Source organism: Pseudomonas sp. Emmai, assembly GCF_055179735.1.
Map to the genome: position 1 here is coordinate 5,977,785 of NZ_CM143685.1, position 57,671 is coordinate 6,035,455.

Sequence of the window (57,671 nt, forward strand, 5' to 3'; positions counted from 1 at the left end):
TCACCCCGCGACTGGCGTGGTTGATCACGTGATGGCCCTTGAGCGGCCGGCCCTGGGCATCCACCAGGCGACCGAGCACGGTGAGGGTTTTCATCACCCGCACCTTGCGGTAATCCACGCCGCCCTTGTTCAGGTGATAACGGGTCCGTTGCGGCTCGATGTTGGCGGCCGGCACGTGATTGCCTTCGAAATCGAAACTCACCGAGCTGTTCTGGTACGCCGTGATCGGGATGAAGTTGCGTCCCGGACGCAGGGCCACGCTGCCGCCGCTGAAGTCGTCGGCGCGCAAGGCGATGCCGTCGATGTCCGATTCCACATCGACAATCAACCCGGCGCCGCGCACATCGCTTTGGCTGGTCAAGGCCATTTGCTGGCTGCCGATGACCAGGGTGCTGTCCAGGTTCAAGCCGCCGGTGAAGTTGTTGTTGTAGGAGGAACGCTGGACAAAACCGTCGCCCCGGACTGCCTCGGTGCGGAACGCGGCCAGGCTCGACAAGCCGACGCCGTACGTGTCCGTGAGTGCAGTGACCGAGACGTTTTGCAGCACGTGGTCCTTCAGGTCCTTGCGCCAGCCCAGGGATGCATTGTTATCGCGCCCGCCTTCACGGGCGGTGCGCGAACCGATGCTGCCGGTGATCTGTTGCCCGGGCGCACCCAGCGCCAGGTTGAGGCTCAGATCGACTCCGCGATTGCGATCATCGCCGCTACTGAAACTGCCGGGGCGATCGAACAGCGACAAGCGCCAACTGGCATCACTGCCCCAGAGCACGGTGCGTTGGGTCCAGCCCAGGTCCAGGCCAATCCCCTCGACATTGCCCTCACTGTGGGACACCCGGGCATTGATCGAGCTTTTGCTGCTCAGGCGATGATTGAGCGCCAGGGACGAGTTGCTGGTTTCGCCGATGAACACGTTGCGCTGGCGCACCCGGGTGCCGTCGGGCAGCACATCGTAGATATCCGTGGTGTCGAGCCAGCTGCGGTTATGGCTGATCACCACACTGCCGGAGCCGTAGCTGTACAGGCTTTGCAGATCGACGCCGGTGCCGTGGTCCTCGGTCTGGTAGACGTTGGCATACAGGCTCAGTTGATTGGCCAAGGTCCAGTCGATGGACGTGCCGTACTGCATTTTTTCCCGGATCTGGCGCGCCGACAGCCCGAGAATCACCCGCGGATGCAGCAGGTAATTGACCGAGGCACCGGCCGTGGCACTGCCGCTGGCCTGCTGGTCCCAGTTGCTCAGCAACTTGGTTTCTTCCCCGGCAAACAGGTTATAGCGCCAGCGCTCGTCGAGGTTGCGCCAGTTATTGGGCTTGTAGACCAGCTCCTGGGTGGTGGAGGTCGTCTGGCCGTCTTCGATCAGCCGCACTTCCACTTCGTAGATGCCACCGGGCAACGGCCGGGTGTCGAGGGTCTGCAAACCGGCGGGCACCGATTGGGTATTGATCAGCAAACCCTCGCGATAAATTTCCACCGACGCCTGGCGGTTGGCCGTGACGTAGATCGGATAGATGCTGGGCGCCGGGTTGTTGATCGCCAGGCTGTCGGAGCTGCCATACATGACGCCGACGGTGGTGTCGGGGCTGTTGCCAAACGTGCGCGGTTGGCGGGTCAGCCCTTCGGAATTGGGGGTGAAATAGCCCAGGCGCAGGAACGTGCCCTGCAATTCGCGCTGGGTATAAAGCTCGTGTACCGCGTGGTAAAGCTGATTGTCCGGGCCGCCGAGACGGGCCAGTTGCATATTGAACGTCTGGCTCCAGTTGCCGAGGCTGCCACTGGCTTCCAGGCCGAAGCGTCCGCCCAGGTCCTGGTCCTGACCACCGTTGAGGTTGAGCTGATTGCGCAGCATCAAGCCACTGCTGCCCCCCTCCGGTTGCTCGAAGTACCGCTTGACCTCGGTATCGCGCTCGGCGTTTTCGGTGAGGATCGACAGCAGCGAGTTTTCCAGGTTGTAGTGCACCGCCAGCAGTTGTTCCGGGCATTGCCGGGTGCAACTGCCCAAGGGCACGCCGGGTTTGAGATAGCTCGCCCAGGTTTCACGCTCGGCGGCGTTGAAGCGGCTGTCGCGGGTGTCGGTGAATTCGAGCAGGGTGATTCGGTCATCCCGGGACAGCACGACCATCGCCTCCCCCAGGGGTTGTTGATCGAGTTCCACACGAACCGCCAGCGGCACATCAAAAAAGTGCTCCTCGAATTCCGCCGGCAAGCCCTTGGCCTGTGCCAGCAGACTTCGCGGTGTAGTACCGGAGGAAACCGGAGCCGCCACCGCGCTGGCACAAAACAACAGCGCAAGCGCAGCCGCGATGGGGGTCATCGGGAACATGAACTCATACTCAGATTGCAAACCAATGGAAATCCGACGGGCAGGACACATTGCCCGCCCGCCGGTTGATGCCAAGTAAGGGTAAGTTAGCGAACACCGCCAACTGGAGGGACGGCATCAAAGACCATGGCCACCGAGCCGGTGTAGTCACCCGGTGCGAAAGTTGTACCTTTGGCGCTGATGAGCAGCGGCGCACGGAAGTTCACATCGGACTCGGATTCACCGGCGACCATTTGCGGCGTGGTGGTCAGTTCCTTGCCACTGATTTGAACTTGCAAGTCGATGGTGTTAGCACCGGAATACAGTTTTGGCGCGGTCACGACACTGGCGTGCACCGAACCGTTGTTGTTGCGCATATCAAAGAAACCTTCGATGTTTGCCGGTTTGCCGGTGGTCGGCTGCATGTCCATGCGCTGGTCCTTGTTGACCAGGTCTGGATCGACAGGCACCACGTAGAAACCGTTGGTCGGTACATGGGCGACAATGCTGATCGAGTGACGCGCTTCACCGGCGGCGAATGCCATGGAAGAGGTCAGCGCCAGCAAAGCCAGTGGTGCAGCAACAGTCATTTTCTTGAACATCTTTAAGTACCTGTCTTGTCAATTAAGTGGCTTATTAAAAGTTCAAACCCTGCCATGCCTGCCGGTAGGGGCCTGAACTTTCAACGCCAGCAAATGATCCGCTACCGCCCTCGGAATGTAAGCAAGTAACTTCCGACGGACATGTAGTTAGATGCCCTCGCAACAGGTCGGACAAAAGAACAAAAAAGGCAATTATCGATGGATAACTGTCAGCACTTTCCTACCGACAGTTTTATTAAAAAAACCATACAGCGATATAACGAGTAAATACGGGGCCAACGGCACTTGCGGACTATAAACCGATGAATTAATAGAGTGATAACTTTAACTTTAAAGTTACGCGGCCTTGAGCCACCGAAAAATCGATTTGACGATGCCAGGGCTGACTCGCCAGCCAGGCACCGTTCGTCGGCGTGCGGAAAGGTCTTTCGGAAAAGGTCTTGCGCCGGTCTTAAGATATATCTTAAGTTGTATCTAAATACGACGAGAGCACTGAAAAAATGAGAGACCATCATTCCCACCGCGAACACGGTGACGGCCGCGACGGCTTCGAGAAACGCCCTGGCCGCGAACGCGGCGGACGCGGCCCACGGGTGTTCGCCCCCGGCGATTTGAAATTGCTGCTGCTGGCGCTGATCGCCGAACAGCCGTGCCACGGCTATGACCTGATCCGCCAGATCGAAGGCATGTTCGACGGCGCCTACAGCCCCAGCCCCGGGGTGATCTACCCGACCCTGACCTTCCTCGAAGAAAGCGAAATGATCACCGGCGACGCCGAGGGTGGAAAAAAACGCTACAGCGTGACCGACGCCGGCCGCCAATCTCTGGGCGACCAGGCAATTGCCCTGGAAGGCGTGCGGATGCGCATCGACGTGAGCAAACGTTCCCTGCGCGGCCATGATCGCCCGGCGGAAATCCACGAGGCGGTGCATAACTTGCGTCATGCCCTGCAACTGCATCACGGGCGCTGGAGTGCCGAAGAAATCGTCCGCGTCGCCGCCCTGCTCAATAACACCGCCAAAGCCATCGTCGACGGCCCTGCCGTTCAAGCCGCCCAGGAGAACGCCGAATGAATGTCGTTTTTGAAAACCAGACCATCCATCGCGTGATGCACGAAATCAAACGCCGTCGGCTGGAGGTGTTGCGAGTGGTCGACCTGACCCCGCGCATGCGCCGCATTACCTTGGGCGGGCCGGAGCTGGCGGGCTTCGTCAGCCTCGGCACCGACGATCACGTCAAACTGCTGTTCCCGCAGAACGCAGCGGAAGCGGCGGCACTGGAAACCCTGGTGCTCGGCGCCGGCAAAACCGATCAACCGCTGCCGGCCATGCGCGACTACACGCCCCGGCGCTATGACCTGGACACCCTGGAACTGGACATCGATTTCGTCTTGCACGGCGACGGCCCTGCCTCGACCTGGGCCGAGCAGGCGCAGCCCGGGCAATTCCTGCACATCGGCGGGCCACGGGGCTCGATGATCGTGCCGGACATCTTCGACAGCTACCTGCTGATCGGCGACGAAACCGCCCTGCCCGCCATCGCCCGCCGCCTGGAAGGCCTGGCGCCCAACCGCCGGGCGCTGGTGATCATCGAGGTGGAAAACGGCGGTGAGCAACAGACGCTGGAAAGCCCGGCGCAGGTGAATGTGATCTGGGTGTTGCGCGATAACGGCCAGAACAGCCTGCTGAACGCGGTGAAAGAGTTGCAGGTGCCGAGCGGTAATCTGTATGCGTGGGTGGCGACCGAGACCAAGGTTTCACGGCAGATTCGCCGGGTGCTGCTCGATGAGCATGGGCTGGATGAGCAGTTGGTCAAAGCGGTGGGTTACTGGCGGGCGGATGGCAGCGACGAGCAATAGTTGAACATCTGAGGCAAGCACCTGACCTGTGGCGAGGGAGCTTGCTCCCGCTGGATTGCGCAGCAATCCCTTTCTTTGGGATCAAGAGGGGGGCCGCTTCGCAGCCCAGCGGGAGCAAGCTCCCTCGCCACAAAGGCCCCATGATCAACAGTCTGCGTTCACTTTCGGGCAATGTACCGATCCAGCCCAACCACCAATAACGCAATCACGACAAACCCCACCAATATCCCCCCCGCATTGAGAAACACCTGTGGATAACCCAGGGCGCTCACATCAATGAACGGATACGGGTAAGCACTCAGCACATGCCCGCGCAGCAGCACATAAGCGAAGTACACCAGTGGATAAATCACCCACAGGGCGATATGCGCCAGGCGCAACGTGCCTTTGGGCACGCAGCACCACCAATAAATCAGAAACAGCAGCGGCAGGATGTCGTGCAGCAACTCATCGGCGAGCAGTTGCCAGCCTTCGGGGTGCCAGAGATGGCGCAGCAACAGGCTGTACGCGAGGCCGACCACGGCGATGCTCACGGCGATCCCGCTACTCACCGACGGCTGCAAAAACCAGCGCCGCGCCGCCGACTCCCGCGAGGTCAGTTCGCAGGTCAGCACCACCGCCACCAGGGTATTGGTCAGCACGGTAAAGAAGCTGAAGAAACTCATCAGCCCACCCAACAGACTGGCACCGATTTCCCAGCGGGTGCCGAGTATCAGGTACAGCTGAACGCTCAGGCCAAACCAGCCCAGCACCGCCGCCACGGCAACAAAACGACGCCTCGGGGCAGCTGAAATAAGCATGTTCAGAGCGGACGCTTGGTACGCATCAACTTCACGTACAGGCGTTCGACCTTCTCCCGCGCCCACGGGGTTTTGCGCAGGAAGGTCAGGCTCGACTTGATGCTCGGATCGCTCTTGAAACAGCGAATATCAATGCGCTCGGCCAGCCCCGACCATTCGTAATGTTCAACCAGGGCGTTGAGGATCTGTTCCAGGGTCACGCCGTGCAGCGGGTTGTTGTTCTGTTCGGTCATGCCGGGCCTTTGCGCGAAGAAAGAATAAAGAAGCCGCGCACCTTAGCCGAGGGCTTCGTTGGGTGGAAGGACTGCGTTAACTGTAGGTCAACCACCGTGCTTTTGTAGGAGCCAAGCTTGCTGGCGAAGGCGATCTCAAGGACGCCTTCGCCGGCAAGCCGTGCTCCTACAGTTTTAGCGGGAGACGGCGCGGTTCAGTAAAACCGTCGCGGGTCGGTATCGATCAGGCTTGCCAGTTTGGTCAGGGCAAAGCGCAGTTCGTCCTGGCTGGTGGGCGACATCAGCACCAGCCGCACACTGCGGGTCATCCCCGAACGCTCGGCCTGGAACTGCGTACCGCTGAGCACCAGCACACCATTGGCCCGGGCGAGCATCGTGAATTCGTCGCTGGTCCACGGCTCGGGCAAGGTCAGCCAGACGTGGTAGGCATATGGCTGGGTCCTGAGTTCGAAACCGGCAAAGATTTCCCGGGCAATGGCTTGCCGCGCAGCCGCTTCGTTGCGCTGGATGCGGATCAGTTTCTTGTCCAGGCCTTCGGTGATCACGTTGCTGGCCAGTTGCGCGGTCAGCGGCGATGGCATCCACACGCTGCTGCGCACCATCGAAGTCAGGCGCGACAGCAGTTTCGGCGGGCTATACAGATAGCCGATGCGCAACGCCGGCATGACCGACTTCGACAAGCTGGTCAGGTACACCGAACGCTCCGGGGCAAACGCCGACAAAGGCTTGATCGACGGGTCGGTGGCGAGGAAGCCATAGATGTCATCGTCAAGGATGATGAAGTCGAACTCCTCGGCCAGTGCCGCGATCTGCGCCCGGCGCTGTTGCGACATGATCGCCGCCGTCGGGTTCTGACAGGTCGCCACGCAAACCAGCATCGCCGGTTTCTCCCGCAGGCACAGTTCGCGCAGCGCCTCGGGGATGATCCCTTCGTCGTCCATCGCCACGCCACCCAGGCGTCGCTCCAGACCATGGGCCAGGGAAATGATGCCGGGGTAGCAAAGTTCTTCGCAGAGCACCAGGTCGCCGGCGTTGGTCAGGGCGCTCATCGCGACCATCAAGCCATGCTGCGCGCCTGCGGTGATCACCACTTGCTGCCATTGCGCATCGGGCAACCACTGGCGCAGAAACTGTGCACCCGCCTCGCGATGCGCCGGGTGACCGCCGTCCGGCGCGTAGTCGAGGGCCCGAGCGAAATCAGTGCTCTTGGCCAGGCCGATCAGGGCATCGCGCAGCCAGTATTCCAGGGTTTCGCTGTAGGGCTTGATGATGGACAGGTCGAGTAATGGCGACTGTCCCAGGTTCAGCGTCGTCGGGACGGGGCTGACCGGCAATTCGCTCGGCGCCTGGCTCTGCACATAAGTGCCGCGCCCCACTTCCCCATGGACCAACCCACGCCGATGGGCCTCGCTGTAGGCGCGACTGATGGTGCCCGGCGTGACCTTCAGCGTGGTGGCCAACTCGCGCAGGGTTGGCAGGCGATCGCCCTGGCTCAACACGCCATTGCTGATATCGCGCGCCAACGCATCGGCAATCGACAAATACATCGGCTGGCTGAACTCGCTTAGCTGGGGAACCCACATGAATGATCGCTGCCCATCGTCTTGAAAAAAATCGGAGCATATCACATCGATGTTCGAGCACTTGTGCAGGGATCAATGGTGAACATTGAGTTGATTGAGTCGATCTTTAAATGAAACAGGCGCAGATAATAAAAAATATTCACAAGCTAAAAACATTACAAATCAATCAGTTAAATCCACATGATTCGATATTTTTGCCTGACTTGATTTTTCATCATTGAATCAACTCAATTCATTCAAATACACTCATCGCAAATCGAATCAATCAACTCAATCCCACCCTGATCACTGCGCGCCTCTGCCGCGCCAAGTCGAGACGTCATGCACACACTCAGAAAGGATCTATCCCTGTCAGCGGTCATTGCAGGCTTCATCGCGGTGATCATTTCCTACGCCGGCCCGTTGATCATCGTGTTTCAGGCCGCCAAGGAAGCGCACCTGCCCAACGACATGGTGTCGTCGTGGATCTGGGCGATTTCCATCGGCAGCGGCATCACCGGCCTGTTCCTGAGCTGGCGCCTGCGCATTCCCGTGATCACCGCGTGGTCAACGCCGGGCGCGGCGTTGCTGGTGTCGATGCTGCCCAGCGTCACCCTGCCCCAGGCCATTGGCGCGTATGTGGTGGCTTCGGTGATCATCGCCGTGGTCGGATTGTCCGGGGCGTTCGACAAACTGATGAGTCGCCTGCCCAAAGCCATCGCCGCCGCCATGCTCGCCGGGATTCTGTTTCGCTTCGGCGCCGAGCTGTTCACCTCGATCAAGCTGCAACCGGCGCTGGTGCTGTCGATGATCGCGGCCTACCTGATCTGCAAACGCTTGTCGCCGCGCTACGCGATTCTGTCGGTGCTAATTGTCGGTTGCGCCGTGGCGGCGTCGTTCGGTGAACTCAACAGCGCTTCGATCACCATCGCGGTGGCGCATCCGGTCTTCAGGGCGCCTGAGTGGAGCTGGCACGCGATCATCAACATTGGCCTGCCACTGGCACTGGTGACCCTGACCGGACAGTACGTGCCGGGCATGGCAGTGTTGCGCACCTCGGGCTACAACACCCCGGCGCGCTCGATTATTTCGGTGACCGCAATGGGCTCGATCCTGATGGCGCCGTTCGGCTCCCACGGCTTTAACCTGGCCGCGATTACCGCCGCGATCTGCACCGGTCGCGAAGCCCACGAGGACCGGGACAAGCGCTACATCGCCGGGATTGCCTGCGGGGTGTTCTACATTCTGATGGGCACGTTTGGCGCGACCCTGGCCTCGGTGTTTTCCGCCCTGCCCAAAGAGTTGATCGCCTCCCTCGCCGGACTGGCCTTGTTCGGCGCGATCAGTGCCGGGCTGACCGGAGCGATGGCGGATGAGAAGCAGCGGGAGGCGGCGTTGATTACCTTTCTGGTGACCGCTTCGGGCATGAGTTTCCTCGGGTTGGCTGCGGCGTTCTGGGGTTTGATCTTCGGCCTCGTCGCCCACTTCGTGCTGACCTGGACGCGAGCACGCAAAGTCGCTGCTGTCACCGCGGGCAACTAACCAATACCTGCACACCACAATCCCTGTAGGAGCAAAGCTTGCTCGCGAAAGCGCCGGTTCATTCAACATCAATGTTGAATGCCAGGACGCCTTCGCGAGCAAGCTTCGCTCCTACAAAGGGTATTTTCAGCCTGCGGCGCCCTGTCGCAGACGACTGTTACCAAATCCGAAACGCTGCATGTCAGTAAAAGCGCTTTCTCTCTTTGTCACAGATCATTATCCTGCCGCCCTTAAGCTGAAACGCTTCACTGCCCGCTCCACCTCGTTGCGTTCAGTTCACCCCCCAGTAAAAGATCAAGAATTTCTACTTTATGCCCGACTTTCCATCTCCGCGAGACAGCGCTGTCTGCACCCCTGTGGCCCAGCGAAAAGCCCTGAACCTGATCGGCGGCCTCAGCGCCTTCGGCCTCGCCACCTGCGTTCACGCGGCCCCGGCTTTCGATAGCGAATCGCCGTGGATGCTCGGCGACTGGAACGGCACGCGCACAGAACTTTCGGAAAAAGGCTACGACTTCAAAGTCGATTACACCGGCGAAATGGGCAGCAACCTGCACGGCGGCTATGACCACGACCGCACGGCACGCTACAGCGACCAGTTCGGCCTCGGCACGCACCTGGATCTGCAGAAGATCCTCGGTTGGGACGACGCCGAATTCCAGCTGACCATCACCGAACGCAACGGCAACAACATCAGCAACGACCGGATCAACGACCCACGGGTCGGCGGCTTCACCTCGGCCCAGGAAGTCTGGGGCCGTGGCCAGACCTGGCGCCTGACCCAGATGTGGTACCAGCAGAAATTCTTCGACCAGAAGCTCGACATCAAGGTCGGCCGCTTTGGCGAAGGCGAAGACTTCAACAGCTTCCCCTGCGACTTCCAGAACCTGGCGTTCTGCGGCTCGCAAGTCGGCAACTGGGTCGGAGGCATCTGGTACAACTGGCCAGTCAGCCAGTGGGCGATGCGGGTCAAATATCACCTGACACCGGAGTTGTACGCGCAGGTCGGCGCCTACGAGCAGAACCCGTCGAACCTCGATCGCGGCAATGGCTTCAAGCTCAGCGGCAGCGGCACCCAAGGCGCGATCCTGCCGATTGAACTGGTGTGGACGCCCAAGCTCAACGGCCTGCCCGGCGAGTACCGCGCCGGTTATTACTACAGCAACGCCAAGGCCACTGACGCCTATAAAGACAGCAATGGTCAGCCTGCGGCCCTGAGCGGCGAAGCCTATCGCAGCGCGTCGAGCAAGCATGGCGTGTGGCTCGGTGTGCAACAGCAGATCACCAGCCGCGCCAGCGACAACTCCCGAGGCTTGAGCGTGTTCGCCAACGGCACGATGCACGACAAGAAGACCAACGCCATCGACAACTATGTCCAGGCCGGCGTCGTCTACAAGGGCTTGTTCGATGCTCGCGCCAAGGACGACATCGGTTTCGCCCTGGCCCGCGTCCACGTCAACCCGGCCTATCGCAAGAACGCCGAGGCGACCAACCAGGCCCGCGCCGTTTATGACTACGACGATCCGTCGTTCCTGCCGCCGCAAGACACCGAATACAGCGCCGAACTCTATTACGGCGTGCACGTCACGAATTGGCTGACCGTGCGCCCGAACCTGCAATACATCCGCCACCCCGGTGGCGTGGACAAGGTCGATGACGCGCTGATTGGCGGGATCAAGATCCAATCCTCGTTCTAACCACACCGCAACCCTTGTAGGAGCAAGGCTTGCCCGCGAAGAGGCCATCACATTCAACATTGATGTTGGCTGACACGCCGCCTTCGCGGGCAAGCCTCGCTCCTACAGATTTAACTGAACCATGCCCACGCCAGATCGTCATCTACAGTGAACTTGCGCGGGACTACTTAAACGTCACGGAGAACCACACTATGAGCACTGATGGTGCTTTGAGTCGAAGCCGTCTGCTACCGAGCCTGCTCGGTATCCTGCTTCTGCTAATGGGCCTGGCCATGCTGGCCGGCGGTATCAAGCTGAGCATGCTCGGCGGCTCGCTGTATTACCTGCTGGCCGGTATCGGCATCGCACTGACCGGCGTGCTGTTGATCGCCGCCCGGCGAGCCGCACTGGGCCTGTACGCACTGGTGCTGTTCGCCAGTACCGTGTGGGCGTTGTGGGAAATCGGCCTCGATTGGTGGCAACTGGTGCCGCGCCTGTCGCTGTGGTTTGCGCTGGGTGTGGTCCTGCTGTTGCCGTGGTTCCGCCGACCGTTGCTGCGCGATGGCGCCGCACCGCTGGGCACCGCTGCGTTGAGCGTGGCCGTAGTGCTGGCCGGTGCCACCGCCGTGGCCAGTCAATTCACCCATCCGAATGAAATCTTCGGCGAGTTGGGCCGCGATACCACGGACCTGACCAGCACCGCCCCGGCGATGCCCGACGGCGATTGGCAGGCCTATGGCCGCACCGAATTCGGTGACCGCTACTCGCCGCTGAAGCAGATCACCCCGGCCAACGTCGGTAAGTTGCAGGAAGCCTGGCGCATCCAGACCGGCGACCTGCCGACCGCCGATGACCCGGTGGAGCTGACCAACGAAAACACCCCGCTGAAGGTCAACGGCATGCTCTATGCCTGCACCGCCCACAGCAAAGTGTTGGCGCTGGACCCGGACACCGGCAAGGAACTGTGGCGCTTCGACCCGCAGATCAAGAGCCCGGTGGGCTTCAAGGGCTTCGCCCACATGACGTGCCGTGGCGTCTCTTACTACGACGAGAATGCCTACGCCCAAGCAGGCACTGCCTCGGCCGCCGTCATCTCCGAAGCCGGCAAAGCTGTTGCACAGGCTTGCCCGCGTCGTTTGTACCTGCCGACCGCCGATGCACGCCTGATCGCACTCAATGCCGACACCGGCAAGGTCTGCGAAGGCTTCGGCACCAACGGCGTGGTTGACCTGACCCAAGGCATCGGCCCGTTCACCGCTGGCGGCTACTACGCCACCTCCCCGGCCGCGATTACCCGCGACCTGGTGATCATGGGCGGTCACGTCACCGACAACGAATCGACCAACGAGCCGTCCGGCGTGATTCGCGCGTTCGATGTGCATGACGGTCACCTGGTCTGGAACTGGGACAGCGGCAACCCGGAGGCCACCGAGCCTTTGGCACCGGGCAAAACCTACACCCGCAACTCGCCGAACATGTGGTCCCTGGCCAGCGTCGACGAGAAACTGGGCATGGTCTACCTGCCTCTGGGCAACCAGATGCCTGACCAGTACGGTGGCGACCGCATGCCAGGCGCCGAGAAATTCAGCGCCGGCCTCGTTGCCCTCGATTTGGCCACCGGCAAGGTGCGCTGGAATTACCAGTTCACTCACCATGACCTGTGGGACATGGACGTGGGCAGCCAGCCGACCCTGCTGGACCTGAAAACTGCCGACGGCGTGAAGCCGGCGCTGATCGCGCCGACCAAGCAAGGCAGCCTGTATGTGCTCGACCGTCGCGATGGCACGCCGATTGTGCCGATTCGTGAGATCCCGGTGCCACAAGGCGCGGTCAAGGGCGACCATACCGCCCCGACCCAGGCCCGTTCGGACCTCAACCTGCTGGCCCCGGAACTGACCGAAAAAGCCATGTGGGGCGCCAGCCCGTTCGACCAGATGCTGTGCCGCATCCAATTCAAGGAACTGCGTTACGAAGGCCAGTACACCCCGCCGTCGTTGCAGGGCAGCCTGGTCTATCCGGGTAACGTCGGTGTGTTCAACTGGGGCAGCGTGTCGGTCGACCCGGTCCGCCAACTGCTGTTCACCAGCCCGAACTACATGGCGTTCGTCTCGAAAATGATCCCCCGCGCCGAAGTCGCGGCGGACAGCAAGCGCGAAAGCGAAACGGCTGGCATCCAGCCTAACGCTGGCGCGCCGTACGCCGTGACCATGCACCCGTTCATGTCGCCGTTCGGTGTACCGTGCCAGGCCCCGGCCTGGGGCTATGTCACCGGTATCGACCTGACCACCAACAAAGTGGTGTGGAAGCGCAAAAACGGCACCAGCCGTGACAGTTCGCCAGTGCCTATCGGCCTGCCGATCGGCGTGCCAAGCATGGGTGGCTCGATCGTCACCGCGGGCGGCGTCGGCTTCCTCAGCGGTACCCTCGATCAGTACCTGCGCGCCTATGACGTCAATAGCGGCAAGGAACTGTGGAAGTCGCGCCTGCCGGCCGGCGGCCAAGCCACCCCAATGACCTACACCGGCAAGGACGGCAAACAATACGTATTGCTCGTCGTTGGCGGCCACGGTTCGCTGGGCACCAAGATGGGTGACTATGTGATTGCTTATAAACTGCCGGAATAAGCGTTAGCGGCAGTTAAAAACAGGGCGGTTACCTTCGGTAGCCGCCCTTTTTTGTGCCTGCGGATCCGCTGGTCGGGGCTGGGATGCCGGGGTCAAATCAGGCAAGATCGGGCGTCATGACCGGGACAATGTCCTGTTGAATTGCTGCGTACCCAAGGAGAAATTCCAGGCATGAACCGGCCTCCCCCCTCGCTCGACCTGAGCCTGCTCACCGGCAAAATAACTTTCGACGACCTGTCGATCTTGTCCGACCAGCCCCTCGCCAGCCAGATCGACTCACTCAAGGAAGACCTGCTGCAAGTCGAATACGGCGAGCATCTGCTGCTGGATGTCGGCTGGTATCCCGAGTTCGATAAGGGTGGAGCCTTTCAGGTGGTGGTGATCAAGGATCGGGATTGGGGTCAGCCGCAGTGGACGGGACGGGCGAAAACCCTGGCAGAACTCACCACACGCCTGACCGAAGCACAACGCGAGTTGCACGCATGGCTCGACCGGGAAGACCGCCATGGATAGCCCGACGAAGCAAATTGTCGTCCCGTTAAGTCTGGCAGCCTTGCGGCGCCTGGACTTTGATCAAAGCCTGTCGGGTGACCTCGAAACGTGGACGTTGAGCGCCGAGCACTACCAGCATCTGTGGGATTCAGGCCTGATCCAGCGCCTCAACAAGGTTCTGGGCTGCTTGATCGATGACCATGAAGACGCCAGCATCCAGGGCGTCACCGCGCTTGAAAGGGTTCAGACCCTGTTGGAGCAGTCAGCCCTGCCGGCAGACCTCAAGGCACGCCTCCAGCAGTTGACCAGCCTGGCTCGCCGCAAAGCCACCGGCCTGTTTTTCTACTTTTGATCGCTCGGCCGAAATATTCAGGGACCCATCACCTGTCAAAACCCTGAACACACCCCCTGAAATATCTACTGCCATTGAAACCACCCCCCACCTGCCCCATCTAAGACCCATACCCCATTGCGCAGGTGCCCCATGAGCGACCAGCAAGAATTTCCTGAAGACCCGAGCGACTACGCCGAAACCGACCACATCGAACACCATTCCACCGGCAAAGGCCTTGCCCTGCCTGGCCAAAACCTGCCGGACAAGGTCTACATCATCCCGATCCACAACCGCCCGTTCTTCCCGGCCCAAGTGTTGCCGGTGATCGTCAATGAAGAACCGTGGGCCGAAACACTGGACCTGGTGAGCAAATCCGATCATCACTCCCTGGCCCTGTTCTACATGGACACGCCCCAGGAAGATCCGCGTCATTTCGATACCGGCGCGCTGCCGGAGTACGGCACCCTGGTCAAGGTGCACCACGCCAGTCGTGAAAACGGCAAATTGCAGTTCGTCGCCCAGGGCCTGACCCGGGTGCGCATCAAGACCTGGCTCAAGCACCATCGACCGCCGTACCTGGTGGAAGTCGAATACCCGCACCAGCCCACCGAGCCGACCGACGAGGTCAAGGCCTACGGCATGGCGCTGATCAATGCGATCAAGGAATTGCTGCCGCTCAACCCGCTGTACAGCGAAGAGTTGAAGAACTACCTCAACCGCTTCAGCCCCAACGATCCATCGCCCCTGACCGACTTCGCCGCCGCCCTCACCTCCGCCACCGGTGGCGAGTTGCAGGAAGTGCTCGACTGCGTGCCGATGCTCAAGCGCATGGAAAAAGTCCTGCCGATGCTGCGCAAGGAAGTCGAAGTTGCGCGCCTGCAAAAAGAAATCTCCGCCGAAGTGAACCGCAAGATCGGCGAGCATCAGCGCGAGTTCTTCCTCAAGGAACAGCTCAAGGTCATCCAGCAGGAACTGGGCCTGACCAAGGATGATCGCAGCGCCGACATCGAACAGTTCGAGCAACGCCTGGAAGGCAAGGTCCTGCCGCCCCAGGCGCAAAAACGCATCGAAGAGGAAATGAACAAGCTGTCGATCCTCGAGACCGGTTCGCCGGAGTACGCAGTCACCCGCAACTACCTGGACTGGGCGACCTCGGTGCCGTGGGGCGTGTATGGCGAGGACAAACTCGACCTCAAGCACGCACGCAAGGTGCTGGATAAACACCACGCCGGCCTGGACGACATCAAGGACCGCATCCTCGAATTCCTCGCGGTCGGTGCCTATAAAGGCGAGATCAGCGGCTCCATCGTGCTGCTGGTGGGTCCGCCGGGCGTGGGCAAGACCAGCGTCGGCAAGTCCATCGCCGAATCCCTCGGCCGACCGTTCTACCGCTTCAGCCTCGGCGGCATGCGTGACGAGGCCGAGATCAAGGGCCATCGCCGCACCTACATCGGCGCGCAACCGGGCAAACTCGTGCAGGCGTTGAAAGACGTCGAAGTGATGAACCCGGTGATCATGCTCGACGAGATCGACAAGATGGGCCAGAGCTACCAGGGCGACCCGGCCTCGGCGCTGCTGGAAACCCTCGACCCGGAACAGAACGTCGAATTCCTCGACCACTACCTGGACCTGCGCCTGGACCTGTCGAAAGTGCTGTTCGTCTGCACCGCCAACACCCTGGACTCGATCCCCGGCCCGTTGCTCGACCGGATGGAAGTGATTCGCCTGTCGGGCTACATCACCGAAGAAAAAATCGCCATCGCCAAACGTCACCTGTGGCCGAAGCAACTGCAGAAGGCCGGCGTTTCCAAAGGCAGCCTGAGCATCAGCGACAGCGCGTTGAAAGCTTTGATCGACGGATATGCCCGCGAAGCCGGGGTGCGCCACTTGGAAAAAGAACTGGGCAAACTGGTGCGCAAAGCCGTGGTCAAGTTGATCGACGAACCGAAAGCGGTGATCAAGATCGGCCCCAAAGACCTGGAAGCCTCACTCGGCCATCCGGTGTTCCGCAACGAGCAAGTCTTGTCCGGCACCGGCGTGATTACCGGGCTGGCCTGGACCAGCATGGGCGGCGCGACCCTGCCGATTGAAGCCACGCGGATTCACACGCTCAACCGGGGCTTCAAACTCACCGGGCAACTGGGCGATGTGATGAAAGAGTCGGCGGAGATCGCCTATAGCTACGTCAGCTCCAACCTGAAGTCGTTTGGCGGTGATCCGAAGTTCTTCGACGAAGCCTTCGTCCACCTCCACGTGCCGGAAGGCGCCACCCCGAAAGACGGCCCGAGCGCCGGCGTGACCATGGCCAGCGCCCTGCTCTCCCTCGCCCGTAACCAGGCACCGAAAAAAGGCATCGCCATGACCGGCGAGCTGACGTTGACCGGGCATGTACTGCCGATTGGCGGGGTGCGCGAGAAGGTGATTGCGGCGCGGCGGCAGAAGATCTTTGAATTGATTTTGCCGGAGCCGAATCGCGGCAGTTTCGAGGAGTTGCCGGATTATTTGAAGGAAGGGATTACGGTGCACTTTGCCAAGCGGTTTGCGGATGTGGCGAAGATATTGTTTTAAACGGTTCAAATGCGCCACTGCCTGACGGGCTTGGGCAGTGAGCGCTTTGATTATAAGAAAGAACACCCCCTGAACAAATCAGCCTTAAAAACTGTCATACCTGACAGTTACCTCTCCATGATTTTCTCAGCACACTTCCTGCTCGGCTTTCCACCTATTGAAGGAAGTGACTGATGGCGAAGACCAAAGCAACTCAAGGGGTTTTAGTTGACGGCCAACTAACCATTGAAACAAAAGATATTACAAACCCCACCTCACCGTTACCAATGACAACATTTACCATGACCGCCATGGAATACAAATCCGATAGATTCGAGCCAGGGTTTTATATTACTTGCTATAAAGACAAAGGCCTTTCCAGCGAAAGAAATCTGACTATTAGTTTTCAAACCGGCCACCAGCCCAGCATTGTTGGTTATTCGGAAACTTTCACCTCAGGAACAAATAACCTCCCCTATAGTTTCCAAACAATCAACTACACCGGCAACATCGAAACCATGGTAATAGCGCCGGAAAAACGTAGGTATAACGTGATCGATTTCAAAGTTCTGGCAAAAAATATTGATAATAATGAAACCCGTGAACTGACTGGCAGAGGATATATTTCTATCACCGACCTGACGACACCTTAGACTTCAGCGCCCGCCTGCGCGCACTAATGTGACCCGTAAAATGCCTCGAGCCCGTGTAGAGGAATACAGCACGATTGTCCGCGCAGGCAGCGTCACACTTTGTCTCATCTTCAGTTATGCTCGCCGTTCGTCGTGAATGCCGGAGCCACTGACCTTATGTCCCCCACCCGCCTGTTAGTCCCCCTCGCCCTCTCCCTGCTGGCCGGTTGCGCCTCGCAGCAGAGCCAGAACGTGACCGTGGAAAAACAAAGCGAATGCCCGGCCAGGTTGAGCAATGGGCAAAACCTGATCGTGACCCTGCCAAGCAACCCGACCACGGGTTATCGCTGGGCGATCCAGGATTCCGCCGGCGGCGTGTTGCGTGCCCTCAGCCCCGAGGTCTACAGCAACCCCGAAGACGCCGGGATCGTCGGCAGTGCCGGGCTTTCGACCTGGCGCTTTCAGTCTTTCGCCACCGGCACCGGGCGTTTGCGCCTGACCTACTCGCAACCCTGGGCGCCGGAAGTGCCGGCGGTGCAAACTTTCGATTGCGCGATTTCGGTTAACTGATCGTGGGCTGGCTGATTCTGGCGCTGATGGGCGCGGTGACCTTTCTGTATGGGTTGAGCGTACATGCCGCGTTGCTGTGCCTGTTGGTCAAGCCGTTGCCGGTGTTGGCCCTGCTCGGTTGGTTGCACGATGCGCCGCCTACCGAGTATCGACGCTGGATCAGCCTGGGCCTGATTTTCTCCCTGCTCGGCGACGTGCTGCTGGCGTGGCCGGGGGATTTGTTTGTGTTTGGGCTGGGGGCGTTTTTGGTGGCGCATCTGGCGTACCTGAAAGCGTATTTGAGTGATTGCCGACGCTTGGCGTTGTTGCCGTTGGTGTTGGCCGTCGTCGTGGGCGCGGTGCTGTTGGGGATTCTGATTTCCCATGGTTTGGGGCCGTTGCTGGTGCCGGTGATTGTCTATGGCGTGGCGATCAGCGCGATGCTTTGGCGAGCGCTGGCGCGGCTTGGCAGCGATGTGCCCAAGCGCTCGGCACTGCTGGCGGCGGCGGGCGCGGTGGCGTTTGTGTTTTCCGATAGCGTGATCGGGATCAGCCGGTTTGTGATGCCGTTCGAGGCGGCGCCCTATGTGATCATCCTCAGTTACTGGGTGGGGCAATGGGGGATAACGGCGTCGGCGTTTACTCAAAAACACCGCTGAATCCCTGTGGCGAGGGAGCTTGCTCCCGTTGGGCTGCGCAGCAGACCCAAATCTGGCGAGCGCTGCGCACTCGAACGGGAGCAAGCTCCCTCGCCACAATGGATCGCACTGTCCGCTGCGGTTTATCAGACAACCCGCGCATCCCCCGGTCAATTTGGCTAAAATGCCGGCCTTTTCCACCTACGCCGCTGGAACCGCCGTGAGCAAAGAACCCGATCGCCTTTTCGCCCAGCCTTTGGCCCAGGTGCCTGACTTCGCCTTTAACGAGGACGTGGTGCGGGTGTTCCCGGACATGATCAAGCGCTCGGTGCCGGGTTATCCGACCATCGTCGAAAACCTCGGCGTACTCGCCGCGCAGTTTGCCCAGCCCAACAGCGTGCTCTACGACCTCGGCTCGTCCCTCGGCGCCGTGACCCAGGCCCTGCGCCGTCATGTGCGCACCGACGGTTGCCGGGTGATCGCTGTGGATAACTCGGCGGCGATGGTCGAGCGCTGCCGCGAATACCTCAACGGCCAGGACTCGATGTTCCAGGAGCTGCTGCCGGTGGAAGTGATCGAAGGCGACATCCTCGCGCTGCAATTCCAGCCGGCCTCGGTGGTGGCGCTGAACTTCACCCTGCAATTCATCGCCCCGGACCAGCGCACCGCGTTGCTCTCGCGCATCCACCAGTCGTTGTTGCCGGGCGGTGCGTTGATCCTGTCGGAGAAGCTGCGCTTCAACGATTTGGAAGAACACGCGTTGCTCACCGATTTGCACGTCGCGTTCAAACGCGCCAACGGCTACAGCGAACTGGAAATCGCCCAGAAGCGCAGCGCCATCGAAAACGTCATGAAGCCCGACAGCCTCGAAGAACACCGCGAACGCCTGTTGGCCGCCGGGTTCTCGAAAGTCGTGCCGTGGTTCCAGTGTCTTAACTTTGCCTCGTTGATTGCCTTGCCATGATTGATCTGTCTCCCCTCGCCCGCCGTCTGGCCGGCACGCCGCTGGCCGATTGGGCCAACACCCTGCAAGCACAACTCGACAAGAAAATGGAGAAGGGCCACGGCGACCTGGAGCGCTGGCAAAGTGCGCTGGACGCCTTGCCGAAGATCCAGCCGAGTGAAGTCGACCTGCTCAACGGCCTGAGCCTGGACACCGATTGCGACGACGAAACCCGCGCGCAGATGCGTACCGCGCTGATGGGGTTGTCGCCCTGGCGCAAAGGCCCGTTCGACCTGTTCGGCGTGCACGTCGACACCGAGTGGCGCTCGGACTGGAAATGGTCGCGGGTTGCACCGCACCTGGATTTGAAGGGCAAACGCATCCTCGATGTCGGCTGCGGCAACGGTTACTACATGTGGCGCATGCTCGGCGCCGGGGCCGACAGCGTGATTGGTGTTGACCCGAACTGGTTGTTCTTCTGCCAGTTCCAGGCCGTGCAGCGCTACTTGTCCGAACCCAACGCCTGGCACCTGCCGTTTCCCTTCGAAGACCTGCCGCCGAACATGGAAGGCTTCGACACCGTGTTTTCCATGGGCGTGTTCTACCACCGTCGTTCGCCGATCGAGCACTTGCTGGCGCTAAAGGATTGCCTGGTCAAGGGCGGCGAACTGGTGCTGGAGACGCTGGTGATCGAAGGTGATCAGCAGCAGGTTTTGGTGCCGGAAGATCGTTATGCGCAGATGCGCAACGTGTGGTTCCTGCCGTCGGTGCCGGCGCTGGAGTTGTGGCTGCGCCGGGCCGGGTTTACCGAGGTTCGTTGTGTGGATGTCAGCGTGACCACCGTCGAGGAACAGCGTGGGACGGAGTGGATGAAGTATCAGTCGTTGAGCGATTTCCTGGACCCTGAAGATCACAGCAAGACGATCGAAGGCTTGCCGGCGCCGATGCGCGCGGTGATTGTCGCTCGCAAGCCAATCTAATTCCCCCCCGCCCCTGATCGTTCCCACGCTCTGCGTGGGAATGCATCCTGTGACGCTCTGCGTCACGCCCGCGAAGGGACGCGGAGCGTCCCGGGCGGCATTCCCACGCAGAGCGTGGGAACGATCAGCGTGGGAACGTTCAGTCCCTGCTGGCTCTTCGGGCCTTGAAAAACTCGCTAAGCACCGCGCCGCACTCCTGCGCCAACACCCCGCCTTCAAACAACACCCGGTGATTCAAGAAACCCTGGGTAAAAAACTGCCCCTGGCTCTGCACAATCCCGGCCTTGGGCTCCAGGGCGCCGTACACCACCCGCGCGATCCGCGAATGCACGATCAGGCCGGCGCACATGCTGCACGGCTCCAGGGTCACGTAGAGGGTGCTGCCGGGCAGGCGATAGTTGCTGGCAGCGAGGGCGGCGGCGCGGATCGCGACCATTTCCGCGTGGGCGCTGGGGTCGTGCCCGCTGATCGGGCAGTTGAAGCCGCGACCGATGATTTCCCCGTCCTGCACCAGCACCGCGCCCACCGGCACTTCGCCAAGGGCCGCGCCCTGGGCGGCGAGGGCCAGGGCTTCGCGCATGAAATCCTGATCGCGGCTGCGGTCGATGATTGCCGCAGGACGAATCTGGCGCATCACGCCACCTCGATGGCGGCCATCAGGCCGGTTTCCATGTGGTCGATCACATGGCAGTGAAACATCCAGACGCCCGGGTTATCCGCCACCAGCGCCACTTGCGCGCGCTCGTTCTTGCCCAGCAGGTAGGTGTCGGTGAAGTACGGGATGACCTTGTGCCGGTTCGAGGCAATCACCTTGAAGCTCATGCCGTGCAGGTGAATCGGGTGCTGGTATTGGGTCATGTTCTTCAATTCGAAAATGTAGCTCTTGCCCTTCTCAAGCTTGGCAATCGGGCGGTCGGCGCAGGTCTTGTCGGTGATGTCCCAGGCCTTGCCGTTGATCTGCCACAGGCTTGGCGGCTTGCCGTTGTCGACGTTGACCGACACCGAGCCCACCCATTCGAAATTGAAGTTGAGTTTCTCGGCATTGGCCAGGTCCGGCTCGGCCACCGGGTTGGCGGGCAGCGCGGGCGGCCATTGGGTCGGGGTGTCGCTGTTGTCCACCGAACGCAACGTGCCCAGACGCACCGGCCCGTTGCGCAAGGATAGCTCTTCACCGGCCGGCGGCGCCTTGATCGCCAGGCAGATGCGCATGCCGGGGCCGAGCCAGTATTCCTTGCCCAGCGGGCGCGGTTCGATGGGATTGCCGTCCAGCGCATAGATCTGCGCTTCGACGCCGGGAATATTGAGGCGATAGGTCAGGGTGTTGTCGAGGTTGAGGAGGCGCACGCGGGTGATTTGCCCGGCGGGCAGCTCGATCACCGCTTGGGCCACGCCATTGATCGTCGACAAGCGCCCGGCCGTGCCACCACGCGCCGCTTCACGGGGAATGCTGAAGGCGACGAACGCACCTTCTTCATCGACGTGCCAGCTCTTGAGGCTCAGGGTTTTTTCGTACTTGAAACCGGTGGGCTCGCGCTCTTCGATGATCAGCGGGCCGACCAGGCCACGGCCGAGTTCTTCGCTGCTGTTCACGTGGGGGTGATACCAGTAGCTGCCGGCGTCCGGCACGCGGAATTTGTAGTCGAAGTATTCCCCCGGCAGCACCGGAAGCTGCGAGACGTAGGGCACGCCGTCCATTTCCAGCGGCAGGCGGATGCCGTGCCAGTGAATGGTGGTGGCGACCGGCAGGTGATTGATGAAGCGCACCCGCAGCCATTCGCCCTGACGCACGCGCAACTCGGTGCCCGGCGCCGACGGGCCGAACGCCCAGGCTTGGGTCTTGTGCCCGGCCACCAACTCGACGTCCAGCGGCGCGGCGATCAGTTCGTAGTCGTGGCCCGCCTCGGCGTCGGCCATCTTGCCCAGCCAGTAACGCGACGCGCCACCGGCCCCCACGCCAACCACCACAAGACCGGCCAGACCACCGAGTATTTGTCGACGGGTAAAGGACATGAACTCAACTACCTCACGTATCAGCGACAGGCCAGAGGCCCGCAAAAGGCGAATACGATACACCTGCGGTTGAGAAACAGTAAGGGTGGGGCGGCAATGGGACACAGGGACATCATGGCTGGCAAAGCCTCTGTGGCGAGGGAGCTTGCTCCCGCTGGGACGCGAAGCGGCCCTAAAACCTGCAATCGAGTTTTATTAGACACTCCTCGTCTGATGGTTTTGCGACTGCTTCGCAGCCGAGCGGGAGCAAGCTCCCTCGCCACAGGTGATCGGTTATGGTTTAAGGCCGGTGATCAGGTGCATCACGCCGCCATCCAGCAGCATGACGCCGGGCACCCCCGCCCGATTCAACGCCTGCCGATCCACCCGCCCCACATCCCGCAACTCCACCCGCACCCGGGTCAGCGCCACAGGCTGCTGCGACTTGAGGTTATCCACCCCGCCCAACGCGGCCACGATATCCCCGGCCAAACCTGCAACCGGTTTAACCACCTGCTTGGGCTCATCGGCCACCAGATCCGGGGTCAACGCTTTCCAGAACGCCCGCTGCATTTTCTCGAACATGCTCAGTTCTCCAGAACCAGTGAAGTATCGACCGTGGCCTCGTGGTACAGGCGCAACGCCTCGCGCACTTGCTCGGCGCTTTCCAGCCCCAGCACTTGCTGGGCGATGGCCTGGCAATCCGCCAGATCCACTTCGCGCACCGCCGCTTTGACGGCTGGAATCAGCGGCACGCTCACCGACAGCTCATCCACCCCCAACCCCAGCAGCAGCGGGGTCGCCAGGGTTTCAGAAGCCAACGCCCCGCACACGCCCACCCATTTGCCGTGGGCATGGGCCGCTTTGACGGTGCCGGCTATCAGGCGCAGGACCGATGGGTGAAAGCTGTCGGCCTGACTGGCCAGGCGCGGGTGATCGCGGTCCATGGCCAGGGTGTATTGGGTCAGGTCGTTGGTACCGATGGAGAAGAAATCCACCTCGGGCGCAAACAGGTCCGCCATCAATGCCGCTGCGGGCACTTCGATCATGATCCCCAACTTCGGCAGTTCCGTGAGCCCCAGCGCCAGCGCCTCCTCTTCCAGCAGTTGCCGGGCCAGACGCAATTCCGAGAGCTGCGCGACCATTGGCAACATGATGTGCAAACGGGCCAGTCCGGCGCTGCTCAGGATCGCCTTGAACTGATCCCGCAGCAGTTGCGGACGCTCCAGGCACAGGCGAATCCCGCGCATGCCGAGGAACGGGTTGGTTTCGCTGTCCATCGGTACATAGGCCAGCGGTTTGTCGCCGCCGACATCCAAAGTGCGCACCACCAGATTGCGATTCGGCCCCAAGGCGCGGGCGATGGCGCTGTAGGTGGACGCCTGTTCGTCGTGGCTTGGCGCGTGGTTGCGGTCCAGATACAGAAACTCCGAACGCAACAGCCCAACACCTTCGCCGCCCACCGTCATGGCTTGCTCGGTTTCCGGCAGCGAGGCGACGTTGGCCGTGACCTCAATGTGATGCCCGTCGCGGGTACACGCGGCGAGCGCGGCGTGGGCCAGTTCATGTTGATGGCGTTTCTGCCGTTGCTGGCGGTTGGCTTGCAGTTGCTCGATGGCGGCCAGGTCCGGGTCGAGGTGCAGTTCGCCCTTGTCGGCGTCGAGCAGCACCTGGGTGCCATTGGTCAGCGTCAGCACTTGCACCGGTAACCCGCAAATCGCCGGCAGGCCAGCGGCCCGGGCCAGAATCGCGACGTGGCTGGTGGCGCCACCACCCACCGTGGCGAAGCCCAGCACCTTGCGAGTGTCGAGCCCGGCGGTCTGGGAGGGGGTCAGTTGTTCGGCGATCAGGATGGCGCCGTCCGGCAATTCCAGAGCGCTGTCCTCCACGCCGAGGATCCGTTTGAGCACCCGTTGCCCGACATCCGCCAGATCCGCCGCCCGCTCCGCCAGCAGGGCGTTGCCCATGCCCTTGAACAAAGTGGCCGTCGCCTCGGTGGCCGCGCGCCAGGCGAACGCCGCGCTTTTGCCTTCATCGATCAGCCCCTGCGCCACTCCCAGCAAAGTCGGGTCTTCGAGCAGTTCCTGATGCGCCTTGAAGATGTCTGCTTGTGCGTTGCCCTTGGCGTTGTCGCGTAACTGTTGCAGGGACGCCTGCGCTTCGGCCAGGCCCCGGGCGAGGTGATCGTGTTCCTCCAGCGGTGTGGTGCCGAGCTCAATGACTTGCAGTGTTTGCTCGGCGATCTGCACCACTTGGCCAAACGCCGATCCGGCGGAGGCACACACGCCGCGCAACACGGTCAGCGTCGGGGCCTCGGTTTCCTTCGCGTCAACCTGGGTCGAGGCCGCGCCGGCTTCACCGCAGCCATTGATCAACAGCTCGGTCAATGTCGTGATCGCCGCTTCAGCATCCGGGCCCGCCGCGCTGACTTGCACCACATCGCCGTGGGCGGTCTGCAACGTCATGATCGCCACCAGGGATTTGGCGTTCACGCTGTCCTGCTGCTTGTGCAGGAAAATGCTCGCGGAAAACTGTTTGGCAGCCTGGGCGAACACCGCCGCCGGGCGGGCGTGCAAGCCGTTCGGGTTGGCTAGCGTCACCGGTTTGGAGAACAGCGCCAGGCCTTCCTCCGGCAACCCTTCATCCATCGTTTGCCCGGTGCTGTGCACGCCCAACAATGGCTGGCCACTGTCGACCACGCCCGTTTCGGGCACCAGCCAGGTGAACGGCTCACCGCTGACCACCAGCATCAAGGTCAACAGACTGCGTGCATGCAAGGCGATGTAATCGGCATCGAACTCGATCAGCGACTGCCCGATATCGACCTGCTCGCCCTCTTCGACCAACCGGGTAAACCCCTTCCCCGCCAGGTTCACCGTGTCGAGGCCGATATGCATCAACACCTGCACGCCGTTTTCATCGGTGATGCTGACGGCATGGCCGCTGGCCTGCACATTGCTGATGATCCCGGCCAGTGGTGCACACAAGGTATTGGACGTCGGATCGATGCACAGGCCATCGCCGATCACGCGACTGGAGAACACCGGATCGGGAACCTGATCCAGCGGCATCAATACGCCAGATAGCGGCGCATGCAGTTGCAAATGTTGGGGTGTGGCCATGACGTCACCTGCTGTTTTGTTCTTTTAAAAGACGCTGCGATACCCGTAGGAGCGGCTGAAGGCTGCGATCTTTTCTCCTGGACTCGCTTGAGTCTGGAGCGAAAGATCAAAAGATCGCAGCCTTCGGCAGTTCCTACGAGGTTATGCGTTTATTTCCACCAGTACTCGACCTGCATTCCGACATTCGAACCGTGGCGCGCCGTGCCGAAGGCGCCGCTGTCGGACAACGCCGAGCCCGCCGCCAGTTCATTGGCCGCCCGCTTGGCCGCCTCGTTCCAGCTCGCATAGGTGTAATACAGGCGCACTTCGGGGCGCGCCCAGAATTCCGGGCCCTTGGGCGACCAGGTCGGGGCGAAGGTGAACTTGCTCAACTTGCGCGTCCCGCCGGGAGCCTCAACCTGATCGTGACCCAGTTCGGTCACCAGTTTGAACTGCTCGGTGATCGCATAGGCCGGGCGCACGCCGAGGGACAACCAGTTCTGGTCGGCGCCGTCCGGGCGTATGTCTTTCTGATACACCGCTTCAATCTGCCCGCCGAAGCGTGGCGTCACCTGCCAGTCGAAAAACTCGACCACCCGATAGCTTTTATTGCGGTCGTCGAGCTTCACGTCACCGGTATAACCCAACCCGGTGCCGGGGCCTTCGCCGTATTGGAAGGCCAGTTTGTTCTTGCCGCCGAGAAAGCCTTTCTGCACATGCTGGGCGGTAACGGCCCAGCCACGGTGCGCGTCGCGGCTGTCGGGTTTGTCGATGTAGCTCAGGCCCAGTTCCAGCTCGCCGCCGGGGTTGGTGTCGAACCCGGCGACGTTGAAGTCATGCCGGTTGATGTAGTCCTTCTGGTACAGGTTGTCCTTACGCGAATAGGCATAGCTGTATTTCAGATCGCCGATCAGCACGTCCTCGATACCGCCGCCGGTGGCGCTCTGGTTCCAATAGTAGAAGTCGGAAATGTGGATATCGTTGCGCTTGTAATAACGCCGGCCGGCCCACAGCGAACCGCCGTTGAGGCTCGGCATGTTCGACCATTGCGCGTACAGCTGCGGCATGCGCACCGAACCGTTGTCGCCATTGAACGTCAGGTCCTTGTCGTACTGGTTATACAGCGATGCCATGCCATCGACGCTGACCACCGAGCCGTCATCCAGGGTGTACAAATCCTGGCGTAATTCCAGTTCGGCATACTGTTCGCATTCGTTGCCCAAACGGTATTTGGTCTGTGCGCCCGGCAGTTGAAAACATTGTTGTTTGCCACTGTTCGTCGAGGTCCCGACGCCGCTACGCACGTACCCGCCGAACTCCAGCGCCTGGGCCGAAAGTGGTAAGGCCAGGCACACGCCTGCTGCTACAAGGCTGCGATTTATTGTTGTTTTCATGTGCTACCCCATTATTTTTATTGTGTGCTGCAGCAAAAACGGCGCGCAAAACTCCCCCGCGCAGTGTTCTGCGTGTTTTTAAAATCGGTGTTTTTTTAGTGGTTAGTCAGGTGCAGCACGAACGACTCAAAGGGCCGTAGAAACACCTGCCGATTGCGCGGCGGACAGTCCGGGTAATTGCTGATCACCAGCCGTTGCGACATCCCTTCGCTGAGCACTTCATCCGGCAATTCAACTTCACAGGTTGTGCCGTAGAAGTTGTTCAACACCAGCAATCGCTCGCCTTGGCCTTCCCGTGTGTAGGCCCAGATCTGCGTATGTTCAGGCAGCAATTGCCGGTACACACCGTCGGACATCAGCGCTTCGTTGCGACGCAACGCGATCAACCGGCGGTAGTGATGCAGCACCGATTCCGGGTCGTCGAACTGGCTGGCGACGTTGATCTGCGCGGCGTTGGCCGGCACGCTGATCCACGGCTCGGCGACGCTGAAACCGGCGTTTCGCTCGGCGTTCCAGTGCATCGGGGTGCGGCCGTTGTCCCGGGACTTTTGCATGATCGCCGCCATGTTGTCGGCATCGCTGACCCCGGCATCGCGCTGGAGGCTATGGATGTTCAGGGTCTCGACATCGCGGTACTGATCGATGTGATCGAAGCCCGGATTGGTCATCCCCAGCTCTTCGCCCTGGTACACAAACGGCGTGCCCTGGAGGAAGTGCAACGCGGTGCCGAGCATCTTCGCCGACACCACCCGATGCTCGCCGTCGTGACCAAAACGCGAGACCACGCGCGGCTGATCGTGGTTGCACCAGAACAACGCGTTCCAGCCACCGCCGGCCTGCATGCCGGTCTGCCAGTCGGAAAGGATGCGCTTGAGTTGCAGGAAGTCGAAGTCGGCGCGAATCCACTTTTGCAGATTCGGGTAATCCACTTTCAGGTGATGAAAGTTGAAGGTCATCGACAGTTCTTTCGACTCCGGTCGCGAGTAGCGAATGCAGTGCTCAAGGCTGGTGGAAGACATCTCGCCGACGTTGATCAGGTCGTGGCCTTCAAACACTTCGCGGTGCATCTGCTGCAAGTACTCGTGGACGTTCGGGCCGTCGGTGTAGAAGCGGCGACCGTCGCTGTTGTCCTCGGGGAAGTCCGCGGGTTTGGAGATCAGGTTGATCACGTCCAGACGGAAACCGCCCACGCCTTTGTCACGCCAGAACCGCATCATCTTGAACACTTCGGCGCGCACCTTGGGGTTGTCCCAATTGAGGTCGGCCTGGGTGTGGTCGAACAGGTGCAGGAAGTACTGGCCGGTCTGGGCCTCGTACTCCCAGGCCGAACCACCGAACTTGGATTCCCAGTTGTTCGGCTGGTCGCGCCAGATATAGAAGTCGCGGTACGGGTTGTCGAGACTGCTGCGGGCCTGCTGGAACCATTCGTGCTCGACCGAGGTGTGGTTGACCACGATGTCGAGCATCAACTTGATCCCGCGTTTGCCGGCCTCGGCAATCAGCAATTCGCAATCAGCCATGGTCCCGTAACTCGGGTCGATGGCGTAGTAATCGCTGATGTCGTAGCCGTTGTCGCGCTGGGGCGAACGCAGGAACGGTGTGATCCACAGGCAATCGACACCCAGCCAGTGCAGGTAGTCGAGCTTGGCCACGACGCCGAGCAAATCCCCGGTCGGGTTGCCGGCGTGGCTGTGAAAGCTTTTCGGGTAGATCTGGTAGATCACCGAACGTTGCCAGTCTTGCATGGCGGAATTCCTTCAATAAGTTTTGTACAGGCCTTGAGGGCCCCTTCGCGGGCAAGCCTCGCTCCTACGGGGGTACGCGCTCCAATGTAGGAGCGAGCGGGCGGCGTTCCGACTTGCCCGCGAAGGCGATCGATCAGGCAACCCGAAACCCCGGCCGGACAATCTTCATGCTCAACCCACAGGTCAAAACAAACGGCACAACCATCGCGATGATCATTCCGATCACGAACGTCGGGATGAATTGCGGAATGATCGAGATAAAACCGGGCAAGCCGCCGACGCCAATCGCCGAGGCCTGGACCTTGTTCATCGACAGGAAGATGCAGCCCAGGGCCGAGCCGATCAGCGCCGAATAAAACGGGAATTTGTAGCGCAGGTTGACGCCGAACATCGCCGGTTCGGTGATGCCGAAGTAAGCGGAAATCGCCGAGGTCGAGGCCATGCTTTTGTCCCGCACGTTGCGGGTCATGTAGAACACCGCCAGTGCCGCGCTGCCCTGGGCGAGGTTGGACATGACGATCATCGGCCAGATGAAGGTGCCGCCCTGGGTGGAAATAAGCTGCAAGTCCACGGCGAGGAACATGTGGTGCATGCCGGTGATCACCAGTGGCGCATAGAGCAGACCAAAGATCGCCCCGCCCACCATCGGCGCCAGGTCAAACAGAGTGACCACGCCTTCGGTGATCAGGATGCCGAGGTGCCGGGTTACCGGACCAATCACCGCCAGCGCCAACACACCGGTGACAACGATGGTGGTGATCGGCACCACCAGCAATTGCACGGCATTCGGCACCCGCGCCCGCAGCCATTTCTCGATGACGCTCATCACGTAGGCCGCCAGCAGGATCGGCAGGATCTGCCCCTGGTAGCCAACCTTCTCGATCTTGAACCAGCCGAAAATATCGAAGTACGGCAGGCTCTGACCGTCGAGCCCGGCCACCGCTTTACCGTAGTTCCAGGCGTTGAGCAGGTCCGGGTGTACCAGCATCAGGCCGAGCACGATGCCGAGGATTTCGCTGCCGCCAAAGCGCTTGGCCGCCGACCAGCCCACCAGCGCCGGCAAGAATACAAACGAGGTGTTGGCCATCAGGTTGATCAGGCTCCAGATGCCATCCAGGCTCGGATACGCATCCAGCAGGGTCTTGCCCTCGATGAACATGCCCTTGGCGCCGATCAGGTTGTTGATGCCCATCAGCAGGCCGGCAATGATCAGCGCCGGCAGGATCGGCATGAACACATCGGAAAACACCCGCACCAGACGCTGCATGGCATTGATCTTGTCCGCGCTCTTTTGTTTAACGTCGGCGATGGTCGACGCGGCAAGACCGGTTTGCCGGCGCAATTCGGCGTAGACCTTTTCCACTTCGCCGGGGCCGATCACCACCTGGAACAGGCCACCGGTGAAGAACGAGCCTTTGACCAGATCAATCTGGTTCAGCGTGGCGCTGTTGACCAGGCTCGGGTCCTTGAGGGCCAGGCGCAAACGCGTCACGCAGTGCGCGGCCTGCTCAAGGTTGTCGCTGCCACCGAGGCTGACAAGCAGCTCGCTGGCGATATTCGGATAGTCGTGGCTCATGCTTGATCTTCCGCTGTAGTTTTTTGTTATTGGCAGCACGCCGAAACGAAAAGTACTCGTCTGTACGAGTTAAAGCAACAACTCGTACAGACGAGTTTGACTTTGTTTATCCCGGCGCCGACCGGCGGCGAAATTTCCTACCCCTCAAGTCAAAGAAACCTATTGCCGCATGGACAATTGCCTACCCTGCCCTTAAGGTTCAAAACCTTGAGCACAGCGCGGCATAGAGCCATCCCATGAGTAAATACAACCAGATCTACACCGATCTGCTTGCCAGCATCACCACCGAACGTCTGGAACGTGGCGCGCGGTTGCCCTCCGAAACCGAACTGATGGACAGCTACCAGGCGAGTCGCGGCACCGTGCGCAAGGCCATCGAGCAGTTACAGGAGCGTGGCTTCGCGCAGAAAGTCCACGGTAAAGGCACCTTTGTGCTGTCGACCAACCCGATCGAGTTTCAATTGGGAGGCATCGTCAGCTTCCAGGAAACCTACCCACGCCTGGGCAACGACGTCAGCACCGAAGTGGTCGAGTTTGATCAGATACCGCTTGAGGGCCCGCTGCTGGAGCACATCAAGGCCGAAGCAGGCAGCCTGATCACACGGATCAAACGCGTGCGGCGGATCGACGGCAAGCGGGTGATCCTCGACATCAACCATTTCGTCAGCGACGTGATTCCCGGCCTGTCCCGCGAAATCGCCGAACACTCGATCTACGCCTTCATCGAACAGACCCTGCAACTGCAAATCGCCTATGCCCAGCGCACCATCGAAGCGGTGCCCCGGGGCAAGGACGATCAGTTGCTATTGGATCTGGATGGCCAGAGCCATGTGATCGTGGTCAGTAACCAGACGTTTTTGCAGGATGGGCGGCAGTTCGAATACACCGAATCGCGGCATACGCTGGATAAGTTCTACTTTTCGGACGTGGCGCGGCGCTGATTCGTACAAGGTCAACGGTTGTATTCCCTGCTTCAGGTCGACCGGAGCCTGCAATAAACAGCGCCGGATCCGACAGCTTTATTGCCTCTTCCTTGGGATAGTGAGGGTGAAAAACACCTGTCAAGGAAGATAGACATGCTTGCAACGCCCCCCGTTTCTCACGCCCCCGAGTTGCCCGGCTCCGCCGATGCGAAGGCACTCAAGGCGCTGGTCCCGGCGCTGATCGACGCCTGCCCCGACCTGTATGACATGGCGACCACCTTCGCCACGCGCATCCTCAATGACCATGGCATCACCACGCTGAAACCCGATCAGGTCTACTGGCACCGCTTTCACGGCTCCCAAAGCAACGACAAGACATTCACCGGCTGGGAGCACCTGGAACACCCCTACGACTCCATGACCCTGACGCAACTGGTGATCACCCGCTTCACCGTGCACGATCAGGACAACGCCGACCTGCTCGACAACGACTGCGGCTTCTACACCGCAGGGCCCGATGTCGGGGTCTACGACCAGACCAATGAGGTCAAGCTGTTCGGCAGCCAGGTGATGAAAGCGTTCTGGGCGTTCAACTTCCTCGATCATTTCCGGACCAGCGCCGAGACATTCTGGAGCCAGCAGGGCGACACGTTCAGGACCCTGGCCAAATGCACCTTCCTGGCCAAAGCCATCGAGGACCGCGAGGGCGGTCGATTGTCGGATGACAACTTCGCTACGGTGATCAAGGCTTGCGCCAGCAATGTCAGTTGGCCGGTGACCCGGCCAATGCTCGATGCCTCCATCCAGCCAGGCACCGGCTTACGGCTGCGACGCTTGAAAGTCGGCAACTATGTCGCCAGCGATATCCTGTGCATCGTCGACCAGCAGGGCCGGCAGATCCTCTATGTGCCCGGCGAGGTCTGGGGCTTTCATGTACTCGACAGCACCGAGGACCTGCACTGGTGGGTGATGTCCCAGGTCGAACAGCCCGAGAACCGCAAGCGTTTCATGGCGCATTTCCAGGTGGCCGACCACGACATCATGGAAGACACCGCCAGCCTCACCACTGCGCGGAAGTGGTTGCTGGCGGCCTTCCCGGTGGCGAATCTGCTCAGCACGGTTTTCCACGAACCCCATATCGAAAACGTCGGCCTCAACCACGTGCTGGACCTGCTGTTCAGCGCCTGGAGAAACCACGACCACTCCCTGCTCAGCGTGCAGGATGCGTGGATCAGCAACGATCCGTTCACCCACCTGCGTGACGCGACCCACGCGCGCATGCTCAGCGACGCCGGCTACATGATGCATTCCAACGGCGAGCTGCGAAAAAAACTGTGGATCGGTTACCTGAATGCCTTCGGGCGGATGTTCGGTCCGCTGGCGGCGGTGGGCTGGCCGGTGGCCCTGGCGGCGGTAGGGGCCGGCGTTGCGAATGTCGGGCTGAATATCGACCAGGCAGTCAACGGCAAGACGCCCACCGAGCGCAAGTCCGGGGTGACCGGCGCTGTATTCGCCGTGATCGACACACTCTTCAACGCGATGTTCCTCAAGACCGGCGAGCGCCTGCCCGAGATCGCCCAGGCCAATGACAGCGTGGCCGGCGAAGAACGGCTGGGAGCCGAGATCGCTGAAGAAGAGGAGCCGCCCCTGCTGCACAGCATCGCCCCGGAACGAGTGGCGGCGCTGGGCGAGGAAGACAGCTTCCTGGAATCGCTGCGCGCCGAGATCACCGAGAACACCCGCGAAGGCACGGGGGAGCGCCAGGGCATCATCGAGACCCAGAGCGGCAAGACCTACATCTACCTGCGCCAAGGCCTCACGTCTGCCCACTTCCAGGTGCGTTACGTCAAGGAAGCCAAGGGCTGGCTGATCGTTGACCCGAAAAATCCCTGGTCGTTCTACCGCAATGTGCCGGTGCACCTGAACGAATACAAACGCTGGGAAACTGTCGCCAGCCCAGGCCTCAAGGGCGGCAAGCCGATGTTTGGGTTCAAGCCTTGGGGACGCTCGCCATCGCCCCTGCCGACGGTCGAGACCCCGGCTACCGCCTATGACGTCCCCGAAGCCGAGCGGCCCGACCTGCAACGCATCGCCAACCAGGGCGGTGACTTCAAAGAGCTGGACGAACGTTACTCAGGCGGCCATGACCTGGACGACTTCAACGCGTTACGGCACAGGTTGCATGACGATGCCCGGGCGTTTTTCGCCGATCCGCCGCTGCCGGCCCGTCCTGAAATACCGACGTTCGCCGCCGACGCGCCGCCCAAGGTCATTCTCCAGCGCCTGCTCGGGGACAACCCCGGCCTGGTGATCGGCGAAAACCATGCGAGTGACGCCAGTAAACGTTTCCTGATCGAAAACATGCCGCTACTGGCCAAGCAGAAGGTCAAGACGCTGTACCTGGAGCATGTGCTGACGGATTTCCATCAAGCCGACCTGGACCTGTTCAATCGCACCGGCAAGCTGTCGGAGAACCTGGAGAAATACCTGCGGCGGCTAGACAAGGGCCACCACACTGATCCCACCGGCCGGTACACCTTCCTGGAAGTGGTCAGGAGTGCACAAAAAAATCACTTGCGGGTGCAAGCCATCGATTGCGCGGCCAGTTATCGCAGCAAAGGGTTGCTCGGTGCGGAACTGAACTATCGGCAAACAATGATGAATTTCTTCGCGCGCGGGGTCATTGAGGCCGATCAGGCAGCGCGCGGCGTCCACAAATGGGTGGCGTTGGTAGGTAACAGCCATGCCAATACCTACAAGGGCGTGCCAGGTTTGAGCGAACTGGAAGGCACGGTAGGCCTGCGCATCGAAGAGGCGCAGATTGGCGAGGCTCGTGGAATAGAGCCGGATCCCGGGCGCACCACCCTGCAGATGGGCGCTGCGCCTACTACCGTCACGAGCGACCTGCGCCTGCAGTTGGAAACGCCCGTCGAAGTCAGTGCGGCGCGCAAACTCGATGCCAGCATGCCTGTGCCCGGCATGTACCGACTCGCTGAAGAACAGGGACAAACGCTGATCGTCAGCCGGGCTCGCGACGGTTGGATCAAGTGCACACTGCTGCAACAGGATAAGGCCGGTTATTTCTTCAATCGGTCCGAATGGACGGGCCTGAACGGCAAGCACTTCAAGACCCTTGAGAAACTGCACGAAGCCCTTCAGGCCCGGGGCATGATCGAGTCTCAGGCTCCGCTCACGCCGGGCGCATCGGGCACAACCGCCCCTACACCCTCGCAGCCATTCAGCGCCTACGATGTGCCAGCGCAGGACCTCGACGAGACGCACATCAAACTCGCCCGGGACGCTGACGGCCAACTGCAACCCATCAGCCGCGGGCAAAGCCAGATCAACCGCGCACGCCAACGCTTGCTCAACGATGCACAGGCGTTTTTCCGCGCGCCTCGGACACTGCCGCCCCGCCCTCAACTGCCCACTCTGACCCCGGACCTCGATGGCGACACCTTCATCGAACAGGTCCTGGAGCACGCGCCGGGCCTGGTCGTGGGTGAGGCTTCGGGAGGTATCGGCAGCAAGCAGTTTCTGATCGAACACATGCCAGCCTTCAGCAGGGCACAGGCCAAAACCCTGTTTGTCAGGGGCCTGGTCACCGAAACCGACCAGGCCGAGCTCGATGCCTTTCATCGCAGCGGCCACCTGTCCACCGAACTGCGCCAGTCCCTGGAAGCGGCGGACCGCGTGGCCGGCAATGACCCGTCCGGGCGCTTCAACCTGTTGCAACTGGTGCGCACCGCCCAACGCAACAACCTGCGGGTACAAGCCCTGGACTGCATGGCCAGTTCCCCGCTGAACGGTGACGTGCCGAACGACAGCTATAGCCGTCGCTGGATCAATAACTACCTGACTCACCAGCAGATCCAACGCTATGTGCCCAGCGCCAGCACCGAGCGCTGGGTCGCCCTGGTGGACCTGATGAGCACCAATACCTACCGTGAATTGCCGGGTGTCAGTGAACTGGAAGGCGCCATCAGTCTGCGTATCGAAAACGTGCCCCAAGGCGAAGGTTCAAGCTTCATGGTCGATCCGGGCACCGAGGCGCCTGAAGAACATGTCGCCAACTTTGTCCTGCCTGATCAACAACTGACGACCCAGCTCGGCCCGGTCACCGTCGGCAGCGACATACGCCTGCAACTGGAAACGCCCTGGCTGCATGCCGGCCAGAAATCCCTCGGCGAGCAGTTGTACGCCGATGGGCTCTACACCCTCAGCAACGCCTCCGGTGAACTCAAACTGATTCACCGCAGCCGCACCCGCGGGCTGGTCTACACGCCGATTCAGACCAACGCGCAAAACAAGCTGTTCATCGACGCTCCAACCTGGCCCGACATCCATCGCAAGCCGTTCGACACACCGTTGGACCTGATGGACGCCCTGAACGCCAACCACATGACCCTGGCCAACTGGTCAAAACCGCTGCGGGTCGTGCCTGCAGTTTCCTGAGATGCAAAAAGGCCGGGTGAACGTCGTTCACCCGGCCTTTGCATGACAGCGTCAGGCCCTCAGGGCCTGTTCGCGATCACTCCCACTCAATCGTCGCCGGCGGCTTGCTCGACACGTCATAAGTGACGCGGGAGATGCCTTCGATTTCATTGATGATGCGGCCGGAAACGGTTTCCAGCAGTTCGTAAGGCAGGTGCGCCCAACGCGCGGTCATGAAGTCGATGGTTTCCACGGCACGCAGGGCCACGACCCAGGCGTAACGACGGCCATCGCCTACAACGCCAACCGATTTCACTGGCTGGAACACCACGAACGCCTGGCTGACTTTGTGGTACCAGTCGGCCTTGCGCAGTTCTTCGATGAAGATGTGGTCGGCGCGACGCAGCAGGTCGGCGTATTCCTTCTTCACTTCACCGAGGATCCGCACGCCCAGGCCCGGGCCCGGGAATGGGTGACGGTAAACCATGTCGTACGGCAGGCCGAGTTCCAGGCCCAGGCGACGGACTTCGTCCTTGAACAGTTCGCGCAGCGGCTCGACCAGTTTCAGGTTCATCTCTTCCGGCAAGCCACCCACGTTGTGGTGCGACTTGATCACGTGGGCCTTGCCGCTCTTGGCGCCAGCCGACTCGATCACGTCCGGGTAGATGGTGCCCTGGGCGAGGTACTTGATGTTGTCCAGTTTGTTGGACTGGGCATCGAAGACGTCGATGAAGGTACGGCCGATGATCTTGCGCTTCTTCTCTGGGTCGCTTTCGCCAGCCAGGTTGTTGAGGAACTGGTCTTCAGCGTTGGCGCGGATCACCTTGACGCCCATGTTCTCGGCGAACATGGCCATCACTTGCTCGCCTTCGTGCAGACGCAGCAGGCCGTTGTCGACGAAGACGCAAGTCAACTGGTCGCCAATGGCTTTGTGCAGCAGCGCGGCAACCACCGAGGAATCCACACCGCCGGACAGGCCGAGCAGTACGTTGTCGGTGCCGACCTGGGCGCGGATGTTGGCGATGGCGTCTTCGGCGATTTTCGACGGCGTCCACAGGGCTTCGCAGCCGCAGATGTCGAGGATGAAGCGCGAGAGGATGCGACCGCCCTGCTTGGTGTGGGTCACTTCCGGGTGAAACTGCACACCGTAGTAGCCGCGAGCGTCGTCGAACATGCCGGCAATCGGGCAGCTCGGGGTGCTGGCCAGGATGTGGAAGTCCTGCGGCATCTTGGTGACTTTGTCACCGTGGCTCATCCACACGTCGAGGCCGAACAGGCCATCGGCGTCGATGTGGTCTTCGATGCCGTCGAGCAGGCGGCTCTTGCCGACCACGTCTACGCGGGCATAACCGAACTCACGCAGCTCGGAACCTTCGACCTTGCCACCCAGCTGTTCAGCCATGGTTTGCATGCCGTAGCAGATACCGAAGACCGGTACGCCCAGGTCAAACACCGCTTGCGGGCAGCGCGGGCTGTCGGCGACGTGCACGGACTCGGGGCCGCCGGCGAGAATGACGCCTTTTGGAGCGAATTCGCGAATCGCTTCGTCGTCCATGTCGAACGGATGCAGTTCGCAGTACACGCCGATTTCACGCACGCGGCGGGCAATCAGCTGGGTGTACTGGGAACCGAAATCGAGGATCAGGATGCGGTGGGCGTGAATGTCGAGGGCCATGGGAAAAAACTCAAAAAGCAGTTGCTAGCTTCAAGCTGCAAGCTGCAAGTAGTCGGAAGCTGCGCGGTAACTGCGTAAACGCAGTACCGCTTGCAGCTCTTAGCTTGTGGCTTATAGCTGTCGGCTTCAGCCGACCCGATAGTTTGGTGCTTCTTTTGTGATTTGTACGTCGTGCACGTGGGACTCGGCCATGCCAGCGCCGGTGATCCGCACGAACTCAGGCTTGGTGCGCATTTCTTCGATGTCGGCACTGCCGGTGTAGCCCATCGAGGAGCGCAGGCCGCCCATCAGTTGATGGATGATGGCGCTCAGGGTGCCCTTGTACGGCACACGCCCTTCGATGCCTTCCGGAACGAGTTTCTCGGCGCCTGCCGAGGAGTCCTGGAAGTAACGATCGGAGGAACCTTGAGCCTGGGACATGGCGCCCAGCGAACCCATGCCACGGTAAGCCTTGTACGAACGACCCTGGAACAGTTCGATCTCACCCGGTGCTTCTTCAGTACCGGCGAACATCGAGCCCATCATCACGCAGGAAGCACCGGCTACGATGGCCTTGGACAGGTCACCGGAGAAACGGATACCGCCGTCGGCGATCAACGGCACGCCAGAGCCTTCAAGGGCGGCGGCGACGTTGGCGATGGCGCTGATTTGCGGGACGCCGACACCGGCGACGATGCGGGTGGTGCAGATCGAGCCAGGGCCGATACCGACCTTGACTGCGTCGGCGCCAGCTTCGACCAGGGCCTTGGCGGCAGCGCCGGTGGCAATGTTGCCGCCGATGACCTGCACGTCAGGGAAATTCTGTTTGACCCAGCGAACGCGGTCGATCACGCCTTTGGAGTGACCGTGGGCGGTGTCGACCACCACCACGTCAACGCCGGCAGCAACCAGTGCCGAAACACGTTCGCCAGTGTCTTTACCGGTGCCGACCGCCGCGCCGACGCGCAGACGACCTTGATCGTCCTTGCTGGCCAGCGGGTAAGCCTTGGCTTTTTCGATGTCGTTGACGGTCATCATGCCTTTGAGGGCAAATTTGTCGTCGACGATCAGGACGCGTTCGATGCGGTTTTTGTGCAACAACTCGCGAACGTCGTTCTTGTCGGCGCCTTCCTTGACCGTGACCAGACGCTCTTTAGGCGTCATCACTTCACGGACGGTGGCGTCCAGACGGTTCTCGAAACGTACGTCGCGGGAAGTAACGATGCCGACCAGGTCGCCATCGTGCAGGACCGGAACGCCGGAGATGTTGTGCAGGCGGGTCAGTTCGAACAGTTCACGCACCGTGGCGTCAGCCTCGATGGTGATCGGGTCCTTGACCACGCCGGCTTCGTAACGCTTGACCTTGCGCACTTCGGCAGCTTGCTGCTCGATGGTCATGTTCTTGTGGATGATGCCGATGCCACCTTCCTGAGCCATGGCAATTGCCAGACGGGCTTCAGTGACGGTGTCCATGGCGGCAGAAACCAGAGGAATATTCAGCTCGATGCCACGGGTTAGGCGGGTCTTGAGACTGACTTCGTTAGGAAGCACCTCGGAATAACCGGGCACGAGGAGAATGTCGTCGAATGTCAGAGCTTCTTGGCTGATACGCAGCATCGCGGGGGCTCCCGAGCGGGAAAATGGAAGCGCGCCATTATAGTCAGACACCCCCTCGGGTTCAATGTAAAACTCTGTCTATTATCGATGCAGTGATCGACGGGGCATTTGCCACACAATCCCGTAGGAGCGAGGCTTGCCCGCGAAGGCGTCATCACTGACGCTAAAAGCTTCGCGGGCAAGCCTCGCTCCTACAGGTTCAGGTTCGATTACAGCTCGACTTTCACCAGGCTCACGGGCTGGTCCAGCCAATCGGCAAATTCATCGATAAAGCTCTGCTTGAACCCCGCCTCGGCCCAGTTGTTGAAGATGAACCCCAGGTTGGAAAAGCCGCATTCCTGCAGGAACAGAAACCCGTTGATGTCATCTTCATGCCCGCATTCAGGGCAGGTGAAGTTGTCGGTGCGCCCCGGCATCCACTCTTCCAGGCTTTCGAACAGCGCCTCGCCGATTTCCTTGCGGCACTCGGCGCACCCCGCTTCGCCCAGAAACCCCTTGGCCGGCGTGTAGATGCAGCGTTTGGTGATGATTTCCAGGCCATTGACCGGTTCGCCGAACGGCAGCGCTTCCGGGTGCAGCACCACTGCGCGAGCGCCATCGGCCAGCGCGTAGCCCATGCGATTACCGGTACGCCCGCAGGTGGTCAGTTCTTCCTTGACGATGTTCTTGCGCACCAGCCACCGCACGACCGCCCGGGCCCGGGGTTCGTGTACCGGCAATGTGGAAATTTTCGGGACGATGATGCTTTGGGAATTCATGGTGCAAGCCTAGTGCGTCAAATGGGAAGTGCTGCGGCGTGGCGGATGGCGCCTTCGCGGGCAAGCCTCGCTCCTACAAGGATCTGCGCGAAACCTGTAGGAGCGAGACTTGCCCGCGAAAGCGACAGAACGGCCGGCAGCTTAATCCCTGACACACTCAGGTCAAGTACTCAAATACCGCCCGATCAAGGCAATCCCGCTGGCCAGCACCAACCAGGTCACCAGCCGCACGAACGCTTCCCGAGACAGCTTCATCGTCAACCGTCGGCCGATCCACAACCCCAGCGCCATGGCCGGCAACAAGCACACGGCCAATACCAATAAGGGTAGCTCGGCGTACACCCCCGCGACGGCAAACAGGCTCAAACGCACCACGGTGCTGCAACTGATCAGCGCACTCTGGGTCGCCCGGGCCGCGTCCTTGGGCAAGCGACTGTTCAGATAGATCGCATATAAAAAGCCACCACTGCCAAACAACGCCCCGAACATCCCGCCCACCGTGCCCATCGGCACTGCCCAACCGGCGGACAATTGCGTGGGCCGGGTTTTGACCCACAGGCTGTAAACCGCATAGGCGCTGATAAACAGCCCCATCAACAGCAGCAACAGATCGGATTTCAGATTCAGCAGGAAGATCACCCCCAACGTGCAACCCACCGCCATGCAGGGCAGCAATCGCAGCAGCTCGGGCCTGGCCACGTCCCGCCGCGACGGCAGCAGATTGCCGAACGCCGCGACGAAATCCAGCAGCACCAGCAACGGCACGATTTTCGACAGCGGCATGAACAGGATCAGGATCGGCCCCGCCACCAGCGCGGTGCCAAACCCGGCGATGCCAAACACGATGTACGCCAGGGCAATGCCCAGCCCGATCACCAGCCAATCCGTCGCGCCGAACGGCCATTGGCTCAACAACTCAAGCACATTCATTGGCAGGTTTTTCCTTGAAGACTGTGGATGACTTTAGCCAGCGCCGAGCCTTGCGACTAATATCTTCAAAGTCGCCCACCCATCTCGAAAAGGCATGCCTTGTGCTTTCTACCCGTCAATTGCGTTATTTCGTGGAGATCGCCGAGTGCGGCAGTTTCAGCGCTGCGGCCGAACGCCTGTTTATTGCGCAGTCGGCCCTGAGCCGGCAGATCAAGGACATGGAAACCCGCCTGCAAACACCGCTGTTCGAACGCACCGCGCGCCAACCTCGTTTGACGGCGGCGGGTGAAGCGCTTTTGCCCCGGGCCAGGAATCTGTTGAATGAGCTGACCAAGGCCAGCGAAATGGCGACCCAGGTCGGCAACGGTCAACTTGGCATTCTGCGCCTGAGTCATTCCAGCACCGTGCCGATGAGCGGGCGGCTACTGCGCGGCATCAGCGTTTATCTCGATCAACATCCCGGCGTGTCCATGGACATCGTCAAACTGTCCTCCGAAGCGCAACTGGAAGAGTTGGCCGAGGGTCGCCTGGACGTCGGTCTGCTGCGCTTGCCGGTGCTGCGCCAGCGCGAAGGCGTGCAAATTGTGCCTCTATATAGCGAACGCTTGCTGCTGGCGGTGCCACCGAATCATCGGCTGGCTGTGGATAACTCAGGGCAAGGTATCGATCTGGCGCAGTTGAAGGATGAAGCGTTTATCTCCATTCCCCATCCGCAGCGCGGTGGCTTGAGCTATCTGTCTGCGGAGCTGTGCATGCGCCAGGGCTTCTTTCCAAAGGCCGCGCGGGTGGTGTCGCGCAAAACCACGCAACTGCAATTGATCCAGGCCGGGTTCGGCATTGCCTTGTTGCCGGAATCGATGCAAGACATCGCCCCGCCGGACATCCATTTCCTGCCGCTGACGGACCCGGATTGCCTCAGCACCGTCGCCCTCGCCTGCCGGCAAAACCCCACAGCATTGGTCCAACAATTCACACAATCCCTGTAGGCGCTGCCGCAGGCTGCGATCTTTTGATTTGGATTTTCAAGATCAAAAGATCGCAGCCTGCGGGTGATCGTGCATTCCCCTGAAGAATGCCTTTATCATGCGCCCCATGATTAAAGATCCCTTTGCAAGACTCGGCCTGGACCGTGAAGTCCTGACTGTCAGCCAGCTCAACGGCCGCGCGCGGGTGTTGCTGGAAGACGTGTTCAGCAATATCTGGGTCGAAGGCGAAATCTCCAACCTCGCCCGCCCGGCGTCCGGCCACGTGTATTTCACCCTCAAGGACAGCGGCGCCCAGGTCCGTTGCGCACTGTTCCGGCAGAACGCCGCCAAGGTGCGCCAGGCGCTGAAGGATGGCCTGGCGGTCAAGGTGCGCGGCAAGGTCTCGCTGTTCGAGGGTCGTGGCGACTATCAACTGATCCTCGACACCGTGGAACCGGCCGGTGACGGTGCCCTGCGCCTGGCCTTCGATGCACTGAAAGAAAAGCTCAGCGCCGAAGGCCTGTTCAGTGCCGAGCGCAAAGTGCCGTTGCCGGCCCATCCACAACGCATCGGCATCATCAGCTCGCCCACCGGCGCGGTGATCCGCGACATCATCAGCGTGTTCCGCCGCCGGGCGCCGCAGGTGCAACTGACGCTGATCCCCACCGCTGTACAGGGCCGCGAAGCCACCGCACAGATTGTCCGCGCCTTGAAACTGGCGGACGCCCGAGGCTTCGATGCGTTGATCCTGGCCCGTGGCGGCGGTTCGCTGGAAGACCTCTGGTGTTTCAACGAAGAAGCCGTGGCCCGCGCCGTGGATGCCTGTGTGACGCCGATTGTCAGCGCCGTCGGCCATGAAACCGACGTGTCGATCAGCGACTTCGTGGCGGACGTTCGCGCCCCGACGCCTTCTGCTGCTGCCGAATTGTTGGCTCCGGATTCCAGCGACCTGGTGCGTCGGGTCGAAAGCCTGCATCGGCGCCTGGTGATGCGCATCCGCGACCGCTTGATGCGTGATCGCCTGCGCCTGGAAGGCATGTCCCGGCGCCTGCGTCATCCCGGCGAACGCCTGCGCCAGCAAGCGCAACGCCTGGACGATCTGGACATGCGCCTGCGTCGCGCCTTCGAACGCAGCCTCAATACCCGCCGCGAACGCTTGATCCGTCTGGAAACCCGCCTCGCCGGGCAACATCCGGGACGGCAACTGGCGATGCTGCGCCAACGCCTCGACAGCCTCGCCGAACGCCTGCCCCGCTCAATGCGCGAAGGCCTCAAGGCCCGGCGCCTGCAACTGCAAAGCCAGATGCAGACGCTGCATGTGGTCAGCCCGCTGGCGACCCTTGGCCGTGGCTACAGCATTTTGCTGGACGAGCGCGGCAACGCGATTCGCAATGCCGCCCAGACCCACCCCGGCCAGCGCCTGAACGCCCGGCTCGGCGAGGGCGAGTTGCAAGTGCGCGTCGAAGACAATCACCTGACGCCTGTCACCCTTTCTCTACTGGATTGATCCATGCCCCGTTTCCTGGCTCCACTGTTGTTGCTGTGCCTGACCTTCAACGCCCACGCCGACAGCTACATCACCCGCCTGCTGAACAAACCGGTGCCGGGTGGCGTGGCGGTCGTGGACTTGGGCGCTGCCGCCCAGGCGCCGAAAGCCACGTATCAGGGCAAACCGGTGCTGGTGGTCAAGGAACAAAGCAACTGGCTGGCCATCGTCGGTGTGCCGCTGACCGTCAAACCGGGCACCCAGCAAGTGAGCAGCGGCGGCCGTAACTTGAGCTTCACCGTCGGCAACAAAAAGTACCCGGAACAGCGCATCACCCTGAAAAACACCCAGCAGGTCAACCCGAACCCGGAGAACCTCAAGCGCATCGAAGGCGAACTGGCCGAGCAGATCCAGGCCTATCGCAGCTTCAGCCCCGTCACCCCGAGCAATCTGTTGCTGGACAAACCGGTCAACGGGCCGCTGTCGAGCAAGTTCGGTGTGCGTCGGTTCTTTAATGGTGAAGAGCGCAATCCCCATGCCGGCCTGGACTTCGCAGTGCCGGCGGGCACACCGATCAAGACCCCGGCGGCGGGCAAGGTGATTTTGATTGGTAACTACTTCTTCAATGGCAACACGGTGTTTGTCGACCATGGCCAGGGCTTTATCAGCATGTTCTGCCACATGTCGAAGATTGATGTGAAGGTTGGCCAGCAATTGGCGCGGGGCGGTGTGGTGGGCAAGGTCGGTTCGACGGGGCGGGCGACCGGGCCGCATATGCACTGGAACGTCAGCCTGAATGATGCGCGGGTGGACCCGGCGATTTTTATTGGGGCGTTTCAGCCTTAAAAAGTCGTTGGGGCTGCCGGCCTCTTCGCGGGCAAGCCTCGCTCCTACAGGACGACGATCACCGCAAATTTGTAGGATCGAGGCTTGCCCGCGAAGGCGGAATCCCGGGCAACACATCACCAACCTTCAATTGCGCATCCCACAAGCCCCGCGCAAACATCAAAACAATCACTCCACATCCCAGCAATAAAATCTCGCCAATCTCGCCTTTTCGAGTATTCCTCTCAATTTTTTTCGACTGCTTGCCAACCTCAACCCCGGCGGTTAGGGTTGAAGGCATGAAAACCTCTCACACCCTCATTCAGCTTCGCCAGCACCGCAGCCTGTGCCTCGTCAGTGCACGACTGCCAGGCTGAATCGCGGTGCCTCGCCTTACACGTTTTCCCAAACACTTTTGATCCACCGGCAGGCCGCCTTTTTTCGGCCCACACAATAAGGATTTCCCGATGAGCATGCTCAAAGACCCGTCTTCGAAATACCGCGCGTTCCCGACCATCGATATCCCGGACCGCACCTGGCCGTCGAAGACCATCACCGCCGCGCCGATCTGGTGCAGCTCGGACCTTCGCGACGGTAACCAGTCGCTGATCGAGCCAATGGACGCGGCGAAGAAGCTGCGTTTCTGGAAAACCCTGGTGCAGGTCGGCGTGAAAGAAATCGAAGCCTCGTTCCCGGCGGCTTCGCAAACCGACTTCGACTTCGTGCGCACCCTGATCGAAGACGGCCACATCCCGGACGACACCACCATTCAGGTGCTGACCCAGGGCCGTGAAGACTTGATCGAGCGCACTTTCGAATCCCTGCGCGGGGCGAAAAAAGCTATCGTTCACCTGTACAACGCGACCTCCCCTTCCTTCCGCCGCATTGTCTTCAACCAGGACAAGGACGGGATCAAGGCCATCGCCGTGAACGCTGCCAAGCTGTTCGTCAAATACGCCGCCCAGCAGCCGGACACCGAGTGGACCTTCGAATACTCCCCGGAAACCTTCAGCGCCACCGAACTCGAATTCGCCAAAGAAGTGTGCGACGCGGTGATCGAAGTCTGGAACCCGACGCCTGAGCACAAGGTGATCCTCAACCTGCCGGCCACCGTCGAATGCGCGACCCCGAACATCTACGCCGACCAGATCGAATGGTTCGGCCGTCACATCAACCGTCGTGACAGCGTGATCATCAGCCTGCACACCCACAACGACCGTGGCACCGGCGTGGCCGCCACCGAGTTGGGCCTGATGGCCGGCGCCGACCGTGTCGAAGGCTGCCTGTTCGGTAACGGCGAGCGCACCGGTAACGTCGATCTGGTGACCGTGGCACTGAACCTCTACACCCAGGGCATCCACCCTGAGCTGGACTTCTCCGACATCGATGGCGTGCGCAAAGTCGTCGAAGAGTGCAACCAGATCCAGGTGCACCCACGTCATCCGTACGTCGGCGACCTGGTGCACACCGCGTTCTCCGGCTCGCACCAGGACGCGATCCGCAAGGGCTTCGCCCAGCAGCAACCGGACACCCTGTGGGAAGTGCCGTACTTGCCGATCGACCCGGCCGACATCGGCCGCAGCTACGAGGCGGTGATTCGCGTCAACAGCCAGTCGGGCAAGGGCGGTATCGCTTACCTGCTGGAACAGGAATACGGCATCAGCTTGCCGCGTCGCATGCAGATCGAGTTCAGCCAGGTCGTACAGCGTGAAACCGATCGCCTCGGCCTGGAAATGACTGCCCAGCAAATCCACGCGCTGCTGCACAGCGAATACTTGCAGGCCAACACCCCGTACGCGCTGGTCAGCCATCGCTTGCAGGAAGAAAATGGCAACAGTTCGGTGGAAGTGGAAGTCTCGGGCAAGGGCCAAGGCGAAACCAACCTGCACTGGCGCGGCAAGGGCAACGGCGCCCTGGAAGCGTTGGTGGCCGGTCTGCCGATCCCGGTGGAAATCATGGACTACAACGAACACGCCATTGGCGCGGGCACCAACGCCAAGGCAGCCGCTTATATCGAACTGCGGGTTGAAGGCCAGCGTGCGGTGCACGGCGTAGGGATTGATGAAAACATCACCACGGCGAGCTTCAAGGCGCTGTTCAGCGCGCTGAACCGCTCGTTGAGTCAGCCGCAAGCGAAAGAAGCGGCGTAAGCGTTCGCTGCAATGCAAAAGGCCCCAAGGTGCGAACCTTGGGGCCTTTTTGTTGATCGTTCCTACGCTGATCGTTCCCACGCTCCGCGTGGGAATGCCTCAAGGGACGCTCCGCGTTCCAGCTCCCGAATGGGACGCGGAGCGTCCCGGGCTGCATTCCCACGCAGAGCGTGGGAACGATCGGTTACGATCGGTTAGGTGAACTCGAACGTGTCGGCATCCAGATTCGCCGGAAACCGCGTGCGGTAAGCCGCCAGTTTGATCGTTCCTACGCTGATCGTTCCCACGCTCCGCGTGGGAATACCTCAAGGGACGCTCCGCGTTCCAGCTCCCGAATGGGACGCAGAGCGTCCCAGGCTGCATTCCCACGCAGAGCGTGGGAACGATCGGTTACGATCGGTTAGGTGAACTCGAACGTGTCGGCATCCAGATTCGCCGGAAACCGCGTGCGGTAAGCCGCCAGTTTGATCGTTCCCACGCTGATCGTTCCTACGCTGATCGTTCCCACGCTCCGCGTGGGAATGCCTCAAGGGACGCTCCGCGTTCCAGCTCCCGAATGGGACGCAGAGCGTCCCAGGCTGCATTCCCACGCAGAGCGTGGGAACGATCGGTTACGATCGGTTAGGTGAACTCGAACGTGTCGGCATCCAGATTCGCCGGAAACCGCGTGCGGTAAGCCGCCAGTTCTGCCGCATCCAGTACCACCTGAAACACCCCATCAGCCTCCCCGGCACTGAGCAAGGTTTCACCCTGGAAATCCAGCACCTGACTATCACCGGTATACGCAAAGCCCTTGCCGTCGGTGCCAATCCGGTTGACCGCCGCGACATAGCACAGGTTCTCGATGGCTCGGGCCGGCAGTAAGCGGTTCCAGTGCTGACGTCGCGCACCCGGCCAATTGGCGGTGTACAGCAGCAGGTCGGTGTCCTGGGCATCACGGCTCCAGACCGGGAAGCGCAGGTCGTAGCAAATCAGCGGCCGAATCCGCCAGCCCTTGAGCTCGAACTGCACCTGGCGCTCGCCGGGGGTGTAGTGGTTGTGCTCGCCGGCCATGCGAAACAGGTGACGCTTGTCGTAATGCGACACCTCGCCGTCCGGCCGCGCCCAGAGCAGGCGATTGCGGTGACTGCCATCGGCGGCCTGGACGATGACACTGCCGGTGATCACCGCAGCGTATTTTTCAGCCTGGATGCGCAGCCATTTGCTGGTCGGACCGTTTTCCGCCTCGGCCAGGGTCTCGGACTGCATGGAAAAGCCAGTGGTGAACATCTCCGGCAGGATAATCAGGTCCGCGCCGCGGGCCTGTTCCAGCAATTGCTCGAAATGCTCCAGGTTGGCCTGGCGGTCGTGCCAGGCCAGGGTGGTCTGGATCAGCGCGATGTTCAGGTTGGGCAGTGCACTCAGATCACGCATAGTTTTGCCGCTGCTTCACGCAGGGTCTCCTCGCGTTTGGCGAAGCACAGGCGCACCAGGCGCTGGCCTTCGGGTGGGTTCTGGTAGAACACCGAGATCGGGATGCTCGCCACGCCGTGTTCGCGGGTCATCCACAGCGCCATCTCGACGTCGTTGAGGTCCGGGCGGATCTGCGAATAATCGACCAATTGGAAATAAGTACCGGTGACACGGGTCAAGCTGAAGCGAGACGGCGCCAGCAGATCGCAGAACAGATCGCGCTTGGCCTGGTAGAAACCTGGCAGTTCTTCGACGTGTTCCGGATGCTCAGCCATGAAGTCGGCCAAGGCAAATTGCAGCGGGGTCACGCCGCAGAAGCTCACGTATTGGTGCACCTTGCGCAATTCCGCCGTGAGGGCTGGCGGTGCGACCACATAGCCGGTTTTCCAGCCTGTGACGTGGTAAGTCTTGCCGAAGGAACTGACCACGAAGGCGCGTTGATACAGCTCCTCGTGATTCAGAACGCTAACGTGAGGTACGCCGTCGAACACCAGGTGCTCATAGACTTCGTCACTGACGAGGTAGATGTCGCGGTCACGAATCAAATCCGCCAACTGATCCAGATCGGCGCGGCTGATCAGCGCACCGCTCGGGTTGTGCGGCGAATTGATCACGATCATCCGCGTACGCGGCGTTATCGCCTCAGCGAGCTTCTGGAAGTCGATGGCGAAATCATCCAGCCCGAGCTGCACGTGCACGCAGCGGCCTCCGGCCAGCTGCACCGAGGGCTCGTAGCTGTCGTAGCACGGGTCGAAGACGATCACTTCGTCGCCGCTGTGGATAACCGCCTGAATCGCACAGAAGATCGCCTGGGTGGCGCCGGGGGTGACCGTCACTTCATGATCGGCATCCACGCTGACGCCGTAGCTGCGCGCGATCTTCGCTGAAATCTGCTGGCGCAACGCCGGCAGGCCGGTCATCGGCGAATATTGGTTGTGGCCCTGGGCAATATGCCGACCCACCGCATCGCACAACGCCTGGGGCGCATCAAAATCGGGAAAACCCTGGGACAGGTTGATCGCCCCGGTCTGCGCCGCGAGCTGAGACATCTGAGTGAAGATAGTGATGCCGACATTCGGCAGCTTACTGGTGATCATCGGTAGGCCCCTGCAGGTGAGCTGCAAGTTTCAAGCGACAAGCTGCAAGTGGTCAAGCAGCAAACCATCAGACACAAAAAAGGGTCCCCGGACAGGACCCTTTCTGGCTTTTTCTTAAAGCTTGCAGCTTAAAGCTTGACGCTGCTCCTATTTCTTATCGCGGCGCTTCTTATCGGCTTTCTTGTGGTGCGACATCATGCGGCGCTTCTTGTTGACCTGACGGTCGGTGAGCGAGGTCTTGTTGCCTTCGTACGGGTTCTCGCCGCCCTTGAACTCGATGCGGATCGGCGTACCGACCAGCTTCAAGACACGACGGTAAGTGTTTTCCAGATAACGCACGTAAGACTTCGGCACCTTCTCGATCTGGTTACCGTGAATCACGATGATCGGCGGGTTCGCGCCACCCAAGTGGGCATAACGCAGCTTGATCCGGCGGTTGTTGACCATCGGCGGCGCGTGCTCACCGACTGCATCTTCCAGAATCGTGGTCAGGCGGTTGGTTGGCCAGCGGGTAACCGCAGACTTGAACGAGTTCTGTACGGAGGCGTAGAGGTTGCCCACGCCCGTGCCGTGCAGGGCCGAGATGAAGTGGATGTCGGCGTAGTCAACGAAGAACAGACGACGTTGCAGCTCGACTTTCACGAAATCGCGCTCGCTCGGCGTCATGCCGTCCCACTTGTTGATCGCGATGACCAGCGCACGACCCGACTCAATGGCAAAGCCCAGCAGGTTGAGGTCGTGATCGACCACACCTTCGCGGGCGTCCATCACAAAGATCACCACGTTGGCGTCTTTGATCGCTTGCAGGGTTTTGACCACGGAGAATTTTTCGACTTCTTCGTGGATCTTGCCGCGCTTGCGCACACCGGCGGTGTCGATCAGCGTGTACTTCTCGTCGTTACGCTCGAACGGGATGTAAATGCTGTCGCGGGTAGTGCCGGGCTCGTCATACACGATGACCCGGTCTTCACCGAGCATACGGTTGACCAGGGTCGACTTGCCGACGTTCGGGCGGCCGATGATGGCGATCTTGATCCCGTCTTTTTCGCTTGGGCCAGGAATGCGCTTGGCTTCCTCGCCTTCGGCAACGATCTCTTCCTCGCCTTCTTCCAGCTCGTCATCGTCTTTCGGGAAGTCGCTGAGGGCGATTTCCAGCATCTGGGTGATGCCACGACCGTGGGCGCCGGCGATCGGAATCGCGTGGCCCATGCCCAACGGGGCGAACTCGGCGCGGGCCATTTCCGGGTCGATGTTGTCGACCTTGTTGGCAACCACGTAGGAACGCTTGTTACGTTTGCGCAAATGCTCGGCGATCATCTGGTCGGCGGCGGTGAAACCGGCCTTGGCATCTACCAGGAACAGAACGACATCCGCTTCTTCAATGGCCAGCAGCGACTGCTCGGCCATTTTTTCGTCCATACCGTGCTCGTCACCGGAGATACCGCCGGTGTCGACCAGAATGTAGGAACGCCCTTGCCACTTGGCCTCACCGTATTGGCGATCACGGGTCAGACCGGACAAGTCGCCGACGATGGCGTCGCGAGTCCTGGTCAGGCGGTTGAACAAGGTGGACTTGCCGACGTTCGGTCGGCCCACCAGGGCGATTACGGGAACCATGCGGCTCTCCACTTCGTTAATTCAGAAAATACAAAAGCCGCTGCGAGGCAGCGGCTGGTGCTCGGGGCAGCGCTTGAAGGCGCCGCAAGCCTTGCAGAACAAGGCCGCCTGGGGGTTAAACCCCAAGCATAGTCAAATCTTTACTTAATGGTCAGGGCTTCCAGTTTGCCACTGTTGCCATACACATAAATCGTGTCACCCACCACCAGCGGACGGGCGCGCAGGCCGTCGCTGTCGATGCGCTCGCGGCCGACGAAACGACCGTCCACCTGGCTCAGCAGGTGCAGGTAGCCTTCCATGTCGCCGACTGCAACGTAGCTGGAGAACACTTCCGGAGCCGACAGTTGACGGCGAGCCAGCGAATCGTTGCTCCACAAGGCTGTGGTGGAACGTTCGTCGACGCCTTCAACGGTGCCCGAGGACAGGCTCACGTAGACGCTGCCAAAACCCTGGGCGACACCGGCATAGCTGGAAGCATCACGCTGCCAGAGCTGACGACCGCTTTGCAGGTCCAGTGCCGCAACGCGACCCTGGTAGCTGGCGACGTACAGGGTTTCGCCGGACAGCAGCAGACCGCCGTCGATATCGACCACGCGCTCCAGCTCCGAACGACCCTGTGGAATCGCAACCCGTTGTTCCCACACCGGCACGCCGTTGGAAATATCGAGAGCAACCACTTTACCGGTCGACAGGCCAGCCACCGCGAGGCGGTTGGTGACCACTGGCGCACTGGTGCCGCGCAGGGTAAGGACCGCTGGCGTGCTGTCATACAACCAGCGCTGGGTGCCGGTCGCCGCGTCCAGGCCGATCAGACGATCGTCCTGGGTCTGAACCACCACAACGTCGCCATTGTTGGCCGGCGGCGCGAGAACTTCGCTGGTCACGCGAGCGCGCCATTTCTCTTCGCCGTTGGTCGCGTCCAGGGCAACGATTTCACCCTTGAGCGTACCGATCGTGAGCAGACCGTAACCCACGCCAACGGCGCCGGAAACAGGCAGGTCGAGATCTTTCTTCCATTTGACGTCGCCATTGCTGCGATCCATCGCCACGACTTCACCCGTGACGTCGGCGGCATAGATGGTATCGCCTTCGATGGCCGGCACCAGCATGTTGTAGGTTTCGCCCTGACCGTCACCGATCGAACGACTCCACTGCTTGTGCAGAACCACTTCTTCTTTGAAGTCGGTCAACTCGGCCGGCGGCAATTCTTTTTTGCTGTTGCTGCTGCAACCCGCGGCCAGAACGGCCAGAGCCAGCAATGCTGCATGTTTCCAACGGATCACGTCACGCATCCCCTTTGGCCAGGTCGTCCAGCTTGATTTGGAGGCCGCCGACTGCCGCTTCATCGGACAGTGCTGCCTTGGCTTTTTGATACGCCGTGTTCGCTTCGTCAGTACGACCCAACTGCACCAGCAGGTCGCCCTTGAGTTCTTCGCGAGTGGCCAGGAACGACTTGTCGGCATCGCCTTCAAGCAGTTTCAGAGCGTCTTCGACCTTGTTCTGTGCGGCCAGAACCTGGGCCAGACGCTGACGGGCGATTTCGCCCAGCGCCGGGTTGGCCGGTTTGTCGGTGATGGCTTTCAGCTCAGTGGCCGCATCGTCCAGCTTGCCGCTGTCGACCGCGACTTTCGCCACGAACAGGCTGCCGTATTGCGCGTAGGCCGAACCGCCGAACTCACTGTTGAGCTTGCCGGCCAGGTCCGCAACGCGGGCTGCGTCAGGCTTGCCGTCAGGCGTCAGCGTGGTTTCCAGCAGTTGCTGATAGAGAATCGAGGCGCCTTGCGACTGATTGCTCTGATACTTGTGAAAAGCCTGCCAGCCGAACACGATGACCAGCGCCAACAGGCCGCCAGTGACCAGGGGCTTGCCGTTACGTGTCCACCAGTCTTTCAAATCCGCCAGTTGTTCGTCTTCGGTACTCGACACCCCAATACTCCTTAATCGCTAAATCGGCTGTTTGACAGCTTCAACCCTGCACGACGCAGGTGGCCAGGTGTGCAGCGAGCGCATCCCAGGCAATGCTTTGTTGTTCGCCCTGGCCACGCAGGGGTTTGAAACCTACCACTTGCTGGGCCATCTCGTCGTCACCGAGGATCAGCGCATACAACGCACCGCTCTTGTCGGCTTTCTTGAACTGACTTTTGAAACTGCCGGCACCGGCATTGACTTGCAGGCGCAGGTTGGGCAATTGGTCACGCACACGTTCGCTCAAGGCCAGCCCGGCCAGCTCGGCGGCTTCACCGAAGGCGCAGAGGTAGACGTCGACCTGGCGGGAGATCTCTTGCGGGATCTGCTCCAGGGTTTCCAGCAGCAGCACCAGGCGCTCGATACCCATGGCGAAACCAACGCCCGGGGTCGGCTTGCCGCCCATCTGCTCCACCAGACCGTCGTAACGACCACCGGCACACACGGTGCCCTGGGCGCCCAACTTGTCGGTGACCCATTCGAAAACGGTCTTGCTGTAGTAATCCAGCCCGCGAACCAGCTTCGGGTTGATCACATAAGGAATGCCGGCCGCATCGAGGCGCGCCTTGAGGCCCTCGAAGTGCACGCGGGATTCGTCATCGAGGTAGTCGGCCATTTTCGGCGCGTCGACCAGGACCGCTTGTGTGTCGGCGTTCTTGGTGTCCAGGACCCGCAACGGGTTGGTCTTCAGACGACGCTGGCTGTCTTCATCGAGCTTGTCCAGGCGCGCCGACAGGAACTCGACCAGGGCTTCACGATAACGACCACGGGACTCAGCGGTGCCCAGGCTGTTGAGCTCGAGCTTGACCGCATCACGGATGCCCAGCTCGCCCCACAGGCGCCAGGTCAGGATGATCAGCTCGGCGTCGATGTCCGGACCGTCGAGGTTGAACACTTCGACACCGATCTGGTGGAACTGGCGATAACGACCTTTCTGCGGACGTTCGTGACGGAACATCGGGCCGATGTACCAGAGTTTCTGCACTTGGCCGCCGCCGGTGATGCCGTGCTCGAGCACCGCACGCACGCAGGCCGCCGTGCCTTCAGGGCGCAGGGTCAGGGAATCGCCGTTGCGGTCTTCGAAGGTGTACATCTCTTTTTCGACGATGTCGGTCACTTCACCGATGGAGCGCTTGAACAGCTCGGTGAACTCGACGATCGGCATGCGGATCTGCTTATAACCGTAGTTATCCAGCAAACGCGAGACGGTGCCCTCGAAATGACGCCACAGGGGCGTCTGCTCGGGCAGGATGTCGTTCATGCCACGTATGGCTTGCAGAGACTTGCTCACAAAAAATCCTTAAATTCGTTTGATCAGCCGCGGGCGATTACAGCCGCGTCGGCTTCGACCTTTTCGGCCGCTTTCTGGCGGATCAAGCGTTCAAGCTCATCCACCAGATTGTCATTCGTCAGTTTCTGCGCCGGCTTGCCGTCGATGTAAATCAGGTTGGGCGTGCCGCCGGTCAAGCCGATATGGGCTTCCTTGGCTTCGCCCGGCCCGTTGACCACGCAACCGATGACCGCGACATCCAGCGGCACCAGCAAATCTTCGAGGCGCCCTTCCAGCTCGTTCATGGTCTTGACCACATCGAAGTTCTGCCGCGAGCAGCTCGGGCAGGCGATGAAGTTGATGCCACGGGAACGCAGGTGCAGGGATTTGAGAATGTCGTAGCCGACTTTCACTTCCTCGACCGGGTCAGCCGCCAACGAGATGCGAATAGTATCGCCAATCCCTTCGGCGAGCAGCATACCGAGGCCCACGGCGGATTTCACCGTGCCTGAACGCAAACCACCGGCTTCGGTGATGCCCAGGTGCAGCGGCTGGACGATTTCCTTGGCCAGCAAGCGGTAGGCGGCGACGGCCATGAACACGTCGGATGCCTTCACGCTGACCTTGAAGTCCTTGAAATTCAGGCGTTCCAGGTGCTCGACGTGACGCAGGGCCGACTCGACCAGCGCGGCCGGGGTCGGCTCGCCGTATTTCTTTTGCAGGTCTTTTTCCAGGGAACCGGCGTTCACGCCGATGCGGATCGGGATCCCGCGGTCACGGGCGGCATCGACCACTGCACGCACGCGGTCTTCACGACCGATGTTGCCCGGGTTGATGCGCAGGCAGTCAACGCCCAGTTCGGCGACGCGCAAGGCGATCTTGTAGTCGAAGTGGATGTCGGCAACCAGCGGCACCTTGACCAGTTGCTTGATCTTGCCGAACGCCTCGGCGGCGTCCATATCCGGCACGGAAATGCGCACGATATCGACGCCCGCGGCTTCCAGGCGATTGATCTGGGCCACGGTGGCGGCCACGTCATTGGTGTCGCTGTTGGTCATGCTCTGCACAGCGATGGGCGCATCGCCGCCAACAGGCACGTTACCGACCCAGATCTTGCGGGATTCGCGACGTTTGATTGGAGATTCGCCGTGCATGACTTATTGACCCAACTTCAGGCGAGCAGTCTCGCCACTGGTGAACGGAGCGACATCAACCACCTGGCCGTTGTAGCTGACCTGCGCGCCACGGGCAAAGCCCAGGCGCACGGCAAACGGCGGCTTGCCACTGACAGAAACGTTTTCGCCTTTGCGCTTGAGACCGCTCAACAGCACTTTGCCGGAGCCATCGGTCACTTGCGTCCAGCAATCAGCGGTGAACAGCAGTTGAACCTGGCCTTGACCGGCGACTGGCGCGGCGGCGGCAGTAGCGGTGGGAGCAACGGCAGCAGCTGCAACTGGCGCAGCGACGGTCGGTGCCGGAGCGGCTGGCGCTGGAGCAGCGGGCGCAGCGACTACCGGGGCGGCGTTGTGAACCGGTGCCGCAGGGGTTGCAGCCGGGGCTACAGGCGCTGGAGCAGGCGCTGCGGCTTCAGCTTCGGCCGGTGCTTCAGTCGATGTCTCGGACTGTGGCAATGCAAGCGTGGTTCCAGCTTCAGTCTGACCTTCCGCGACAGCCTGGTCTTCCGGCTCGTCCAGCGGATGGATCTGGGTGGTGCCGTCGGCGCCTTCGACTTCTACGTGTTCCGGAGCCAGGGTCGCCAGGTCCTTGGCGCGCAAGGACGTTTGATCCTGCCACCAGACAAAACCGCCGCCAATCACTGCGATCAGCAACAACAGGCTGACAATGCGCAAAATCGTGTGGGAAACCCGAACCGGCTCTTCGATACGACCCAGGCTGTGGACGTTGCTGCCCTGGGAGTCGGTGCCGGTGGATTGGTCGAACTGCTGGACCAGAACGGTCTGGTCCATGCCGAGCAATTTGGCGTACGCGCGAATGTAACCACGGGCAAAGGTATGCCCCGGCAGCTTGTCGAAAGCGCCGGCTTCCAGATTCCCTAAGGAATTGACGGTGAGGTTGAGCTTGAGGGCCACTTCGGCCAGCGACCAGCCATTGCTTTCGCGGGCCTGGCGCAATGTCTCACCGGGGTTAACGCGATTCGCTGCTACAACTTCGGGATGCGCCGCTTTCATCATTGCTCCGACAGGTATTGCTGATATTCCGGCGTACCGGGATAGAGTCGTTTTAATTGCAGGCCAAAACTGGCGGCCTTGTCGCGATCTTCAAACACTTTTGCCAGCCGAACGCCGAGCAATAGACTACGTGCATTTTGTTCGGTGAGCAGGCTAAAACGGTCGTAATAGTCACGCGCGGGCACATAATGCCTGTCTTCGTAAGACAACTCAGCCATTTCCAGCAATGCGCGTGGTTGTTGGCGGTTCAAACGCAGGGCTTTTTCCAGTTGCTGCTGGGCCAGGTCACGCTGGCCAAGCTTCGAAGCGGTCATGCCAAGATTTTCGAACACCCGCGAACGCTCAGGATACAGGGTATCGGCGGCGGCCTGCTCAAAGCGCTCGTAGGCTTCCTTGTAACGTTTCTCTTCGTACAGAAAACTGCCGTAGTTGTTCAGGATGCGTGCATCGCCAGGACGGGAGGACAGCGCCTTGCGAAAATGCTGGTCGGCCAGCTCCGGTTCCATCTCGGCCTGGAACACCAGGCCCAACGCCGCGTTGGCGTCAGGGTCGGAATCGTCCAGGTCCAGGGCCTTTTTCAACGGCACCTTGGCCCGCTCGGTCATCCCTTGCTGCAAGTACCCCAGCCCCAGTTGCACGTAGGCGACACGCGCTTCATCGCGGCCCTTGCTGGTCTTCATCGGATTGAAATCGCCCGACAGGACACAACCAGCACAGAGGCTGGCCAACAGCACAAGCAGCGCAAAGCGCAGAGACATAGAGATCCTCTCTTAGTTGTTGTTCGCTGCGTTTTGCGCCATATCGTTTTCGGCGCTCAATTCACGCACCGCGATATAACGCTCGCTGCGACGGGTGCGATCCAGCACCTGTCCTACCAATTGGCCACACGCGGCATCGATGTCTTCGCCGCGCGTGGTGCGCACGGTGACGTTGTAGCCGGCATGGTGAAGCTGATCCTGGAAACGGCGGATGGCGTTGTTGCTCGGACGCTCATAGCCGGAATGCGGGAACGGGTTGAACGGAATCAGGTTGATCTTGCACGGTACATTCTTGAGCAACTCGATCATCTCGACCGCGTGTTCAACCTTGTCGTTGATGTCCTTGAGCATGGTGTACTCAATGGTCAGCACGCGTTTTTCGCCCAGGGTCGCCATGTAGCGCTGGCACGACTCGAGCAGCATCTTAAGCGGATACTTTTTGTTGATCGGCACCAATTGGTTACGCAATGCGTCATTCGGTGCGTGCAGCGACAACGCCAGGGACACGTCGATGTGCTTGGCCAGCTCATCGATCATCGGCACCACGCCCGAAGTGGACAGGGTTACGCGGCGCTTGGAGATCCCGTAGCCCAGGTCATCCATCATCAGATGCATGGCAGCCACGACGTTGTCGAAGTTCAGCAGCGGCTCGCCCATGCCCATCATCACCACGTTGGTGATGGCACGGTCGGCGGTCGCCGGGATGCTGCCGAACGATTTATTGGCAATCCACACCTGGCCGATGACTTCGGCGGCGGTGAGGTTGCTATTGAAACCTTGCTTGCCGGTGGAGCAGAAACTGCAATCCAGGGCACAGCCTGCCTGGGACGAAACGCACAGAGTGCCGCGTTTGCCCTGGGGAATGTACACGGTCTCGACGCAGCTGCCGGACGCCACACGCACCACCCACTTACGGGTGCCGTCGGTGGAAATGTCCTCGCTGACGACTTCAGGACCGCGAACCTCAGCAATCACCTTGAGCTTGTCGCGCAAGGCTTTGCTGACGTTCGTCATGGCGTCGAAATCATCGACGCCAAGGTGGTGAATCCATTTCATTACCTGACCGGCACGGAAACGCTTCTCCCCGATTGAGTCGAAGAATTTTTCCATTTCCAGCTGAGTCAGACCCAGCAGGTTAGTTTTTACAGTCGATGTAGTCATGGATTCACCTTCACTCATAAGCCAATGCTTAGCGAGTGGTTACTTCAGTAGCTGCGAAGAAGTACGAGATTTCGCGAGCAGCAGCGGCTTCGGAGTCCGAACCGTGTACAGCGTTGGCGTCGATCGAATCAGCGAAGTCAGCGCGGATGGTGCCGGCAGCAGCTTCTTTAGGGTTGGTAGCGCCCATCAGCTCACGGTTCAGAGCGATAGCGTTTTCGCCTTCCAGAACCTGAACGACAACCGGACCGGAGATCATGAAGGAAACCAGATCGCCGAAGAAACCACGAGCGCTGTGCTCAGCGTAGAA

The 57,671-nt window shown here is 60.8% G+C and carries 47 protein-coding genes (2 of these 47 cut by a window edge); 19 read left to right on the forward strand and 28 right to left on the reverse strand.

Annotation, left to right across the window (positions count from 1 at the left end; translation table 11 throughout):
* Positions 1-2,320: the 5' portion of a CS1-pili formation C-terminal domain-containing protein gene (locus ACY4LX_RS27355; protein WP_463258375.1), read on the reverse strand. It extends 203 nt beyond the left edge of the window; only the first 2,320 of its 2,523 coding nucleotides appear in the window; it begins with the start codon at positions 2,318-2,320; its stop codon lies beyond the left edge, outside the window.
* 86 nt (positions 2,321-2,406) lie between these two features.
* A complete protein-coding gene (locus tag ACY4LX_RS27360; protein WP_149658039.1) occupies positions 2,407-2,901 on the reverse strand; it encodes a CS1 type fimbrial major subunit in 495 nt (164 codons plus the stop codon).
* Between the two features lie 500 nt (positions 2,902-3,401).
* Between ACY4LX_RS27360 and ACY4LX_RS27365 the strand changes: the two genes are divergently transcribed.
* Together ACY4LX_RS27365 and ACY4LX_RS27370 are read left to right on the forward strand one after the other, a co-directional pair.
* Positions 3,402-3,974, forward strand: a complete 573-nt coding sequence (locus ACY4LX_RS27365) for a PadR family transcriptional regulator (RefSeq protein ID WP_149658040.1) — start codon at positions 3,402-3,404, stop codon at positions 3,972-3,974.
* Entirely contained in the window at positions 3,971-4,759 is a 789-nt protein-coding gene (locus ACY4LX_RS27370; protein ID WP_463258376.1) for a siderophore-interacting protein, read from the forward strand. Before ACY4LX_RS27365 ends, ACY4LX_RS27370 begins: the two co-directional genes overlap by 4 nt.
* Positions 4,760-4,917: 158 nt before the next feature.
* Here ACY4LX_RS27370 and ACY4LX_RS27375 read toward each other — a convergent pair whose 3' ends face one another.
* From ACY4LX_RS27375 to ACY4LX_RS27385, 3 genes are all read right to left on the reverse strand, one after another.
* Complete coding sequence (locus ACY4LX_RS27375) at positions 4,918-5,559, reverse strand: Pr6Pr family membrane protein (RefSeq protein ID WP_463258377.1); 642 nt, start codon at positions 5,557-5,559, stop codon at positions 4,918-4,920.
* A gap of 2 nt (positions 5,560-5,561) precedes the next feature.
* A complete protein-coding gene (locus ACY4LX_RS27380) occupies positions 5,562-5,792 on the reverse strand; it encodes a VF530 family protein (protein WP_007903672.1) in 231 nt (76 codons plus the stop codon).
* A gap of 194 nt (positions 5,793-5,986) precedes the next feature.
* Positions 5,987-7,375, reverse strand: a complete 1,389-nt coding sequence (locus ACY4LX_RS27385) for an aminotransferase-like domain-containing protein (RefSeq protein ID WP_463258378.1) — start codon at positions 7,373-7,375, stop codon at positions 5,987-5,989.
* Positions 7,376-7,696: 321 nt separating this feature from the next.
* Here ACY4LX_RS27385 and ACY4LX_RS27390 point away from each other — a divergent pair, with 321 nt between their 5' ends.
* The 11 genes from ACY4LX_RS27390 to cmoB all read left to right on the forward strand — a co-directional run bounded on the left by ACY4LX_RS27390 (position 7,697) and on the right by cmoB (position 20,308).
* Entirely contained in the window at positions 7,697-8,896 is a 1,200-nt protein-coding gene (locus ACY4LX_RS27390) for a benzoate/H(+) symporter BenE family transporter (protein WP_463258379.1), read from the forward strand.
* 311 nt (positions 8,897-9,207) lie between these two features.
* Positions 9,208-10,590, forward strand: coding sequence for a carbohydrate porin (locus tag ACY4LX_RS27395; protein WP_463258380.1), 1,383 nt, complete (start codon positions 9,208-9,210; stop codon positions 10,588-10,590).
* A 191-nt stretch (positions 10,591-10,781) separates the two neighbouring features.
* Positions 10,782-13,193, forward strand: coding sequence for a glucose/quinate/shikimate family membrane-bound PQQ-dependent dehydrogenase (locus tag ACY4LX_RS27400; RefSeq protein WP_463258381.1), 2,412 nt, complete (start codon positions 10,782-10,784; stop codon positions 13,191-13,193).
* A 171-nt stretch (positions 13,194-13,364) separates the two neighbouring features.
* Complete coding sequence (locus ACY4LX_RS27405) at positions 13,365-13,706, forward strand: hypothetical protein (protein ID WP_463258382.1); 342 nt, start codon at positions 13,365-13,367, stop codon at positions 13,704-13,706.
* On the forward strand, positions 13,699-14,037 hold the full coding sequence (locus ACY4LX_RS27410; protein ID WP_149658048.1) for a hypothetical protein: 339 nt from the start codon (positions 13,699-13,701) through the stop codon (positions 14,035-14,037). Before ACY4LX_RS27405 ends, ACY4LX_RS27410 begins: the two co-directional genes overlap by 8 nt.
* Before the next feature lie 132 nt (positions 14,038-14,169).
* On the forward strand, positions 14,170-16,587 hold the full coding sequence (gene lon, locus ACY4LX_RS27415; RefSeq protein WP_149658049.1) for an endopeptidase La: 2,418 nt from the start codon (positions 14,170-14,172) through the stop codon (positions 16,585-16,587).
* Between the two features lie 173 nt (positions 16,588-16,760).
* Entirely contained in the window at positions 16,761-17,219 is a 459-nt protein-coding gene (locus ACY4LX_RS27420) for a hypothetical protein (RefSeq protein ID WP_463258383.1), read from the forward strand.
* Between the two features lie 156 nt (positions 17,220-17,375).
* Positions 17,376-17,768 carry a protease inhibitor I42 family protein gene (locus ACY4LX_RS27425; RefSeq protein ID WP_149658051.1) on the forward strand — a complete coding sequence of 131 codons (393 nt, stop codon included), beginning with the start codon at positions 17,376-17,378 and terminating at the stop codon, positions 17,766-17,768.
* A gap of 2 nt (positions 17,769-17,770) precedes the next feature.
* Positions 17,771-18,406 (forward strand): lysoplasmalogenase, encoded by a 636-nt coding sequence (locus ACY4LX_RS27430; RefSeq protein ID WP_149658052.1) that lies wholly within the window; start codon positions 17,771-17,773, stop codon positions 18,404-18,406.
* A gap of 163 nt (positions 18,407-18,569) precedes the next feature.
* Positions 18,570-19,349, forward strand: a complete 780-nt coding sequence (gene cmoA / locus ACY4LX_RS27435; protein WP_463258384.1) for a carboxy-S-adenosyl-L-methionine synthase CmoA — start codon at positions 18,570-18,572, stop codon at positions 19,347-19,349.
* Positions 19,346-20,308 (forward strand): tRNA 5-methoxyuridine(34)/uridine 5-oxyacetic acid(34) synthase CmoB, encoded by a 963-nt coding sequence (cmoB, locus tag ACY4LX_RS27440; protein WP_463258385.1) that lies wholly within the window; start codon positions 19,346-19,348, stop codon positions 20,306-20,308. The genes cmoA and cmoB overlap by 4 nt, the downstream gene beginning before the upstream one ends.
* A gap of 139 nt (positions 20,309-20,447) precedes the next feature.
* Here the strand turns inward: cmoB and tadA are convergent, their stop codons facing one another.
* The 7 genes from tadA to treP form a co-directional block, all read right to left on the reverse strand.
* Positions 20,448-20,942 carry a tRNA adenosine(34) deaminase TadA gene (gene tadA, locus ACY4LX_RS27445; RefSeq protein ID WP_149658055.1) on the reverse strand — a complete coding sequence of 165 codons (495 nt, stop codon included), beginning with the start codon at positions 20,940-20,942 and terminating at the stop codon, positions 20,448-20,450.
* Positions 20,942-22,318, reverse strand: a complete 1,377-nt coding sequence (locus ACY4LX_RS27450; RefSeq protein ID WP_463258386.1) for a multicopper oxidase family protein — start codon at positions 22,316-22,318, stop codon at positions 20,942-20,944. Before ACY4LX_RS27450 ends, tadA begins: the two co-directional genes overlap by 1 nt.
* 273 nt (positions 22,319-22,591) lie before the next feature.
* On the reverse strand, positions 22,592-22,882 hold the full coding sequence (locus ACY4LX_RS27455; protein WP_463258387.1) for a PTS transporter subunit EIIB: 291 nt from the start codon (positions 22,880-22,882) through the stop codon (positions 22,592-22,594).
* Positions 22,883-22,884: 2 nt separating this feature from the next.
* Positions 22,885-25,419, reverse strand: a complete 2,535-nt coding sequence (ptsP, locus tag ACY4LX_RS27460; RefSeq protein WP_463258388.1) for a phosphoenolpyruvate--protein phosphotransferase — start codon at positions 25,417-25,419, stop codon at positions 22,885-22,887.
* A 149-nt stretch (positions 25,420-25,568) separates the two neighbouring features.
* Entirely contained in the window at positions 25,569-26,792 is a 1,224-nt protein-coding gene (locus tag ACY4LX_RS27465) for a maltoporin (protein ID WP_149658059.1), read from the reverse strand.
* Positions 26,793-26,887: 95 nt separating this feature from the next.
* Positions 26,888-28,537, reverse strand: coding sequence for an alpha,alpha-phosphotrehalase (gene treC / locus ACY4LX_RS27470; protein WP_463258389.1), 1,650 nt, complete (start codon positions 28,535-28,537; stop codon positions 26,888-26,890).
* Between the two features lie 133 nt (positions 28,538-28,670).
* Complete coding sequence (treP, locus tag ACY4LX_RS27475) at positions 28,671-30,113, reverse strand: PTS system trehalose-specific EIIBC component (RefSeq protein WP_463258390.1); 1,443 nt, start codon at positions 30,111-30,113, stop codon at positions 28,671-28,673.
* Between the two features lie 236 nt (positions 30,114-30,349).
* Here treP and treR point away from each other — a divergent pair, with 236 nt between their 5' ends.
* Both treR and ACY4LX_RS27485 read left to right on the forward strand, forming a co-directional pair.
* Positions 30,350-31,054, forward strand: coding sequence for a trehalose operon repressor (treR, locus tag ACY4LX_RS27480; RefSeq protein ID WP_149658062.1), 705 nt, complete (start codon positions 30,350-30,352; stop codon positions 31,052-31,054).
* 135 nt (positions 31,055-31,189) lie between these two features.
* Positions 31,190-35,491, forward strand: coding sequence for a membrane-targeted effector domain-containing toxin (locus tag ACY4LX_RS27485; RefSeq protein WP_463258391.1), 4,302 nt, complete (start codon positions 31,190-31,192; stop codon positions 35,489-35,491).
* Positions 35,492-35,567: 76 nt separating this feature from the next.
* On the opposite strand, the gene guaA is transcribed toward ACY4LX_RS27485, so the two are convergent.
* The 4 genes from guaA to ACY4LX_RS27505 all read right to left on the reverse strand — a co-directional run bounded on the left by guaA (position 35,568) and on the right by ACY4LX_RS27505 (position 40,429).
* Positions 35,568-37,145, reverse strand: a complete 1,578-nt coding sequence (guaA, locus tag ACY4LX_RS27490) for a glutamine-hydrolyzing GMP synthase (protein WP_123410248.1) — start codon at positions 37,143-37,145, stop codon at positions 35,568-35,570.
* Positions 37,146-37,271: 126 nt separating this feature from the next.
* Positions 37,272-38,741: an IMP dehydrogenase gene (gene guaB / locus ACY4LX_RS27495; RefSeq protein ID WP_149658064.1), complete on the reverse strand. Its 1,470-nt coding sequence runs from the start codon at positions 38,739-38,741 to the stop codon at positions 37,272-37,274.
* Positions 38,742-38,950: 209 nt separating this feature from the next.
* Positions 38,951-39,499 (reverse strand): sugar ABC transporter ATPase, encoded by a 549-nt coding sequence (locus ACY4LX_RS27500; protein WP_123410247.1) that lies wholly within the window; start codon positions 39,497-39,499, stop codon positions 38,951-38,953.
* A 162-nt stretch (positions 39,500-39,661) separates the two neighbouring features.
* Positions 39,662-40,429: a sulfite exporter TauE/SafE family protein gene (locus ACY4LX_RS27505; RefSeq protein WP_149658065.1), complete on the reverse strand. Its 768-nt coding sequence runs from the start codon at positions 40,427-40,429 to the stop codon at positions 39,662-39,664.
* Between the two features lie 101 nt (positions 40,430-40,530).
* Between ACY4LX_RS27505 and ACY4LX_RS27510 the strand changes: the two genes are divergently transcribed.
* The 3 genes from ACY4LX_RS27510 to ACY4LX_RS27520 all read left to right on the forward strand — a co-directional run bounded on the left by ACY4LX_RS27510 (position 40,531) and on the right by ACY4LX_RS27520 (position 43,726).
* On the forward strand, positions 40,531-41,415 hold the full coding sequence (locus tag ACY4LX_RS27510) for a LysR family transcriptional regulator (protein WP_463258392.1): 885 nt from the start codon (positions 40,531-40,533) through the stop codon (positions 41,413-41,415).
* A gap of 106 nt (positions 41,416-41,521) precedes the next feature.
* Positions 41,522-42,901 (forward strand): exodeoxyribonuclease VII large subunit, encoded by a 1,380-nt coding sequence (gene xseA, locus ACY4LX_RS27515; RefSeq protein WP_123410244.1) that lies wholly within the window; start codon positions 41,522-41,524, stop codon positions 42,899-42,901.
* 3 nt (positions 42,902-42,904) lie between these two features.
* Positions 42,905-43,726: a M23 family metallopeptidase gene (locus ACY4LX_RS27520; protein ID WP_149658067.1), complete on the forward strand. Its 822-nt coding sequence runs from the start codon at positions 42,905-42,907 to the stop codon at positions 43,724-43,726.
* A gap of 58 nt (positions 43,727-43,784) precedes the next feature.
* Here the strand turns inward: ACY4LX_RS27520 and ACY4LX_RS27525 are convergent, their stop codons facing one another.
* Positions 43,785-44,006 (reverse strand): hypothetical protein, encoded by a 222-nt coding sequence (locus tag ACY4LX_RS27525; protein ID WP_463258393.1) that lies wholly within the window; start codon positions 44,004-44,006, stop codon positions 43,785-43,787.
* Between the two features lie 166 nt (positions 44,007-44,172).
* Between ACY4LX_RS27525 and leuA the strand changes: the two genes are divergently transcribed.
* Positions 44,173-45,855 (forward strand): 2-isopropylmalate synthase, encoded by a 1,683-nt coding sequence (leuA, locus tag ACY4LX_RS27530; RefSeq protein ID WP_149658069.1) that lies wholly within the window; start codon positions 44,173-44,175, stop codon positions 45,853-45,855.
* Positions 45,856-46,476: 621 nt separating this feature from the next.
* Here leuA and ACY4LX_RS27535 read toward each other — a convergent pair.
* The 11 genes from ACY4LX_RS27535 to ndk all read right to left on the reverse strand — a co-directional run.
* Positions 46,477-47,268, reverse strand: coding sequence for an amidohydrolase (locus tag ACY4LX_RS27535; protein WP_463258394.1), 792 nt, complete (start codon positions 47,266-47,268; stop codon positions 46,477-46,479).
* The gene (locus tag ACY4LX_RS27540) at positions 47,256-48,404 is read right to left on the reverse strand and encodes a pyridoxal phosphate-dependent aminotransferase (protein ID WP_463258395.1); all 1,149 of its coding nucleotides are present in this window, start codon (positions 48,402-48,404) and stop codon (positions 47,256-47,258) included. Before ACY4LX_RS27540 ends, ACY4LX_RS27535 begins: the two co-directional genes overlap by 13 nt.
* 147 nt (positions 48,405-48,551) lie before the next feature.
* Complete coding sequence (gene der, locus ACY4LX_RS27545) at positions 48,552-50,021, reverse strand: ribosome biogenesis GTPase Der (RefSeq protein ID WP_149658072.1); 1,470 nt, start codon at positions 50,019-50,021, stop codon at positions 48,552-48,554.
* A 140-nt stretch (positions 50,022-50,161) separates the two neighbouring features.
* Positions 50,162-51,313, reverse strand: a complete 1,152-nt coding sequence (gene bamB / locus ACY4LX_RS27550) for an outer membrane protein assembly factor BamB (protein WP_149658073.1) — start codon at positions 51,311-51,313, stop codon at positions 50,162-50,164.
* Positions 51,306-51,947, reverse strand: a complete 642-nt coding sequence (locus ACY4LX_RS27555) for a tetratricopeptide repeat protein (protein ID WP_149658074.1) — start codon at positions 51,945-51,947, stop codon at positions 51,306-51,308. The genes bamB and ACY4LX_RS27555 overlap by 8 nt, the downstream gene beginning before the upstream one ends.
* 40 nt (positions 51,948-51,987) lie before the next feature.
* Positions 51,988-53,277 (reverse strand): histidine--tRNA ligase, encoded by a 1,290-nt coding sequence (gene hisS, locus ACY4LX_RS27560; RefSeq protein WP_123410235.1) that lies wholly within the window; start codon positions 53,275-53,277, stop codon positions 51,988-51,990.
* A gap of 23 nt (positions 53,278-53,300) precedes the next feature.
* Positions 53,301-54,410 (reverse strand): flavodoxin-dependent (E)-4-hydroxy-3-methylbut-2-enyl-diphosphate synthase, encoded by a 1,110-nt coding sequence (gene ispG, locus ACY4LX_RS27565; protein ID WP_133840204.1) that lies wholly within the window; start codon positions 54,408-54,410, stop codon positions 53,301-53,303.
* Between the two features lie 3 nt (positions 54,411-54,413).
* Positions 54,414-55,445 (reverse strand): RodZ domain-containing protein, encoded by a 1,032-nt coding sequence (locus tag ACY4LX_RS27570; RefSeq protein WP_463258396.1) that lies wholly within the window; start codon positions 55,443-55,445, stop codon positions 54,414-54,416.
* Complete coding sequence (gene pilW / locus ACY4LX_RS27575; RefSeq protein WP_149658076.1) at positions 55,445-56,203, reverse strand: type IV pilus biogenesis/stability protein PilW; 759 nt, start codon at positions 56,201-56,203, stop codon at positions 55,445-55,447. Before pilW ends, ACY4LX_RS27570 begins: the two co-directional genes overlap by 1 nt.
* Positions 56,204-56,215: 12 nt before the next feature.
* Complete coding sequence (gene rlmN, locus ACY4LX_RS27580) at positions 56,216-57,364, reverse strand: dual-specificity RNA methyltransferase RlmN (protein WP_149658077.1); 1,149 nt, start codon at positions 57,362-57,364, stop codon at positions 56,216-56,218.
* 28 nt (positions 57,365-57,392) lie between these two features.
* Positions 57,393-57,671: the 3' portion of a nucleoside-diphosphate kinase gene (ndk, locus tag ACY4LX_RS27585; protein WP_042560926.1), read on the reverse strand. The gene runs 147 nt beyond the window's last position; 279 of the gene's 426 nt are visible here — the last part of the coding sequence; its start codon lies off the right edge, out of view; it ends in the stop codon at positions 57,393-57,395.

What these genes read in the sequence shown, in the direction of transcription:
- ACY4LX_RS27360 (WP_149658039.1), bottom strand. Translation starts at nt 2,901, where the DNA reads ATGTTCAAGAAAATGACTGTTGCTGCACCACTGGCTTTGCTGGCGCTG.
- ispG (WP_133840204.1), bottom strand. Translation starts at nt 54,410, where the DNA reads ATGCACGGCGAATCTCCAATCAAACGTCGCGAATCCCGCAAGATCTGG.
- ACY4LX_RS27425 (WP_149658051.1), top strand. Translation starts at nt 17,376, where the DNA reads ATGTCCCCCACCCGCCTGTTAGTCCCCCTCGCCCTCTCCCTGCTGGCC.
- ptsP (WP_463258388.1), bottom strand. Translation starts at nt 25,419, where the DNA reads ATGGCCACACCCCAACATTTGCAACTGCATGCGCCGCTATCTGGCGTA.
- ACY4LX_RS27465 (WP_149658059.1), bottom strand. Translation starts at nt 26,792, where the DNA reads ATGAAAACAACAATAAATCGCAGCCTTGTAGCAGCAGGCGTGTGCCTG.
- ACY4LX_RS27570 (WP_463258396.1), bottom strand. Translation starts at nt 55,445, where the DNA reads ATGAAAGCGGCGCATCCCGAAGTTGTAGCAGCGAATCGCGTTAACCCC.
- der (WP_149658072.1), bottom strand. Translation starts at nt 50,021, where the DNA reads ATGGTTCCCGTAATCGCCCTGGTGGGCCGACCGAACGTCGGCAAGTCC.
- pilW (WP_149658076.1), bottom strand. Translation starts at nt 56,203, where the DNA reads ATGTCTCTGCGCTTTGCGCTGCTTGTGCTGTTGGCCAGCCTCTGTGCT.
- ACY4LX_RS27525 (WP_463258393.1), bottom strand. Translation starts at nt 44,006, where the DNA reads ATGCCTTCAACCCTAACCGCCGGGGTTGAGGTTGGCAAGCAGTCGAAA.
- treR (WP_149658062.1), top strand. Translation starts at nt 30,350, where the DNA reads ATGAGTAAATACAACCAGATCTACACCGATCTGCTTGCCAGCATCACC.
- guaA (WP_123410248.1), bottom strand. Translation starts at nt 37,145, where the DNA reads ATGGCCCTCGACATTCACGCCCACCGCATCCTGATCCTCGATTTCGGT.
- bamB (WP_149658073.1), bottom strand. Translation starts at nt 51,313, where the DNA reads ATGCGTGACGTGATCCGTTGGAAACATGCAGCATTGCTGGCTCTGGCC.
- ACY4LX_RS27395 (WP_463258380.1), top strand. Translation starts at nt 9,208, where the DNA reads ATGCCCGACTTTCCATCTCCGCGAGACAGCGCTGTCTGCACCCCTGTG.
- ACY4LX_RS27365 (WP_149658040.1), top strand. Translation starts at nt 3,402, where the DNA reads ATGAGAGACCATCATTCCCACCGCGAACACGGTGACGGCCGCGACGGC.
- treP (WP_463258390.1), bottom strand. Translation starts at nt 30,113, where the DNA reads ATGAGCCACGACTATCCGAATATCGCCAGCGAGCTGCTTGTCAGCCTC.
- ACY4LX_RS27485 (WP_463258391.1), top strand. Translation starts at nt 31,190, where the DNA reads ATGCTTGCAACGCCCCCCGTTTCTCACGCCCCCGAGTTGCCCGGCTCC.
- ACY4LX_RS27380 (WP_007903672.1), bottom strand. Translation starts at nt 5,792, where the DNA reads ATGACCGAACAGAACAACAACCCGCTGCACGGCGTGACCCTGGAACAG.
- lon (WP_149658049.1), top strand. Translation starts at nt 14,170, where the DNA reads ATGAGCGACCAGCAAGAATTTCCTGAAGACCCGAGCGACTACGCCGAA.
- ACY4LX_RS27400 (WP_463258381.1), top strand. Translation starts at nt 10,782, where the DNA reads ATGAGCACTGATGGTGCTTTGAGTCGAAGCCGTCTGCTACCGAGCCTG.
- leuA (WP_149658069.1), top strand. Translation starts at nt 44,173, where the DNA reads ATGAGCATGCTCAAAGACCCGTCTTCGAAATACCGCGCGTTCCCGACC.
- ACY4LX_RS27385 (WP_463258378.1), bottom strand. Translation starts at nt 7,375, where the DNA reads ATGTGGGTTCCCCAGCTAAGCGAGTTCAGCCAGCCGATGTATTTGTCG.
- ACY4LX_RS27500 (WP_123410247.1), bottom strand. Translation starts at nt 39,499, where the DNA reads ATGAATTCCCAAAGCATCATCGTCCCGAAAATTTCCACATTGCCGGTA.
- xseA (WP_123410244.1), top strand. Translation starts at nt 41,522, where the DNA reads ATGATTAAAGATCCCTTTGCAAGACTCGGCCTGGACCGTGAAGTCCTG.
- treC (WP_463258389.1), bottom strand. Translation starts at nt 28,537, where the DNA reads ATGCAAGACTGGCAACGTTCGGTGATCTACCAGATCTACCCGAAAAGC.
- ACY4LX_RS27520 (WP_149658067.1), top strand. Translation starts at nt 42,905, where the DNA reads ATGCCCCGTTTCCTGGCTCCACTGTTGTTGCTGTGCCTGACCTTCAAC.
- ACY4LX_RS27410 (WP_149658048.1), top strand. Translation starts at nt 13,699, where the DNA reads ATGGATAGCCCGACGAAGCAAATTGTCGTCCCGTTAAGTCTGGCAGCC.
- ACY4LX_RS27420 (WP_463258383.1), top strand. Translation starts at nt 16,761, where the DNA reads ATGGCGAAGACCAAAGCAACTCAAGGGGTTTTAGTTGACGGCCAACTA.
- ACY4LX_RS27535 (WP_463258394.1), bottom strand. Translation starts at nt 47,268, where the DNA reads ATGCGTGATCTGAGTGCACTGCCCAACCTGAACATCGCGCTGATCCAG.
- ACY4LX_RS27540 (WP_463258395.1), bottom strand. Translation starts at nt 48,404, where the DNA reads ATGATCACCAGTAAGCTGCCGAATGTCGGCATCACTATCTTCACTCAG.
- cmoB (WP_463258385.1), top strand. Translation starts at nt 19,346, where the DNA reads ATGATTGATCTGTCTCCCCTCGCCCGCCGTCTGGCCGGCACGCCGCTG.
- ACY4LX_RS27390 (WP_463258379.1), top strand. Translation starts at nt 7,697, where the DNA reads ATGCACACACTCAGAAAGGATCTATCCCTGTCAGCGGTCATTGCAGGC.
- ACY4LX_RS27405 (WP_463258382.1), top strand. Translation starts at nt 13,365, where the DNA reads ATGAACCGGCCTCCCCCCTCGCTCGACCTGAGCCTGCTCACCGGCAAA.
- cmoA (WP_463258384.1), top strand. Translation starts at nt 18,570, where the DNA reads ATGCCGGCCTTTTCCACCTACGCCGCTGGAACCGCCGTGAGCAAAGAA.
- ACY4LX_RS27375 (WP_463258377.1), bottom strand. Translation starts at nt 5,559, where the DNA reads ATGCTTATTTCAGCTGCCCCGAGGCGTCGTTTTGTTGCCGTGGCGGCG.
- ACY4LX_RS27450 (WP_463258386.1), bottom strand. Translation starts at nt 22,318, where the DNA reads ATGTCCTTTACCCGTCGACAAATACTCGGTGGTCTGGCCGGTCTTGTG.
- guaB (WP_149658064.1), bottom strand. Translation starts at nt 38,741, where the DNA reads ATGCTGCGTATCAGCCAAGAAGCTCTGACATTCGACGACATTCTCCTC.
- tadA (WP_149658055.1), bottom strand. Translation starts at nt 20,942, where the DNA reads ATGCGCCAGATTCGTCCTGCGGCAATCATCGACCGCAGCCGCGATCAG.
- ACY4LX_RS27505 (WP_149658065.1), bottom strand. Translation starts at nt 40,429, where the DNA reads ATGAATGTGCTTGAGTTGTTGAGCCAATGGCCGTTCGGCGCGACGGAT.
- ACY4LX_RS27455 (WP_463258387.1), bottom strand. Translation starts at nt 22,882, where the DNA reads ATGTTCGAGAAAATGCAGCGGGCGTTCTGGAAAGCGTTGACCCCGGAT.
- rlmN (WP_149658077.1), bottom strand. Translation starts at nt 57,364, where the DNA reads ATGACTACATCGACTGTAAAAACTAACCTGCTGGGTCTGACTCAGCTG.
- ACY4LX_RS27370 (WP_463258376.1), top strand. Translation starts at nt 3,971, where the DNA reads ATGAATGTCGTTTTTGAAAACCAGACCATCCATCGCGTGATGCACGAA.